This window comes from Dactylosporangium sucinum (genome assembly GCF_014647515.1).
GTDB classification, from domain to species: domain Bacteria; phylum Actinomycetota; class Actinomycetes; order Mycobacteriales; family Micromonosporaceae; genus Dactylosporangium; species Dactylosporangium sucinum.
On record NZ_BMPI01000069.1, the window covers coordinates 1 to 56563 of the forward strand.

General features: G+C 72.6%; 53 protein-coding genes and 1 tRNA gene (1 of these 54 cut by a window edge). 25 read left to right on the plus strand and 29 right to left on the minus strand.

All coding sequences use genetic code 11. The features are described from left to right. Positions 1 to 1070 (minus strand): sigma-70 factor domain-containing protein (locus IEZ31_RS44750; protein WP_268241749.1); only part of this gene is annotated, 1070 nt, incomplete at its 3' end. A 256-nt stretch (positions 1071 to 1326) separates the two neighbouring features. Here IEZ31_RS44750 and IEZ31_RS44755 point away from each other — a divergent pair. Then, a complete protein-coding gene (locus tag IEZ31_RS44755) occupies positions 1327 to 2133 on the plus strand; it encodes an inositol monophosphatase family protein (protein WP_190256242.1) in 807 nt (268 codons plus the stop codon). A 3-nt stretch (positions 2134 to 2136) separates the two neighbouring features. Here IEZ31_RS44755 and IEZ31_RS44760 read toward each other — a convergent pair whose 3' ends face one another. Continuing rightward, positions 2137 to 2676: a LytR C-terminal domain-containing protein gene (locus tag IEZ31_RS44760; protein ID WP_190256243.1), complete on the minus strand. Its 540-nt coding sequence runs from the start codon at positions 2674 to 2676 to the stop codon at positions 2137 to 2139. A 357-nt stretch (positions 2677 to 3033) separates the two neighbouring features. On the opposite strand from IEZ31_RS44760, the gene IEZ31_RS44765 reads away from it, so the two are divergent. Next, positions 3034 to 3330: a DUF4193 domain-containing protein gene (locus IEZ31_RS44765; protein WP_190256244.1), complete on the plus strand. Its 297-nt coding sequence runs from the start codon at positions 3034 to 3036 to the stop codon at positions 3328 to 3330. Between the two features lie 81 nt (positions 3331 to 3411). Next, positions 3412 to 4200, plus strand: a complete 789-nt coding sequence (locus IEZ31_RS44770) for a hypothetical protein (RefSeq protein WP_190256245.1) — start codon at positions 3412 to 3414, stop codon at positions 4198 to 4200. On the opposite strand, the gene IEZ31_RS44775 is transcribed toward IEZ31_RS44770, so the two are convergent. Then, complete coding sequence (locus IEZ31_RS44775) at positions 4171 to 4629, minus strand: DUF3093 domain-containing protein (protein ID WP_190256246.1); 459 nt, start codon at positions 4627 to 4629, stop codon at positions 4171 to 4173. The two genes, IEZ31_RS44770 and IEZ31_RS44775, sit on opposite strands and share 30 nt — an antisense overlap. Before the next feature lie 52 nt (positions 4630 to 4681). On the opposite strand from IEZ31_RS44775, the gene dut reads away from it, so the two are divergent. From dut to IEZ31_RS44795, 4 genes are all read left to right on the plus strand, one after another. Continuing rightward, complete coding sequence (dut, locus tag IEZ31_RS44780; RefSeq protein ID WP_373294790.1) at positions 4682 to 5161, plus strand: dUTP diphosphatase; 480 nt, start codon at positions 4682 to 4684, stop codon at positions 5159 to 5161. Further along, a complete protein-coding gene (locus IEZ31_RS44785) occupies positions 5158 to 5901 on the plus strand; it encodes a DUF3710 domain-containing protein (protein WP_190256247.1) in 744 nt (247 codons plus the stop codon). The genes dut and IEZ31_RS44785 overlap by 4 nt, the downstream gene beginning before the upstream one ends. A 63-nt stretch (positions 5902 to 5964) precedes the next feature. Then, complete coding sequence (locus tag IEZ31_RS44790; protein ID WP_190256290.1) at positions 5965 to 6357, plus strand: OB-fold nucleic acid binding domain-containing protein; 393 nt, start codon at positions 5965 to 5967, stop codon at positions 6355 to 6357. A gap of 24 nt (positions 6358 to 6381) precedes the next feature. Further along, on the plus strand, positions 6382 to 7101 hold the full coding sequence (locus IEZ31_RS44795) for a DUF3159 domain-containing protein (protein ID WP_190256248.1): 720 nt from the start codon (positions 6382 to 6384) through the stop codon (positions 7099 to 7101). 518 nt (positions 7102 to 7619) lie between these two features. Here IEZ31_RS44795 and IEZ31_RS44800 read toward each other — a convergent pair. Both IEZ31_RS44800 and IEZ31_RS44805 read right to left on the minus strand, forming a co-directional pair. Continuing rightward, positions 7620 to 8312, minus strand: coding sequence for a potassium channel family protein (locus tag IEZ31_RS44800; RefSeq protein WP_190256249.1), 693 nt, complete (start codon positions 8310 to 8312; stop codon positions 7620 to 7622). A gap of 3 nt (positions 8313 to 8315) precedes the next feature. Then, the gene (locus IEZ31_RS44805) at positions 8316 to 8981 is read right to left on the minus strand and encodes a potassium channel family protein (RefSeq protein ID WP_190256250.1); all 666 of its coding nucleotides are present in this window, start codon (positions 8979 to 8981) and stop codon (positions 8316 to 8318) included. 97 nt (positions 8982 to 9078) lie between these two features. Here IEZ31_RS44805 and IEZ31_RS44810 point away from each other — a divergent pair, with 97 nt between their 5' ends. After that, entirely contained in the window at positions 9079 to 11073 is a 1995-nt protein-coding gene (locus IEZ31_RS44810) for an APC family permease (protein WP_194517325.1), read from the plus strand. Continuing rightward, positions 11070 to 12233, plus strand: coding sequence for a class I SAM-dependent RNA methyltransferase (locus tag IEZ31_RS44815; protein WP_229836815.1), 1164 nt, complete (start codon positions 11070 to 11072; stop codon positions 12231 to 12233). Before IEZ31_RS44810 ends, IEZ31_RS44815 begins: the two co-directional genes overlap by 4 nt. A 168-nt stretch (positions 12234 to 12401) precedes the next feature. On the opposite strand, the gene dxs is transcribed toward IEZ31_RS44815, so the two are convergent. From dxs to IEZ31_RS44850, 7 genes are all read right to left on the minus strand, one after another. After that, positions 12402 to 14369 (minus strand): 1-deoxy-D-xylulose-5-phosphate synthase, encoded by a 1968-nt coding sequence (gene dxs / locus IEZ31_RS44820; RefSeq protein WP_190256251.1) that lies wholly within the window; start codon positions 14367 to 14369, stop codon positions 12402 to 12404. 79 nt (positions 14370 to 14448) lie between these two features. Next, positions 14449 to 15705 (minus strand): ABC transporter substrate-binding protein, encoded by a 1257-nt coding sequence (locus tag IEZ31_RS44825; RefSeq protein WP_190256252.1) that lies wholly within the window; start codon positions 15703 to 15705, stop codon positions 14449 to 14451. Positions 15706 to 15723: 18 nt separating this feature from the next. Further along, positions 15724 to 16737 (minus strand): hypothetical protein, encoded by a 1014-nt coding sequence (locus IEZ31_RS44830; RefSeq protein ID WP_190256253.1) that lies wholly within the window; start codon positions 16735 to 16737, stop codon positions 15724 to 15726. 62 nt (positions 16738 to 16799) lie between these two features. Further along, positions 16800 to 17117, minus strand: coding sequence for a hypothetical protein (locus IEZ31_RS44835; RefSeq protein WP_190256254.1), 318 nt, complete (start codon positions 17115 to 17117; stop codon positions 16800 to 16802). A gap of 137 nt (positions 17118 to 17254) precedes the next feature. Continuing rightward, entirely contained in the window at positions 17255 to 17980 is a 726-nt protein-coding gene (aroD, locus tag IEZ31_RS44840) for a type I 3-dehydroquinate dehydratase (RefSeq protein ID WP_190256255.1), read from the minus strand. Between the two features lie 84 nt (positions 17981 to 18064). Then, a complete protein-coding gene (locus IEZ31_RS44845) occupies positions 18065 to 19621 on the minus strand; it encodes a TROVE domain-containing protein (RefSeq protein ID WP_190256256.1) in 1557 nt (518 codons plus the stop codon). A 113-nt stretch (positions 19622 to 19734) separates the two neighbouring features. After that, positions 19735 to 19817: transfer RNA gene (locus IEZ31_RS44850), tRNA-Pro, on the minus strand. A 318-nt stretch (positions 19818 to 20135) separates the two neighbouring features. On the opposite strand from IEZ31_RS44850, the gene IEZ31_RS44855 reads away from it, so the two are divergent. From IEZ31_RS44855 to IEZ31_RS44880, 6 genes are all read left to right on the plus strand, one after another. Then, a complete protein-coding gene (locus IEZ31_RS44855) occupies positions 20136 to 21506 on the plus strand; it encodes an outer membrane protein assembly factor BamB family protein (protein ID WP_190256257.1) in 1371 nt (456 codons plus the stop codon). Further along, positions 21503 to 22849: an outer membrane protein assembly factor BamB family protein gene (locus IEZ31_RS44860; RefSeq protein WP_190256258.1), complete on the plus strand. Its 1347-nt coding sequence runs from the start codon at positions 21503 to 21505 to the stop codon at positions 22847 to 22849. Before IEZ31_RS44855 ends, IEZ31_RS44860 begins: the two co-directional genes overlap by 4 nt. Before the next feature lie 12 nt (positions 22850 to 22861). Continuing rightward, positions 22862 to 24151: an outer membrane protein assembly factor BamB family protein gene (locus IEZ31_RS44865; RefSeq protein WP_190256259.1), complete on the plus strand. Its 1290-nt coding sequence runs from the start codon at positions 22862 to 22864 to the stop codon at positions 24149 to 24151. A gap of 66 nt (positions 24152 to 24217) precedes the next feature. Next, positions 24218 to 25579: an outer membrane protein assembly factor BamB family protein gene (locus tag IEZ31_RS44870; protein ID WP_190256260.1), complete on the plus strand. Its 1362-nt coding sequence runs from the start codon at positions 24218 to 24220 to the stop codon at positions 25577 to 25579. A gap of 71 nt (positions 25580 to 25650) precedes the next feature. Then, positions 25651 to 26316, plus strand: coding sequence for a response regulator transcription factor (locus IEZ31_RS44875; RefSeq protein WP_190256261.1), 666 nt, complete (start codon positions 25651 to 25653; stop codon positions 26314 to 26316). Next, a complete protein-coding gene (locus IEZ31_RS44880; RefSeq protein ID WP_190256262.1) occupies positions 26313 to 27521 on the plus strand; it encodes a sensor histidine kinase in 1209 nt (402 codons plus the stop codon). Before IEZ31_RS44875 ends, IEZ31_RS44880 begins: the two co-directional genes overlap by 4 nt. Positions 27522 to 27549: 28 nt before the next feature. Here IEZ31_RS44880 and IEZ31_RS44885 read toward each other — a convergent pair whose 3' ends face one another. The 7 genes from IEZ31_RS44885 to IEZ31_RS44915 form a co-directional block, all read right to left on the minus strand. After that, positions 27550 to 28404 (minus strand): HAAS signaling domain-containing protein, encoded by an 855-nt coding sequence (locus IEZ31_RS44885; protein ID WP_190256263.1) that lies wholly within the window; start codon positions 28402 to 28404, stop codon positions 27550 to 27552. After that, positions 28401 to 28733, minus strand: coding sequence for a PadR family transcriptional regulator (locus IEZ31_RS44890; RefSeq protein ID WP_190256264.1), 333 nt, complete (start codon positions 28731 to 28733; stop codon positions 28401 to 28403). Before IEZ31_RS44890 ends, IEZ31_RS44885 begins: the two co-directional genes overlap by 4 nt. A 44-nt stretch (positions 28734 to 28777) precedes the next feature. Next, positions 28778 to 30535: a sensor domain-containing diguanylate cyclase gene (locus IEZ31_RS44895; RefSeq protein ID WP_190256265.1), complete on the minus strand. Its 1758-nt coding sequence runs from the start codon at positions 30533 to 30535 to the stop codon at positions 28778 to 28780. A gap of 167 nt (positions 30536 to 30702) precedes the next feature. Further along, on the minus strand, positions 30703 to 31764 hold the full coding sequence (locus tag IEZ31_RS44900; RefSeq protein WP_190256266.1) for a peptidoglycan DD-metalloendopeptidase family protein: 1062 nt from the start codon (positions 31762 to 31764) through the stop codon (positions 30703 to 30705). Positions 31765 to 31939: 175 nt separating this feature from the next. Next, positions 31940 to 34009, minus strand: a complete 2070-nt coding sequence (locus IEZ31_RS44905; RefSeq protein ID WP_190256267.1) for a 3-hydroxyacyl-CoA dehydrogenase NAD-binding domain-containing protein — start codon at positions 34007 to 34009, stop codon at positions 31940 to 31942. Continuing rightward, positions 34006 to 35199 carry a thiolase family protein gene (locus IEZ31_RS44910; RefSeq protein ID WP_190256268.1) on the minus strand — a complete coding sequence of 398 codons (1194 nt, stop codon included), beginning with the start codon at positions 35197 to 35199 and terminating at the stop codon, positions 34006 to 34008. Before IEZ31_RS44910 ends, IEZ31_RS44905 begins: the two co-directional genes overlap by 4 nt. A gap of 332 nt (positions 35200 to 35531) precedes the next feature. Next, positions 35532 to 36803 (minus strand): HRDC domain-containing protein, encoded by a 1272-nt coding sequence (locus IEZ31_RS44915; protein ID WP_190256269.1) that lies wholly within the window; start codon positions 36801 to 36803, stop codon positions 35532 to 35534. 453 nt (positions 36804 to 37256) lie between these two features. Between IEZ31_RS44915 and IEZ31_RS44920 the strand changes: the two genes are divergently transcribed. Together IEZ31_RS44920 and IEZ31_RS44925 are read left to right on the plus strand one after the other, a co-directional pair. Next, positions 37257 to 38228: a S1C family serine protease gene (locus tag IEZ31_RS44920; protein WP_229836818.1), complete on the plus strand. Its 972-nt coding sequence runs from the start codon at positions 37257 to 37259 to the stop codon at positions 38226 to 38228. 96 nt (positions 38229 to 38324) lie between these two features. Continuing rightward, positions 38325 to 39170: a hypothetical protein gene (locus IEZ31_RS44925; RefSeq protein WP_190256270.1), complete on the plus strand. Its 846-nt coding sequence runs from the start codon at positions 38325 to 38327 to the stop codon at positions 39168 to 39170. A 124-nt stretch (positions 39171 to 39294) separates the two neighbouring features. Here the strand turns inward: IEZ31_RS44925 and IEZ31_RS44930 are convergent, their stop codons facing one another. Next, a complete protein-coding gene (locus IEZ31_RS44930; protein ID WP_190256271.1) occupies positions 39295 to 39846 on the minus strand; it encodes a DUF3000 domain-containing protein in 552 nt (183 codons plus the stop codon). A gap of 80 nt (positions 39847 to 39926) precedes the next feature. Between IEZ31_RS44930 and hemE the strand changes: the two genes are divergently transcribed. Next, positions 39927 to 40940, plus strand: a complete 1014-nt coding sequence (gene hemE / locus IEZ31_RS44935) for a uroporphyrinogen decarboxylase (protein ID WP_190256272.1) — start codon at positions 39927 to 39929, stop codon at positions 40938 to 40940. A 14-nt stretch (positions 40941 to 40954) separates the two neighbouring features. Here the strand turns inward: hemE and IEZ31_RS44940 are convergent, their stop codons facing one another. Next, positions 40955 to 41977: a HEAT repeat domain-containing protein gene (locus tag IEZ31_RS44940; RefSeq protein WP_190256273.1), complete on the minus strand. Its 1023-nt coding sequence runs from the start codon at positions 41975 to 41977 to the stop codon at positions 40955 to 40957. 153 nt (positions 41978 to 42130) lie between these two features. Continuing rightward, entirely contained in the window at positions 42131 to 42898 is a 768-nt protein-coding gene (locus IEZ31_RS44945) for an SDR family NAD(P)-dependent oxidoreductase (RefSeq protein ID WP_190256274.1), read from the minus strand. A gap of 22 nt (positions 42899 to 42920) precedes the next feature. On the opposite strand from IEZ31_RS44945, the gene hemG reads away from it, so the two are divergent. Beyond that, a complete protein-coding gene (gene hemG / locus IEZ31_RS44950; RefSeq protein ID WP_190256275.1) occupies positions 42921 to 44261 on the plus strand; it encodes a protoporphyrinogen oxidase in 1341 nt (446 codons plus the stop codon). Positions 44262 to 44266: 5 nt separating this feature from the next. After that, complete coding sequence (gene hemQ, locus IEZ31_RS44955; RefSeq protein ID WP_190256276.1) at positions 44267 to 44968, plus strand: hydrogen peroxide-dependent heme synthase; 702 nt, start codon at positions 44267 to 44269, stop codon at positions 44966 to 44968. A 33-nt stretch (positions 44969 to 45001) separates the two neighbouring features. On the opposite strand, the gene IEZ31_RS44960 is transcribed toward hemQ, so the two are convergent. From IEZ31_RS44960 to IEZ31_RS44985, 6 genes are all read right to left on the minus strand, one after another. Beyond that, entirely contained in the window at positions 45002 to 45433 is a 432-nt protein-coding gene (locus tag IEZ31_RS44960; protein ID WP_373294791.1) for a GNAT family N-acetyltransferase, read from the minus strand. A gap of 10 nt (positions 45434 to 45443) precedes the next feature. Beyond that, entirely contained in the window at positions 45444 to 46808 is a 1365-nt protein-coding gene (locus tag IEZ31_RS44965) for an FAD-dependent oxidoreductase (RefSeq protein WP_190256277.1), read from the minus strand. 13 nt (positions 46809 to 46821) lie between these two features. Then, positions 46822 to 47889 (minus strand): right-handed parallel beta-helix repeat-containing protein, encoded by a 1068-nt coding sequence (locus tag IEZ31_RS44970; RefSeq protein WP_190256278.1) that lies wholly within the window; start codon positions 47887 to 47889, stop codon positions 46822 to 46824. A gap of 90 nt (positions 47890 to 47979) precedes the next feature. Continuing rightward, a complete protein-coding gene (locus tag IEZ31_RS44975; RefSeq protein WP_190256279.1) occupies positions 47980 to 49470 on the minus strand; it encodes a deoxyguanosinetriphosphate triphosphohydrolase family protein in 1491 nt (496 codons plus the stop codon). Positions 49471 to 49480: 10 nt separating this feature from the next. Continuing rightward, the gene (locus IEZ31_RS44980; RefSeq protein ID WP_190256280.1) at positions 49481 to 50374 is read right to left on the minus strand and encodes a methyltransferase domain-containing protein; all 894 of its coding nucleotides are present in this window, start codon (positions 50372 to 50374) and stop codon (positions 49481 to 49483) included. Further along, on the minus strand, positions 50374 to 51162 hold the full coding sequence (locus IEZ31_RS44985) for a TetR/AcrR family transcriptional regulator (protein WP_190256281.1): 789 nt from the start codon (positions 51160 to 51162) through the stop codon (positions 50374 to 50376). Before IEZ31_RS44985 ends, IEZ31_RS44980 begins: the two co-directional genes overlap by 1 nt. Positions 51163 to 51242: 80 nt before the next feature. On the opposite strand from IEZ31_RS44985, the gene IEZ31_RS44990 reads away from it, so the two are divergent. The 3 genes from IEZ31_RS44990 (at position 51243) to IEZ31_RS45000 (ending at position 54948) form a co-directional block, all read left to right on the plus strand. Next, a complete protein-coding gene (locus IEZ31_RS44990) occupies positions 51243 to 52196 on the plus strand; it encodes an ATP-binding cassette domain-containing protein (protein WP_190256282.1) in 954 nt (317 codons plus the stop codon). Beyond that, positions 52189 to 52959: an ABC transporter permease gene (locus IEZ31_RS44995; protein ID WP_229836820.1), complete on the plus strand. Its 771-nt coding sequence runs from the start codon at positions 52189 to 52191 to the stop codon at positions 52957 to 52959. The genes IEZ31_RS44990 and IEZ31_RS44995 overlap by 8 nt, the downstream gene beginning before the upstream one ends. 189 nt (positions 52960 to 53148) lie before the next feature. Continuing rightward, positions 53149 to 54948 carry a GH25 family lysozyme gene (locus IEZ31_RS45000; protein WP_190256283.1) on the plus strand — a complete coding sequence of 600 codons (1800 nt, stop codon included), beginning with the start codon at positions 53149 to 53151 and terminating at the stop codon, positions 54946 to 54948. A gap of 60 nt (positions 54949 to 55008) precedes the next feature. Here the strand turns inward: IEZ31_RS45000 and msrB are convergent, their stop codons facing one another. Next, a complete protein-coding gene (gene msrB, locus IEZ31_RS45005) occupies positions 55009 to 55413 on the minus strand; it encodes a peptide-methionine (R)-S-oxide reductase MsrB (protein ID WP_190256284.1) in 405 nt (134 codons plus the stop codon). Positions 55414 to 55558: 145 nt separating this feature from the next. Between msrB and IEZ31_RS45010 the strand changes: the two genes are divergently transcribed. Continuing rightward, positions 55559 to 56221, plus strand: coding sequence for an LPXTG cell wall anchor domain-containing protein (locus IEZ31_RS45010; RefSeq protein ID WP_190256285.1), 663 nt, complete (start codon positions 55559 to 55561; stop codon positions 56219 to 56221). A gap of 40 nt (positions 56222 to 56261) precedes the next feature. Next, positions 56262 to 56563: the 5' end (the start) of a non-homologous end-joining DNA ligase gene (gene ligD / locus IEZ31_RS45015; protein WP_190256286.1), read on the plus strand. The gene runs 721 nt beyond the window's last position; 302 of the gene's 1023 nt are visible here — the first part of the coding sequence; it begins with the start codon at positions 56262 to 56264; its stop codon lies beyond the right edge, outside the window.

The following is a 56563-nucleotide window of genomic DNA, read 5'->3' on the forward strand; positions in this document are numbered from 1 at the left end:
TCGAACTTCTCGACCGCGCGGATCAGGCCCAGGTTGCCCTCCTGGATGAGGTCCAGGAAGGCCATGCCGCGCCCCGTATACCGCTTGGCGAGCGAGACGACCAGCCGGAGGTTGGCCTCCAACAGGTGGTTCTTGGCGCGCTCGCCGTCGCGGGAGATCCACATGAAGTCGCGCGACGCCGGCATCGTCATCGGCTCGCCGGACTCCTCGGCCGCCCGCAGCCGCTCCGCGGCGTAGAGGCCGGCCTCGATCCGCTTGGCGAGCTCGACCTCCTGCTCCGCGTTGAGCAGCGGGACCTTGCCGATCTGTTTCAGGTAGGCCCGGACGGAGTCCGCCGACGCGGTGAGCTCGGCATCGCGCCGGGCCTGCTTGAGCGCCTCGGACTCGTCGTCGTCCCACGCGAAGTCGTCGTCGGTCGCGGTCGCCTCGGCGTCGGCCTCGGCCGCCTTGACCTCGGCCGGCTCGTCGACGACGACGTCCTCGATCTCGGCGACCAGCGCGGCGTCGTCGAGCTCCTCAAGATCGGGCTCTTCGCCGGGACCGGCGGTCGGGGCGGCCGGCTCGGCGGCCTCGGCGGGCGACGCCTTCTTGGCGGGCGCCGCCTTGGCCGGAGCGGCCTTCTTGGCCGGTGCGGCCTTCGCCGCGGCGGCCTTCTTCGCCGGTGCGGCCTTCTTGGCAGGTGCGGTGGGCGCCTCGGGCGCGGCCTTCTTCACGGGGACCTTCTTCACCGCCATCTCATCCTGGGGGGACTCGACGGCTGTCAGCGGCTTGGCCGGCGCCTTGCGGGCGACCGGTGCTGCCTTGGCTGTGGCGGCCTTGGAAGCCGGGGTGGCGGACCGGGCGGCGGCAACCCTGCGGCGGCCGTTGGCCGAGTCGTCGACCACGACGGTTACTCCCGCCTCGGCCAGGCTCCTGAGCAGCTTCTTCGCGTGCGCGGGGGTTACGTCTGCGGTGTCGACCGCCTGCGCGACCTCCGCCGACGTGAGGTGGCCGCCGTTGGCGGCCGCACGTGCGATCAGCGTGTCGGCGAGGGAGCGTACGTCGACGCTGGGCTGGTGAGCTGCTGTCACGAACGACCTTCCGGTGCGATGAGCGAGCGACGGCCGATGCGGCCGAGTTCGCGCACGGCGCGGCCGTGCTGAGTGGCCGGGTTGCTTGTGGTGGCGCCCGCGTGCCGGGTCTCCGATGAGAGGCGGATTCACCAGCGCTCGGGCAGCGCGTGAATTGTAACGCTCTCTCGCTCCAACATCCCGCCTTGTGGGTCCCGGGCGCGCTTGTTGTGACCGAACGGATGGGACGAATCGGGTTTCGGGCGGCTTTGTAAGGATGGTGACCATGGATCAGCCGGCCGAACTGTTGGCTCTCGCCGTCTCCGTCGCCCGCTCCGCCGCCGCCCTGGCGGCCGGGATGCGGGCCAGGGGCGTCGACGCCGTCGCCACCAAGTCCACCGCCACCGATGTGGTCACCGCCGCCGACCGGGCGGTCGAGCGGCACGTCCGCGAGGCGCTGCTCGTCGCCCGTCCGGACGACGCGGTACTAGGGGAGGAGTTCGGGGCCACCCCCGAGCGCTCCCGCGTCCGCTGGATCCTGGACCCGATCGACGGCACCGTGAATTATCTCTACGACCTGCCGCAGTACGCGGTCTCGCTGGCCGCCGAGGTCGACGGGCAGGTGGTCGCCGGGGTCGTGGTCAACGCGGCGACCGGCAAGGAGTGGACGGCCGTCCGGGGCGGCGGCGCCTGGTCGGGTGACCGCCGGCTGACCTGCTCCGGCGAGACCGACCTGGGTCAGGCGCTGGTCGGCACCGGCTTCGGCTACGCGGCCGAGCGGCGGCTGCACCAGGCCCGGGTGCTCGCCGGCCTGATCGGCCACGTGCGCGACGTGCGGCGGTTCGGTGCCGCCTCCATCGACCTCTGCCTGGTGGCGGAGGGCGCGCTCGACGCCTACTACGAAAAGGGCCTCAACGCCTGGGACCATGCCGCCGGTGGCCTGGTGGCGGCGGAGGCCGGCGTGCTCGTCACCGGGCTGAACGGGGCACCTCCCGGGCCGGCCATGGTGGTGGCGGCGCCGCCTGCCCTCCACGGCCCACTGCACGACCGCCTGGCCGAGCTGGACGCGGCCGGCGGGCCGTGAAACCTATTCGCTTGCGCAGGTGCCCTCGGGCAACGTCGGGTTGCCCAGGGCGCCGATGGCCTGGTTGACCTCAGTGGTGGTCGGCAGCTGCTGAAAGCGACCGCCGATGATCACGTCGACCTGGTCGTCCTGCCGCGCCTTGTCGAACTGCGTCTCCGCCTGGTTCAGGAAATACGCCCGCATGAGCCAGGCGGCGCCGACGGTCTTCGGGCCGTAGCGGATGAAGGCCACCTCGTCGCCGGGCTTGTTCACCGGCGGGTTCGGCCCCGCCGTCTGGACCTTCGCCTCCTTGAACCGGCGGGCGAGGAACTCCTTCGACACGTCGCCGGCCAGGCCGGGCTTCCCGGTGGCGTTGTAGATGTTGAGCTTCACCTCTTCGGGCGTGGGGAGCTTCGCGTTGGCGACGATGGCGCCCTCGGCACAGCCCTCGGCCGCCTGGGGGCCGCTCTGCCGATCCTTGACCAGGGCGACGATCACGAAGATGGCCGCGGCGACGACGAGGGTGCCGACCACCGCGAGCGCCCTGACCCGCGCAAAACTCATGGTTGCTCCCCGCCCTGCCGCTGCTCCGTCACCAGTAAGACGCTCTGGCTGCCGGGAAGGTTAGCGCCTGCCGGCCATCGATGTTGCAGTCCCCACCCGGGATACCACAAAGTTCCTACCCGGCGTTGCGGTACGACTCCCCACGGAAGCGGGCGGGTGGCGGTATCGTCGCATCGCCGCGGCGCGGGCTGGTTCGGCGCCGTGGAAAGATCGTTGTGTCGCCTCGGTCACATTGGGAACAAGTTTCCGCGCGTGGGCGTACAACAAACGCACGAGGGGCGGTAAGGTACGCCGCCCGATCGACGTTATACCGGGCGCGATACCTACCGGCGACACGAAACAGGAGTGTGAACACCGATGGCCACCGACTACGACGCGCCACGTCGCGACGAGGTCGACCTCGGGGAGGACAGCCTCGAGGAGCTGAAGTCCCGCCGGACCGATGCGCAGTCCGCGATCGTCGACGTCGACGACTCAGAAATCGCTGAGAACTTCGAGCTGCCGGGCGCCGACCTGGCTGACGAGGACATGACGGTCAAGGTCCTGCCGATGCAGGCCGACGAGTTCCGCTGCTCGCGGTGCTTCCTGGTGCACCACCGCAGCCAGCTCGCGGTCGAGCGGAACGGGGAGCTGATCTGCCGCGAGTGCGCGTGATCCGGAAGTTGATCACGCGGAGGTGGCGCAGCCGTGCTTGAGTCATAGACGGCGACGTTCCGTACCCCCCGGAGGTTGACGATGGTCCAGTCGGTCCCCGCCGACGAGGCGGCCGAGAACGAGCCGGTCGCCGAGGCCGAGCTGTCCAACGCCGTCAGCCGGTTGACGGAGGAGGACACGCAAGCCCCGGAGCGGCGGCGGCTGCTGGGCCGGATCATGCGCGTCGAGCTGCGCGAGCGGGGCGTCAAGGACCTGTTCCGGCCCAAGAAGGCGATCAACTGGATCACCGACGCGGTGACGCGCGTCGCACCCCACGTCCAGGTGCGCGACCTGGAGACCCTGCGGGCCCACCACGGCGGCCTGGAGGGCGACCAGCTCGCCGAACGCCTGATCCGCAACGCCTCGCGGGTGACCGCGGGCATCGGCGCCGCCGGCGGCGGCGTGGCGGCCGTCGAATGGGCCGTGACGCCGACGCTGATGTCCGCCCCGGTCCTGCTGGCCGCGGAGACGGTGGCGGTCGTCGCCGTCGAGATGAAGCTCATCGGCGAGCTGCACGCCGTCTACGGCCAGCCCGTCCAGGGCACGGGCACCCAGCGCGCGGTCGCGCTGATCCAGGCCTGGGCCCAGCGCCGCGGCGTCAACCCCATGCGCGTCGGCGGCAGCGTCGCCGCGGCGATGGGCACCGCCCTGCGCAAGGAGCTGCGGGATCGGATCCTCAGGCGCTTCGGGCGCAATCTGAGCAGCCTGGGTCCCCTCCTCACCGGTGCCGCCATCGGCGGTTTCCTGAACCGGCGGGCGACGCTCGCGCTCGGCGCCGACATCCGCAAGGACCTGAAGGCCTCAGCGGACCCGCGCGTCATCGAGGGCTGATCGCAGGGCCTCCGGGTGCCGGGTGCTGATCAGCCAGTACGGCGTGGGGTCGGCCTCGTCGACCACCTGCACCCGCACGGCGCCGCCGATCCAGGGCCGCTGCACGACGAACGCCTCCGGATTCGCGTAGGGCCCCAGGAGGTCCCGCTTCTCGTCGGGGGTGAGGGTCGTCACCTCGCCGACGTACCGCAGTGGGATGTGCGCGTCGTCCACCCGCAGCTCGCCGTTGGACACCTCGACGCGGATGCGGCCGAGCCGCCACAGCCCCACGACGGTCAGCGGCAGCAGCACGAGGTAGGCGATCCAGGTCGCCGCGCCCGGCGCACCCAGCTTGACCTCGGCCGCCAGCGTGACGGCGATCGCCACCGCGGGCAGCCAGAGCCACCAGGCGACGGTGAGACGCTCACGGTACGGGTTCGGCTGTGCCACGTGTGCGAGGGTACGTGTTCAGGCGCCCGGCCGACCCGGCAGGATGGAGACCATGCGGATGGACGTGCTCATCAAGCGGCTCGTGCCCGATCTGCCGCTGCCGTCGTACGCCCATCCGGGCGACGCCGGCGCCGACCTGGTCGCGGCCGAGGACGTGGAACTTCCGCCGGGCGAGCGGGCCCTCGTGCGCACCGGCGTCGCGATCGCGCTGCCGGAGGGCTACGTGGGGCTGGTTCACCCGCGGTCGGGCCTGGCGGCCCGGCTCGGGGTCACGGTGCTCAACGCGCCCGGGACGGTCGACGCCGGCTACCGCGGTGAGATCCTGGTGAACCTTGTGAATCACGATCGGGTGACCACGGCGAAGATCAGCCGCGGTGACCGGATTGCCCAGCTTGTGATCCAACGGGTGGAGCGGGCACACTTCCACGTCGTCGAGGACCTTCCCGATACTGTGCGCGGGGCCGGTGGCCACGGGTCCACCGGCGGGCATGCCGGCCTGACGGCGGCAGCGGACTTGGAGGCAGAGCAGTGATCTTCTCGCGCAATCGCGGGAGCGGACGGCACGCCAAGGGCGACTCGCGCCCGCGCGCCGAGGCCGACCTCGACCTGACCGAGGACGACGAGGTCGAAGAGGCGTCGGCGGGCGGCAAGTCGGTGCGCACCGGGGGGCCCTACGACATCACCGAGGCTCCGGCCGGCATCGCCCAGCTCGACCTCGGCGCGCTGAAGGTGCCGGCGGTCGAGGACGTCGAGGTCCGGGTCCAGGCCGACAACGAGGGCAAGATCCAGCAGATCGTGCTCGTGTCCGGCGAGAGCGCCCTGCAGCTCGGGGTGTTCGCCGCGCCGCGCAGCGAGGGCATCTGGGACGAGGTCCGCGCCGAGATCCGCAAGCAGCTCTTCAACGACGGCGTCGCGGCCGAGGAGGCCGAGGGCGACTACGGCACCGAGCTGCGCGCCCGGGTCCGCACGCCGGACGGCCTGACCGACATCCGGTTCGTCGGCGTCGACGGCCCGCGCTGGCTGGTCCGCGCCGTCTACCAGGGCGCCGCCGCGGTCGACCCCTCCGTCGCCCCGGCCCTCACCGAGTGCCTGCGCAATCTGGTCGTCGATCGGGGCAACGAGGCCATGCCGGTCCGCGAGCCGCTCCCGCTGCACCTGCCCAAGGAGGTCGCCGAGGCGTCGGCCGACCCGGAGGAGCAGGCCGACGGCGAGCCGGTGAACGGCGACGGGGCCGCCCGCCGAAAGCCGTCACCCCGCCCCCGTCGCAAATAGCCGGATCTCGCGTACCGTCGTAGTGAGGGTGTCATGACAGCCAAGGAGGGTGGCACCGTCATCATGGCCACGGACAGTGAGAGCGCGGTCGAGCAGCGGGGGCTTCGGAAGTTCTTCCGCCGGCTGACCGCGAGCGACTCCGAGCTCGAGGCGGAAGAGCTGCAGCGCGACGCCAAGGAATGCGGCAGCATGCCGGCGCTGGCATGCCGGCGCGGTCAGGTGGTGAGCCTCAAGGGACGGCTGCGCACGGTGGTCTACACGCCGCGCACCAACCTGCCGACCCTGGAGGCCGAGCTGTTCGACGGCAGTGACCTGGTCACACTGGTGTGGCTGGGGCGCCGGCACATCGCCGGCATCGAGCCGGGGCGGGCGATCACGGCGAAGGGGCGCATCGCGGTCCGGGACGGCCGTAAGGTGCTCTACAACCCGTACTACGAGCTCGACACCCCTCGATAGCTCACCGATTGCGAATGGGGCCGGATGCAGCCAGCTGACAAGACCACCACGTCGTCGCCGGCCGAGGAGGAGCCGCTCCCGTCCTTCTCGGTCCAGATGTCCGAGCAGTTGGGCGGGGTGCGCGGGCTCGTCGAGTCCAGCATCCCGATCACGCTGTTCATCGTGGTGAACTTCCTCGGCGACCATTTCGAGTGGTGGTCCCTGCGCACCTCGCTGATCATCGCGGTGGGCGCCGCGCTGTCGATGGCGGCCTACCGCCTGAGCCGCCGCGAGCCCACCCGGCACGCCTTCAACGGCGTGTTCGGCATCGCCATCGGCGCGTACATCGCGTGGAAGAGCGGCGACGCCAAGGACATCTACCTGCCGGGCATGTTCCTGAGCGCCGGCTACGTGCTGGGCATGCTCGGCTCGGTCGCGTTCGGCCGCCCGCTCGTCGGCTGGCTGTGGTCGGTCATGCTCGACAAGGGCGCGACGCGCTGGTACGACAACATCCGCCTGCGCCGCACCTTCACCTGGCTGACCGTCGTGTGGGCCGCCGTCTACGCGGCGAAGCTGGGCGTGCAGGTGCTCCTGTACCTCGACACGGCCGAGAACGCCGACGACTGGCTGGGTGTGGCCCGGCTGGCCCTGGGCTGGCCGCCGTATGCGCTGCTGGCCGCGCTGACCGTGTGGCAGGCCCGGCGGATTCTGCGCAGCGACCCGGCCGAGCCTGAGTACCGCGCGGCCGAGCCCAAGCCCGCCTGACCAACACCGGCCCCGCCGCCGGCAGCGGCCCGCTCAAGGCCCGCCGCCCGGCGCTCGCTGTCTGCTGCCCGGCGCCCCGCGAGCCCGCTGCCCGGCGCCCGCTGCCCGCTGGCTGCTGCCTGGCGCCCGCTGCCCGCTGCCTGGCGCCCGCTGCCCGCTGCCCGGTGCCCGCGAGTCCGTGCCCGCGATCCTGGACTTGTGATCCCCGACTTATCCGAAAAAGCCGACAAATCCGGGACCGCAAGTCCAAGATCGCGGGCGCCGGTGGAGTTCGCGCGAGGGTGGAGCGGGGCGCTGGAGCGGGCGTGGGGCGGTGGGCCCGGCGCTGCCGTGGGCCGTGGGCCGTGGGCCGTGCGCGGCGCGGAACGGTTGGGGCGGTGGGGAGGGCGCGGCGTGGGACGGTGGAGCGGGCGCGGGAGGGTGGCGCTGACGGCTGGCCGCTGGCGTGGGCCGTTGGGCGGGCACGGGGGAGCGGAGCCGGCGGTGGGGCGGGGGAGCGGAGCGAGCGGCCGCGCGGGTCAGGCGTGCTTGTTGCGGGTCTTCTCGACGCTGTCGGCGCCCAGGATCACCGCGCGGACGGAGTCCTCCACCTCGGTGGTCACGACGAAGATCAGCTCGTCGCCGGCCTCCAGTGGGTCGTCCGGGGTCGGGACCAGCACGCGCTTGCCGCGCAGGATGGCGACCAGGGCCGCGTCGTGGGGGAGGGGGACGTCGCGCACCGGGTGGCCGACGTAGGGCGCCGACTCGGGCAGCGTGATCTCCACCAGGTTGGCCTCGGACTGGCGGAACGTCATCAGGCGGACCAGGTCGCCGACCGAGACCGCCTCCTCGACCAGGGCCGCCATGAGGCGCGGCTTGCTGACCGAGACGTCGACGCCCCACTGCTCGTTGAAGAGCCACTCGTTCTCGGCCCGGTTGATGCGGGCGACCACGCGCGGCACGGCGAACTCGGTCTTCGCCAGCAGGGACACGACCAGGTTGACCTTGTCGTCGCCCGTGGCGGCGACCACGACGTCGCAGGAGGAGAGGTCGGCCTCCTGGAGGCTGGACAGCTCGCAGGCGTCCGCCAGAATCCACTCGGCCTGCGGGACCCGCTCCGGGCGGACCATGCGCGGGACGCGCTCGATGAGCATGACCTGGTGGCCGTTGTCCACCAGCTCCTTGGCGATGGAGCGGCCCACGTTGCCGGCACCGGCGATGGCGATGCGCATGTCTCAGTGTCCCCCTTCGGGCGCCGAGCCGGTGACCTTCGTCACGGGTGCCAGCATCTCGTCGGTCAGCAACATGAAGGCGAGGTCGCCGTCCTGGATCACGGTGGACTCGGTCGGCAGCATGGCCAGGCCGAAGCGCATGAGGTAGGCCACGCGGGCGCCGCTGCGCAGCTCCAGCGAGCTGACGGTGTGCCCGATCCAGTCCGGATGCATCGGCACCTCGACGATCGAGACCGTGCTGGTCGGGTCGCGCCAGACCTCGACGTTGCCCTCGGGGACCAGGTGGCGCAGCATCCGGTCGGCGGTCCACCGCACGGTGGCGACGGTCGGTATGCCGAGCCGCTCGTACACCTCGGCGCGCTTGGGGTCGTAGATGCGTGCCACGACTCGTTCGACCCCGAACGTCTCGCGGGCCACGCGGGCGGAGATGATGTTCGAGTTGTCGCCGGAGGACACCGCGGCGAACGCGTCGGCCCGCTCGATGCCGGCCTGCAGCAGCACCTCCCGGTCGAACCCGACCCCGGTGACCGTCGTGCCGTGGAAATCGGACCCCAGCCGGCGGAACGCGTCGGCGTTGACGTCGACGACCGCGACCGTATGCCCGCGCTGCTCCAGGCTCTGCGCCAGCGTGGATCCCACGCGGCCGCATCCCATGATCACGACGTGCACGTCCCCGCCTCCGTCCGAACCACACTCGCGTTGAGCATGTCATGCGCGGGCGAGACCGGTGCACCGGGAGGCGTCGGGACCCGTACGCTTATTCGTCGTGGCCAGTCCCACCTCCCTGATGAAGCGGCTGCTCGTGGGCCGTCCGTTCCGCTCGGACCGGCTGAAACACACCCTGCTGCCCAAGCGCATCGCGCTGCCGGTGTTCGCGTCCGACGCGCTCTCCTCGGTCGCGTACGCGCCGGACGAGATCCTGCTGACGCTGTCGATCGCCGGCGCCTCGGCCTTTCTGATCTCGCCGTGGATCGGCGTCGCGGTCGCTGTGGTGATGCTCACAGTGGTCGCGAGCTATCGGCAGAACGTGCATGCCTACCCGTCGGGCGGCGGCGACTACGAGGTGGCGTCGGTCAATCTGGGCCCGCGCTTCGGTGTCGCGGTGGCGAGCGCGCTGCTCGTCGACTACGTGCTCACCGTGGCCGTGTCGACCGCCTCGGGCGTGGCCAACCTGGGCTCGGTCGTGCCGTGGGTCGCCACGCACAAGGTTGCCATCTCGATCATCGCGATCGCCATCCTGACCGCGATGAACCTCCGCGGCATCCGGGAGTCCGGCGCGGCCTTCGCCGTCCCGACCTACGGTTTCATGATCGTGATGATCGGCATGGTCGCGACCGGCTTCATCAAGATCTTCATCCTGGGCGACGACCTGCGCGCGCCGAGCGCCGGGCTGGTCATCCACGCCGAGGAGAGTCACATGACCGGGCTCGCCATGGCGTTCCTGCTCCTGCGGACCTTCTCCTCCGGCTGTGCGGCGCTCACCGGCGTCGAGGCCATCTCCAACGGCGTGCCGGCCTTCAAGGAGCCGAAGAGCAGGAACGCGGCGACCACGCTGCTGCTGCTCGGCACGATCTCGATCACCATGCTGCTCGGCATCATCATGCTGGCCCGCAAGACCGGCCTGCAGTTCGTGGAGAACCCCGACCAGATCGTCGGCGGCCCGTCGAACTACGTGCAGAAGACCGTCACCACGCAGCTCGGCGAGACGGTGTTCGGCGCCGGATCGATCATGCTTTACGTGGTCGCGGTCATCACGGCGCTGATCCTGTTCCTCGCCGCCAACACGGCGTTCAACGGCTTCCCGGTGCTCGGCTCGATCCTCGCGCAGGATCGCTACCTGCCCCGCCAGCTGCACACGCGCGGCGACCGGCTGGCCTTCTCCAACGGGATCATCCTGCTGGCACTGGCCGCCATGGTGCTGATCATCGGGTTCAACGGCGAGGTCACGCGGCTGATCCAGCTGTACATCGTGGGCGTCTTCGTCTCGTTCACGCTCTCCCAGGCGGGCATGATCCGGCACTGGAACCGGCTGCTGCGCACCGTCCGGGACAAGCAGACCCGCAACCGCATGATCCGGTCGCGCACGATCAACATGATCGGCCTCACGCTGACCGGCGCCGTGCTCATCGTGGTGCTCGTCACCAAGTTCCTGCTGGGTGCGTATATCGCCATCATTGCGATGATCGTGATCTATTTCCTGATGGTCGGCATCAAGAAGCACTACGACACGGTCGCGCGCGAGCTGACCCCGTCCGAGGACCGGCCGGTGCTGCCGGCCCGCAACCACGCGGTCGTGCTGGTCAGCAAGGTGCACCGGCCGACGCTGCGGGCCATCGCCTACGCGCAGGCCACCCGCCCCGACAGCCTCACCGCGCTGACCGTCAACGTCGACGACCACGACACCCGCAACCTGCAGGAAGAGTGGGAGCGCCGCGGGATTCCGGTGGCGCTGACCGTCATCGACAGCCCGTTCCGGGAGATCAACCGCCCCATCCTCGACTTCGTGCGCTCGAAGCGCCGTGACGCGCCGCGGGACGTGGTGACCGTCTTCATCCCGGAGTACGTGGTCGGCCGCTGGTGGGAGCATCTCCTGCACAACCAGAGCGCGCTGCGCCTCAAGGGCCGCCTGCTGTTCGAGCCCGGCGTGATGGTGACCAGCGTGCCGTGGCAGCTGAGCTCCATCGACGACGTCGACATCGACAAGATGGACGCTACGCTGAGCCGCGGCCCGAAGCGCGGCCCGCGCTCGCTGTCGTCGTGACACTGATCGAGCTCGAGGTGGGCCCGGTCGCCCACGGCGGGCACTGCGTCGCCCGCCACGAGGGCCAGGTGGTCTTCGTGCGCCACGCGCTCCCCGGCGAGCGGGTGCTGGCCCGCGTGACCGACGAACGCAAGGGCTTCCTGCGCGCTGACGCGGTGGAGGTGCTGCTGCCGTCACCGGACCGCGTCATCCCACCCTGCCCGTTCGCCGGCCCGTCCGCGTGCGGCGGCTGCGACTGGCAGCACGCCGACCCGGCCGCCCAGCGACGGCTGAAGCAACAGGTCCTCACGGAGCAGTTGGCCCGCCTGGCCGGCATTTCCGCGACGGTACCGGTGGAGCCGCTCCCCGGCGGCCCGCTGGGCTGGCGGACGCGGGTCCAGTACGCCGTCGGGGACGACGGGCGGCCCGGCTTCCACAAGCACCGCTCGTCGGAGGTGCTCCCGGTCGACCGCTGCCGCATCGCCCACCCGTCGGTGCAGGCCCTGCCGGTGCTGGCCGCCTCGTGGCCCCCGGGCTCGTCCGTCGAGGCCGTGGTCTCCTCGGAGGGTGACACGGCGGTGGTGCCCCGGGCCTCCCGGGCGGGCGGCGTCGCCGCGGCGGTCCCGAAGGTCCGCGAGACGCTGGGCGCCCACACCTGGCACCTGGACGCCACCGCGTTCTGGCAGGTCCACCCCCGGGCCGCGGCGGTGTTCACGGAGACGGTCCTGGAGATGCTGGCCCCGACCCCGTCGGACCGGGTCTGGGACCTGTACGGCGGCGCCGGCGTCTTCGCCTCCGTCCTCGCTCCCCACAGCGGCCCGGTGACGGTGGTGGAGTCCGACCGGCGGGCGGTGTCGGCGGGCCAGCGGGCGCTGCGCGAGGTGCCGAACGTCCGCTTCGCGCGGGGCGATGTGGCGACGGTGCTGGCCAACCCGCGTTGGCGCGCGGTGGACCTGGTCGTCCTGGACCCGCCGCGCTCCGGCGCCGGCAAGGCGGTGGTGGAGTCGATCGCGGCGCGCAGCCCGCGTGCGGTGGCGTACGTGGCCTGCGACCCCGCCGCCTTCGCCCGCGACGTCCGCACGTTCGCGGAGCGCGGCTACGGCTTGGCGAGGATGCGAGCCTTCGACAGCTTCCCGATGACCCACCACTTCGAGACGATCGGCCTCCTCCTCCCGTCCTGACGGCTCATGATCAAGGGAAGGATTTGGCTGCCCCCAGGACAGCCAGATTCTTCCCTTGATCATGGAGCGAGGTCGCGGCCGCGTGGCCGGGCCGAGGGAGGTCGCGGCCGCGTGGCCGGGCCGAGGGAGGTCGCGGCCGCGTGGCCGGGGCCGGAGTGGGGGGGGCGGTCAGCGGCGGGTGGCTCGGGTGCGGGTGCCCGACGTCGGGACCGACAGGGGCTGGTCGTCGAGGCCGCTCACCCACTCGGTCACCTGGCGGGCCACGTCCTGCGCGGTCAGGCCCAGGTCGGCCAGGATCTCGTTGCGGGAGCCGTGCGGGTGCCAGCCCTGCGGCACGCCCAGGTCGCGCAGCGGGACCCACACGTCGGCGTCGCGCAGGGACTTGGCGATCGCGTCGCCGACGCCGCCCGTGCGGATGCCGTCCTCGACCGTGACGACCAGGCGGTGGTCGCGGGCCAGGGCCACCAGCTCGACCGGCACCGGGCGGACCCAGCGCGGGTCGACGACCGTCACGCCGTAGCCCTGCTCGGCCAGCCGGGCCGCGGCGTCGACCGCCAGGTGGGCGAAGGCGCCGACGCTGACCAGCAGGACGTCCTTGCGGTCGTGCTCGGCGAGGACGTCGACGCCGCCGAGGCCGTCGACGCCGCCGACGCGGCGGAGGGCCGGGAGGTCGGCCGGGACGGCGCCCGTCGGGAAGCGGAGGATGGTCGGGCCGTCCTCGATGCCGACGGCCTCGCGCAGCTCCTCGCGGACGGTCTGGGCGTCGCGCGGGGCGGCCAGGCGCAGGCCGGGGACGATGCCGAAGACCGACATGTCCCAGATGCCGTAGTGCGACGGGCCGTCGGGGCCGGTGACGCCGGCGCGGTCGAGGACGAAGGTGACCGGGAGGCGGTGCATGGCCACGTCGAGCAGGACCTGGTCGAAGGCGCGGTTGAGGAACGTCGCGTAGACGGCCACGACCGGGTGCAGGCCGCCGATCGCCAGGCCGGCGGCCGAGGTGGCCGCGTGCTGCTCGGCGATGCCCACGTCGTAGGCGCGCTCGGGATACTTCTTCATGAGCTTCGCGATGCCCGTCGGCTCGGCCATGGCGGCCGTGATGCCGACGACGTCGGCGCGCTCGTCGGCGATCGCGACCAGCTCGTCGGCGAAGACCGCGGTCCACTTGAGGGCGGCCGGGGCGAGCGGCTTGCCCGTCTCGATGTCGAAGGCGCTGCTGGGGCCGTGCAGGCAGTCGGCCTCGTCCTCCTCGGCCGGGCGGTAGCCGAAGCCCTTGCGGGTCACCGCGTGGACGATGACCGGGCCGCCGAAGCCCTTGGCCTTGCGCAGGGCCGACTCGACGGCCTCGCGGTCGTGGCCGTCGACCGGCCCGACATACTTGATCCCGAGGTCCTCGAACATCGCCTGCGGCGCGACCGCGTCCTTGATGCCCTTCTTGACCGCGTGGAGCACCTCGTAGAGCGGCGGGCCGACGAGCGGCGTGCGGCCCAGCGAGTCCTTGACGAGGTCGAGCACCTTCTCGTAGCTCGGGTTGAGCCGCAGGTTGGACAGGTGGTCGGCCAGGCCGCCGATGGTGGGCGAGTAGGACCGGCCGTTGTCGTTGACGATGATCACCACCGGGTTCTTCGCGGCGGCGATGTTGTTGAGCGCCTCCCAGCACATGCCGCCGGTGAGCGCGCCGTCGCCGACGACCGCGACGACGTGCCGCGGCTCGCCGCGCAGCGCGAAGGCCTTCGACAGGCCGTCGGCATAGGACAGGGCGGTCGAGGCGTGCGAGTTCTCGATGAGGTCGTGGTCGCTCTCGGCCTGGCTCGGGTAGCCGGTGAGGCCCCCGCGCTGGCGGAGGAGGTCGAAGCCGTCCTGCCGGCCAGTGACGATCTTGTGGACGTAGGCCTGGTGGCCGGTGTCGAACAGGATGCGGTCCTTGGGCGAGTCGAACACGCGGTGCAGCGCGAGCGTCAGCTCCACGACGCCGAGGTTGGGGCCCAGGTGGCCGCCCGTGCGGGAGACCTTGGCGACCAGGAAGTCGCGGATCTCCGCCGCCAGGACGTCGAGCTGCTCGGCGGTCAGACCGCGGAGATCACCCGGCTCGCGGACCGTGCTCAGCAGGGAAGCGGCCTCGATCTCTTCTGCGCTCATGCCCGCCGAGTCTAGTGGGACCCCGCGAGGGCGCATCCGGGGCGGACCAAATCTTGACCGCTTCCACACACTTCCTCACTCACCGTCGCCGACCCGCGGCGGCGGCGAACCGGGCGGCGTCCTTGTCCTGCGTGAACTGGGACAACGCGGTGTCGATCTCGGTGCTCCAGGTGTTGTCGACGACCACCCCGTGGGTCATCGAGCCCACCACGCGGGTCCCCTCGTCCGCCCACTCGGCCATCGCGGCCGCCAGATATCCGGTGTACTTCGACGAGTCGGCGTCCGTGCGTGCCGGAACGGACCCCTTCTGCGGGTTGAACGCGTCCTGCCCGCTGACCGAGCCGCACGTGACCAGCCATTTCTCGGCCGCGGGTCGGTGCGGGGCGCCCTTCGGCAGGGTGAACGAGTCGGACAGGAAGTTGTAGACGCGGCTCGACCCCGGGCTGGCCACCGCCCCGTAGCCGGTGGTGAACGTGAGCCCCTTGGTGCGCAGGTAGGCGTCCACCCAGTCGCCCATCAGGTTGTACACCGCGGTACCGGCCACGACGTGGTCGACGGCGGCCTGCCAGTCCCCGACCGCGGTCGCGGCGTCGGTGAGCGTGAGCACGTCGGTGAACAGGTGCAGCGCCTGCTGCACCTGCCCGCCGCCCCAGTCGGTGCCGCCGTTCCACAGCCCGGTGTACCCGTCCGGGCCGAGGGCGCCGAGCAGCACGTTCTCCAGCAGGTGCTTCTGCGTCCAGAGGGGACCGATGGACAGCGGGGTCAGGTTCCGCGACCGCAGCCCGTCCGCCTGGGCCAGGAACTCCGCCCAGGTCGCCGGTGGGGTCAGGCCCAGCCCGGCGAGCGTCTCCGGCCGGTACCACAGCAGGTTGGAGCGGTGGATGTTCACCGGCACCGAGTAGATCGCCCCGTCGAACGTGATCGCCTCGACCAGGCCCGCCGGGAGCTTGGCGCGCCAGCCCTGCTGGTCGTAGAGGTACCGCAGATCCTCCACGTACCCGGCCGCGATGTCGGCGGCGAGCTCCTGGCCGGCGTGGATCTGGTACGAGTCCGGCGGGTCGTCGTTCTGCAACCGCGTCGCCAGCACCGAGCGGGCGACGGTCCCGGCCCCGCCGGCGACGGCCGCGTTGTCGAAGTCGACCCCGGGGTACTGCCGGCGAAAATCGGCGACGAGGGCCTCCAGCCCCTCCTTCTCGCCGGGTCCCGCCCACCACGAGAAGACCTCCACGCGGGTGTCGGTCGCGCCGGGGGCCGGCTCGCCGTCGGAGCAGGCCGAGCCGGCCGGCAGGCCCAGCAGCGCCAGGCCCGCCAGCACGCTCCGGCGGCTATGTCCCATTCATGCAGTATCAACCCATCAAGCGGGCGGGGCGCCCCACTCCGGCGACGCGGCCGGCGCCAGTTCGATCTCGCTCGCCAGCCGTGCCGTGCTCAGCCCGGGCTCGATGCGGCTGCGCATGTCCGCGTACGCGGTCAGGGTCAGCGGGGCGGTCAGCACCGAGCCGGCCGCCGAGAGCAGCGCCGAGATGACGGTGCCGATGATGATGCCGACCGTGAGCGCGCCGGTCAGCACCGGGCCCCTGGTCTCGAAGTTGGTGGTCGAGAGCGACTCCACGCCACCGAAGCCGAGCTGGATCACCTGGGCGATGATGCCCGCGACGATCGCGACGCCGATGCCGATGCCCCACACCGTCGCCACGCGGGCGATCGAGGAGCCCAGGTCGCCGTGGAACAGCTGGAAGCACCGGCTGATCACGTTGGTGCGCTCGAACGTCACCACCACCGGCAGCACCAGGAACACCGCGATCATGTAGATGCCGGGCAGGATGCAGGCGCAGAAGCCGACGATCGTGATGAGGCCGGCCAGCAGCTGCCAGCCGATGAGCGGGAAGACCCGCTTGCCCGCCATCGCGAGCGAGCGGCCGATCTGCGGCTGGTAGCCGGAGGCGACCGAGACGGCGATGTGGTTGCTGGCGATCACGATCGCGAACTGGACCAGCAGGTTCACGAAGACGCCGAGCACGCTCAGGCCGAGCACCCCGAGCATGGGGCCGAAGTCGATCTCCGTGGTCGTCGTCGTGCCGGTGGTCTGCGGCAGTTGACTCTGCAGGTACACGAGGTACAGCGCCTGCGGCACCGAGACCAGGATCGTCACCACGACCCCGACCGCCTGCAGGGTCGCGAGCGGTTTCCAGGCCGTCTTGAGGATCGCGATGGTCCGCTGCCACCAACCGCCGTAGTTCGGGCTGATCAGCGGGTCGTACCCGGCCTGCTGCCCGAAGACCGGCACGGCGTATCCGCCGGTGGGCGCGGCCTGGTAGTAGACGGGGTACGGCTGCGGTTCGCCGGGCCCGGGCGGGGGCTGCGTCATGGTTCCTCCGTATCGCGGTCAGCGCCTCACGGCACGACCTACGACGATAAGGCCCACACGCATCATCCCTGAACAGGCGGTGGGTCGATCATCGAGGAGTAGATGAGCGTCAGCACGAGCCCGGTCACCCACAGCGTCACGCACCACCGGATGCCGGCCTTGCCGCGCAGGTACTGCACCGCGACGACCGAGCCGGCCACCATCAGCGCCACGCCGACCGACCAGACGGTCCAGGCCGCGGTGCTGCGCTCGACCTCGCCGGAGTGTCCGATGCCGAGCGCCGCCCGGCCGAGCCCGAACACGAAGACGGCCGTGAACAGCACCACCGCCTGCGCGACCGACTTGCGAACGGCCCGCCACGGATCCTTCGTCGCGGTCATGCGTCCTCCGCTTCGCTCCGGCCGCATGCCTTCCACACTGAGCCGATGATGACCGGCCTCCTCCGCTTCGCTCCGGCCGCATGCCTTCCACACTGAGCCGATGATGACCGGCCTCCTCCGCTTCGCTCCGGAACCGGTCATGAGGCGCGCCGGGCGGCGAAGGCCGGCGAGAACCGCTCCAGCAGCGCCACCGTCTCCGCGAAAGGAAGCTGGCCGGGCGCCGGGTGGCCGCCGATCGCCGAATACGTGATCCGGGACCCGAGCAGCGGGAAGAAGACCCTGGACGCCGCCCCGTCGCCGCCCATGCCGATGACGATCATGGGGATCGAGTCGTACCGCAGCAGCAGCGCCGACAGCGCCCGCACGTCGTCGGGACCGTGCGCCATCGTGCTGATCTTCACCAGATCGGCGCCCGCCGCCCGCGCCCCCTCGACGATCTCGGCGAGCCGGTCGGCCGGCGGCGTGGCGACGAAGTCGTGGTGCGAGACGACGACGAGCCTGTCCAGCGACCGCGCGGCGGCGACGACCCCCGGCAGCACCTCCGTCGCCGAGAGCTCCACGTCCACCGCGTCGACCTCGGGCAGCAGCGCCTCGTAGAGCCGCAGGCGCTCGGCCTCGTCGCCCGGCCAGTGCCCACCCTCGGTCTTCGACCGGACGGTGGCCAGCGTCGGCACGCCGCGGAACGCCCGGACCCGGTCGACGACGTGCGCCGGGTCGAACGAGGAGAACCAGTCCACGCGCAGCTCGGCGACGTCCACCCCGAGGTCCCGGACCCGGGCGGCGTCACCCTCGGCGTCGTCGTCGCCGAAGCTCACCGCGACCAGCGGCACCCCGTCGGCGAGCCGCTCGCGCAGCGTTGCCATGACTCCCCCTGCCTGTGAAACGACAGGGGGAGTCTACTGTCAGCCTTCAGGCGAGCCTCCCGCCCGGCCGCCGCGCTCGGTTCCTCAGAACGGCCACTGTCCGTCCCGGCCCGACTCCAGCAGCGGGATCATCGCGAAGCCGGCGTCGGTCAGGCCGCCGAACGTCCAGCGGCCCATCTTGAGCGGCGTGTGGCCGAGCCGGTAGCCCGCCAGGTTCCAGGTGAAGATCGGCACGACCCCCGGTACCGCCGAATCCACCGACGTGTCGAAGGACGCCTGCTCGTCGGTGAGGATCACGACCCGGTCGTGGTGGGCGTAGCGCTCCCGCACCGCCTTGGCCGTCGCCGTGCCGCCGTTGTGGAAGTGGCCTTCCGCCCGGAACCGCTCGATCGCCCGCAGCACCGACTCGCCCTTGCGGAGCCGGAACTCCGTGGTGTGGCCGGAGAACGACACGATCGTCGCCGACGCGCAGCGCGACGCGAGCGCGATGCCGAACACGACCGCCGCGTCCCACCGCCGCAGCGTGCCGTCGCGGGAGAAGCCCGAGTTCATCGAGCCGGACGTGTCGATGAGGATCAGCGTCCGCCCGCTCAGCTCCGGCACGTTGCGCAGGCTCAGCGTGAGCGCCGTCTCCAGCGCCTGCGCCCACCGCAGCGACGGCGCCGCCCGGTAGGCCGACAGGAACCGCATCGGCAGCTGCCTCGACCGGGCCACCTCGTCCGGGTCGGCCAGCCGCGCCGCGACCCCCGCCGCGACCCCGTCGGGCACGCCGGCCTCGTCGAAGTTGCGCAGGTTGCGCAGCAGCGCCATGTAGCCCATCGACGGGATCAGGGCGGTCCACAGGGCCGCCTTGTCCACCCCGGGGCCCGCCATGGACAGCGCGTCCTCCCAGGTCATGCCCGCCCGCGCGAGCCGCTCCGAGTCGAGCAGCACCGCGGCGCCGTCGGCCCGCAGCCGCTCGTTCGCGGCGAGCATGCCGAGCGAGGCCGGGACCGGCAGGTCCTCTCGCCGGTGCCGGCGACCCAGCGCGTAGGCGAACAGGTCGCCCTGCCAGGGCGCGGCCGGCACCGGGTGGGTCAGGTCGACCACGTCGCCGAACCGGAAGGCGTGGCTGGCCGTGTCGTACTTCAGCAGGTTTCGCTCGGTGTACAGCCGCCGGACGGCGTCGGCGACGCCACGCTTGACCGGCTTGGGGATCGCCCGCCCGTGCCGCGAGATCCAGTATGCGAGCAGTTCCCCCGGCTCGTCGGCCCGCTGCAGCACGCTCGCAACCACGGCCCGGTTGTCCCCGGTGGCGCCGGCCGCGAGGCGCCCGCGCACGAACTCGGCCGCGCCGACGATCGACGCCGTGCGCAGGTTCGCGCCGGTGCGCAGCCAGCCCAGCAGCCGCGCGGTCCAGTCGGGGTCCTCGACGGCCACGGTGCGGACCAGGCTCGCGAACCGTTCGTCGCGCTCGCCGGCCGCTTCGTAGAACGTCTGCTCGCCGACCATGTTCGTCACGGCCAGCAGGAAAAGCTCCGACTTGGCGTCGCGGCCGTATCCGACGCCCCCTTCGAAGGTGCGTCCGGCCGGGCGCGCAGAGCCCTTCAGCGGGCCCTTTCCGAGCGCCGCCTTGACCTTCTTCACATTGAGCTTCGCCATTGTTTCCCATTCCTGGGAAGGCGCCCGAAAACGTGCCGGGACGGAGCGCCCCGAGATCCTGTCGGCGCCGGAACGTTTAGCGCTCTGTCCAGGCTGAGCTACGTCCCGGGGAGACGGGACGGCGGGATTCGAACCCGCGACCTCTCGATCCCGAATCGAAGTAACCGGCGCCTGCGCACCGGGACGCCTCGACCCGTCACGTTGTCGGGCACCGACCCGAGTTCGAGGCGCCCGCGGTGGCCATTTTTACAGAATGAAGTATCCGCGGGCTGCGCACCGGGCGGTGCGAGATCGAAGGTAGCAACGCTCCGGTGCGACGTCGCGGCATTTTTGTTTGGGCTTGCCCGCGCGGCGATGATGAGTGGGTGACCGAGTTCGCCGCGCGCAACACCGCCAGGTTCCAGGACTACGAGCGCACCCTGAAGCGGCGCCGCTGAGGCCCGGGGAGGCCGCAACCGGCGGGGTCGCGTGGGACTCTTCTCTGTGCAGCAGCCGGGCAGAAGGGGAGCCGCGCGTGCCTGAGCCGATGATCGAGCTGGATCTCACCGCGCCGTGGGAGCCGGGCGAGAGCGCCGGCCCGCCGCCCAACCGGCGGCGGGCGCGGCGGGTCGCCGGAGCGGGGATCGTCGCCGTGGTGGCCGCCGGGGTGCTCACCGCCGCCGGGCCGGCCCGGGCCGACACGCCCGTGTTCGCGCTCGACTACCAGGTCACCGGGGTGCACCTCGCCGGCGGGCGGGTGTTCGCGGGGCGGTACAAGCCCGCCGGGGCCGGGCAGGAGCTCGAGGCGCTCGACGCGCGCACCGGGCGGCTGCTGTGGAGCCTGCCCATGGAGCAGCACGAGTATCTCCGCAGCGTCACCGCCGGCGTCGTCGTGCTGGTGCAGGAGCGCGGCGCGCCCGAGGACGGCGTCACCGACCTCGCCGTCCACGACGCCGCGACCGGCGCGCGGCTGTGGCAGCGGACCGCCGTGCGGGTGCTCGGGCGGTTCGGCGGCCGCGTGCTGATCGAGGAAGTGACCGGCGGGACGCGGGACGCGCGGACCGTCGTCGTCACGGAGTTGGCGGACGACGGCGGCGGGATCCGCAACCAGCCGCCCGAGCAGCGCGAGCAGCATCTCCTGGCGCTCGACGAGCGGACCGGTGCGCCGGCCTGGCGGATCGACGTGCCGAAGGGCAACCTGCTGTCGTTCGAGTTCGGCGGCAGCTGGGAGGTCCTGCGGTCGATGGCCGAGCTGACGCCGGCCGGCGAGCTGCGGCAGCGCGACCCGCGCGACGGCACCGTCACGAAGACCGACCGGCTCGACTGGTCGGGGGCGGCGTCGTGGTTCGACGTCAGCGGCGGGGAGGTCGTCGTGTACCCCGTCGGTGCGGTGGGCGGCGACGTGTACGACCGCGTGTCCGGCCGGCGGCTGTGGCACTGGCAGGACCTGGGCCACTTCGGCGGGCTCGGCACGTGCGCGCCCGGCCTGTACTGCGTGCAGGACCAGGACGGCACCACCGCCGTCGATCAGCGGACCGGGCAGACGCGGTGGCGCGTCCAGCAGTACAACAGCATCCTCGGGCTGACCGAGCACGCGATGATCATGACGGTCTGGGAGCCGCCCGACCTCGCGCCCGGGCCGATCGCCGCCGTCGACACGCGGACCGGCCGGCCCACCACCGTGCTCGAAGGGTGGTTCGCGATCCAGCCGTCCGGCGCCGGGGTCCTCGTCTGGAAGCCCGTCGGCCAGCGCGAGGCGGTCCTCGCCCGGCTCGACCCGGCGACCGGCCGGGTCCAGGTGTTCGGGCGGCCGCAGGACTGGTTCGGCCGGCCGGAGTGCGTCGCCGAGGGCGACACCCTCGCCTGCGTCGCCGTCGGCGGCCTCACCGTCTGGCGGCTGCCATGATGATCGAGCTCGACCTGAGCACGCCCTGGGAGCCGCCGCCCCCGCCCCGGCAGCGGCGCCGCTGGCCCCTGGTCCTGCTGGTGGTCCTGGTTTCCCTGGCCGCGTTCTCGGCGGCGGTACCGCAGGCGCGCGCGACCCCGGCCTTCGAGGTCGAGCACAACGTGCTGAGCGTCGACGGTGCCGCCGGGCGGGTGTTCGCCGGGCGGTTCGGGTCGGTGGGCGGCAACACGCGCCTGACGGCGTACCGGCTGCGCGACGGCGCCGAGCTGTGGACCGTCCCGATCGAGCCCAGCCAGCACTTCACCTACGTCGACGCGGACGTGGTCGTGCTGAACACGACCTGGGAGGAGAGCGGTAGCGGCCCGGCCACCACCGTCACCGTGCTCGACGCGGCCACCGGCGCCCGCCGCTGGCAGCGCGGCTACGTGCAGGTGATGGGGCGTTACGGCGGCCTCATGGTGGTCGCGGACCTCGCCGCGACCAGGGGCTTCCCGCCGTTGCCGTACGACCCCAGCCAGGATCCGACGGTCAACCCCACGCCGGTGCCGCGGGCGCAGCGGTACCAGGGTCTGGACGAGCGCACCGGCGGGGTGGCCTGGACCGTGGACGTGCCGCCCGGCTCCCTCGCCGAGGCCAGCTGGACCGGGACCGGCTATCGGCTGGACGGGTTCACCGAGCTCGACCCGTCCGGGGAGCTGCGCCGGCGGGACCTCGCGACCGGGGCCGTGACCGAGACCCGGCAGCTGCGCTTCGCCGGCACGCTCTCGTCCTACGCGACCCACGGGGAGCAGGTGGTCGTGAACCTCGCCGGGCAGCGCGGGGCCGACGTGTTCGACCGGGCCAGCGGCGAGCGGCGCTGGCACTGGGCGGGCGACCAGTTCAACTGGCTGTTCGCCTGCGGGCCGCAGCGGCTCTGCGCCGGCGACGAGACGGGGCTCGACATGTTCGAGGCCGGCACCGGGCGGCTGCTGTGGCACCTCGACCGGTATGCCAACTTCCGGGGGTACGCCGGCCACAGCCTGCTCCTGGCGAGCTTCGAGCAGCCGTCGGCCGAGCATCCGGAGATCAGGGTCGTGGACCCGGACACCGGCCGGGTCGAGCGCTCGATCGAGGGCTGGCGGGCGCTGGCGTCCGACGGGGACCGGCTGGTCGCCTGGCGCTCGACCGGCTCCTACAGTGCGCTGCTCGCCACCGTCGAGCCGGCGACCGGCAGGGTCACCGTCTTCGGGCGGCCGGGCGAGTGGTACGGCGCCCCGGAGTGCACGGTCACCGAGGGGAGCCTCGCCTGCGTCGTGGTCGGGCGGCTGTCCGTCTGGAGACTGCCGCCGGAGCCCGCGGCTTAGCACAATGGAACCGTGCCGGTGAGCACGGTCACCATCGACCTGGGTGTGATCGACGACCGCTGGGCGATCGACGCCGACCAGCGCCCTTCCGGCCTGTCCCGCGGCTGGGGACTCTTCGGGGTGGTGGCGCTGCTGCTGTCGCTGGTGTCGGCGGTACCGCTGCCCGAACCCCCGCACGAGGTGACCCGGCAGCCGCTGCGCGGCGGGGAGTTCCACCTGGCCGGCGGCGCGCTGTTCGTGCTGGAGAGCCACCGCACCCCGACGCCGGTGCAGGCGTTCGACGCGCGCGACGGCGAGGCCCGCTGGACGTACACGGCGCCCGACCTGGCCACGCTGTCCTACGCGAGCGTTGCCGGCGACCTCGTCGTGTTCTCGCCCGACCTGTGCCGGTCCGGGGTCACCGGCACGACCGTCGGGCTCGACCTGCGCACCGGCTCTGAGCGCTGGCGCTCGACCGGCGTGCCGGTCCGCACCGCGCCCGGCGTCTCCGGCACGGTCGTGCTGCGCAGCCTGTGGTCCGACGGCTGCACCGCGCTCACCGCCGGCACCCCGACCGGCGGGACGCTGCGCTGGCTGGCGATCGACGGCGCCGGCCGCACGCTGTGGGAGACCACGGTGGAGCCGGGCACGCGCGTCGCCGTCGACAGCGCCGAGGCGGGCGCCGGCTGGGCGGCGCTGCTCGACAAGCGCGGCACGGTGGGCGTGGTGGACTTCGCGACCGGGGCTCGCGCGGCTACCGGGGTCACGGCCGGGTCCGAGGACCTCGTCGAGGCGGCCGGCGACCTGCTCGTGGTGGTGTCCGCGACCACGCTCGCGGCGTACGACCGGCGGTCCGGCTTCGCGGCGCGCTGGACCGTGCCGCTGCCGGCCGAGCGCACCGACCACTTCGCCGTGCGCCCCTGCGGCCGGGCGCTCTGCGTCGTCGGCCGCCGCACGGTGGTCCTCGACCCGGCGACCGGCACCCCACTGTGGACGGTCCCGGGCCGCCCGCCGCTGACCGAGGTGCCGGGCGGGCTGCTGTCCGGCGCGGGCGCGTCGCTGCTCGACCCGGCGACCGGCGTCGCGCTCGGCGACCGCTCGGACTGGGCGGTGCTCGGCGTGGCCGGCCCGCGGCTGCTGCTGGGCCTCGTCTCCGGTGTGTCCGGCGACGACTCGACGCTGCTCGCCTGGTCGACCGGCGGGGACCCGGTGCCGTTCGCCACCGTCGGCGACGTCATCGGCGGCTGCGAGCTGGACGGCGGGTCCGTCGCCTGCCGCACGCCCGACGACGATGTCGTGCTGATCCGGTTGCCGGCCCGCTGACTGGCGACCTTCGCACGCCTGGGGGACATTGGACTGGTGGGCGAGCCTATGATTGATCTCGGTGAATTGAAGCCAGGACCGGCCGACGAGATCGACTTCGGGCTGCCACCGGCCACGGCCGGCGACGCGAGCCGGCGCCAGTGGCCGATCGTGGCGGTCCTCGCCCTCGTCGTCGTGCTGGCCACCGGGTCGCTGCCGGCGCGGCAGATCGAGGAGATGGGCGTGCTCGCCGACCACACCGTCGGGTTCGTCGCCGACCGGAACGCGCTGTACGCGCTGCGCGACGAGCCCGCGCTGACCGCGTTCGACTGGCGCACCGGCGAGGTGCGCTGGACCAAGTCGATGGCGCCCGACAGCGGGCAGGTGTATCTCGCCGCCGACCGCGCCTACGTGCGCCACCGTCCCTGCACGAACACCGTCGGCTGGAGCCTGGAGCGGCTCGACCCGAACACCGGGGAGCAGGCCTGGATGCGGTCCGGCGCGCCGGTCGCGGTGATGGGCGGGCCGCCCGGGAAGCCGCCGGGGCTGCTCGTCGTCGACGAGCGCTCGCCGAGCTGCCCGCCGGTCGTGCCGGCCCGCAACGCCCCGCAGACCTCGGTGCGGATGTCCGGCCTCGACGCCGAGACGGGCGTGATCCGGTGGGCGTTCGAGATGCCGGAGGGTGGCCGGCTCGTCGCGTCCGAGGTGCCCGCCAGCCAGCGGTTCGTCATCTGGTACCCCGGAGGCCACACCGAGGTCCGCGACGCGAGCACGGGCGCGGTCATCAGCGGGCTCGACCTGCCGGAGCTGGCCGACGGGCCGCCCACGAGCGTGCGGATCGTGGGCGCGCTGCTCGTCATCGTCTCGGTGCGCAACGACGGGGCGCTCATCACGGCGTACGCGATGGAGCCGCTGCGGTACCTGTGGCATCAGCTCTTCCGCTCGGCCGAGCCGGTCCCGATCGCCGAGCTCGCCTACGGCCCGGTCGTGGTCGCCTGCGGGCCGATGCTGTGCGTGCCGAACTGGCGGGACATCGCCGTGCTCGACCCGGCCACCGGCGGGCAGCTGTGGCGCCGCCCGATCCAGCTCGACGGCGCCGGCTCCGGCGTGCTCGTCGCCCGCGACCGCGGCGACTTCATGCGCATCCGGGTCGTCGACTGGCGCACCGGCCGGGACCTGACCGACCTGCGCGGCTGGGGCGTGGTCCCGACCGCGACCGACGGCACCGACGTCGAGGACGTCACCGCCGCCGGGGTCGGTGCGTCGCACGTCGTCGTGCAGAAGCCCGACGGCGACACCTCCCAGATCGCCCGCATCGACCTGCGCACCGGTGAGGTGACGCCGCTGGGGACGGTGTCGCCCATCCCGTCGCGCTGCGCGATGCGCGGCCAGCGGCTGTCGTGCCTGGCCGACGGCGACTCCGTGCACCTGTGGCGGCTTCCCGTCTGACGTTACGGTTACTCACGCGGACTTCACAGCCGGTGGACGACACTGGCTCGATCCGGGTTGGGAGACTTGACGTGCGCGTGCTGGTGATCGAAGACGAGCGGAGCCTGGCCGACGCGATCGTTCGCGGTCTACGGCGGCAGGGCATGGCCGTCGACGTCGCCTACGACGGCGCCGACGGGCACGAGATGGCGATGGTGACGCGGTACGACGTGGTCGTCCTCGACCGTGACCTGCCGAGCAAGCACGGCGACGAGATCTGCGCCGACCTGGTCGCCTCCGGCGCGCTGACCCGGGTGCTCATGCTCACGGCGAGCGGCAGCGTCGCCGACCGGGTGGAGGGCCTGCAGATCGGCGCCGACGACTACCTGCCCAAGCCGTTCGACTTCAGCGAGCTGGTCGCCCGCGTGCAGGCACTCGGCCGCCGGGCCACGCCCGCCGCCCCGCCGGTGCTCACCATCGGCGACCTCGTCCTCGACCAGGCCAAGCGCACCGCCACCCGGGCCGGGCAGCCGCTCGACCTGACCCGCAAGGAGTTCGGCCTGCTGGAGGAGCTGCTCAAGGCCCGCGGCGCCGTCGTGTCCAGCGAGGAGCTGCTGGAGCGGGTCTGGGACGCCAACGCCGACCCGTTCACCACCACCGTGCGCGTCACGATGATGACCCTGCGCAAGAAGCTCGGCGAGCCGGCGCTGATCGAGACCGTCGTGGGTGCCGGCTACCGCACCCGGCTCCCGCAATGACCGTCTACGACGCCCGCCGCGCCGCCGTCTTCCGGCCCACCCTGCGGCTCCGGCTCACCCTGCTCAACGGCATCCTGCTCGTCGGCGCCGGCCTGGTGCTGGTCATCCTGGCCTACATCCTGGTCGACGGCGCGCTCAAGCCGGCCGACCAGCTCCAGCCGGGCACCCGGGTGGTGCTCGCGGACGGCTCCGAGGTCGATGCCCACCAGTGGCAGACCGAGCTGGTCGACGCCGCCGAGTGGGAGCTGCTCACCCGGGGCAGCCTGGCCCTGCTGCTCATCGGCATCGTCGGCGTCGCCGGCGCCTACGTCGTGGCCGGCCGGGCCCTGCGCCCGCTGCAGCGCGTCACCACCACCGCGCAGCGGCTCACCGGCGAGACGCTCGACGCGCGCATCAACTACGACGGCGCCGACGACGAGGTGTCGGAGCTCGCCAAGACCTTCGACGCGATGCTCGACCGCATCGGCGAGGCCTTCGAGACGCAGAAACGCTTCGTGGCCAACGCCTCGCACGAGTTACGCACACCCCTGGCCGTGATGCGGACCGAGGTCGACGTGACGCTCGACGATCCGGAGGCCGACGTCGAGGAGTACCGCCGCATGGCCACCGTCGTCCGCGACGCCTCCATGCGCGCGAACGCGCTGGTCGAGTCGCTGCTCCTGCTCGCGCGGACCGAGGCGCAGGCCGGCCGCCGCCTGGGCCGGAAGGTCGGCACCGACCTGGCGACGGGCGTGACGGTGGCGATGTCGGCGATGGGCAAGGAGATCAAGCGGCTGGGCCTGTCGGTGGACACCGACCTCAAGCCAGCCAACGTCGTCGGCGATCCGGGCCTGCTGGAACGCCTGGCGGGCAACCTGATCGAGAACGCGGTGCGGTACAACCACCTGAGCGGCCGCATCTGGGTGCGCACCGGGACCGACGACACGCTGGCCTGGCTGGTGGTGGGCAACACCGGCTTTGAGGTGGCCTCGCCGGACGTGCCGGCGCTCTTCGAGCCGTTCCGCCGCGGCGGCCGCGAGCGCACGGGCGCCCGCGGCTCGGGCCTGGGGCTGTCGATCGTCCGGGCCGTCTGCGACGCCCACGGGGGCGGGGTGAGCGCGGTGGCGCTGGACGGCGGCGGGCTGGAGGTCACGGTGAGCCTGCCGGCGGCGGCGGTGACGCCGCTGCTGTCGGGGACGGCGGCGGTGAAGCCGGCGGCGCGCTGACGGCGCCGGCCGGGCCGCTTGTCCATGATCAGTGCCGGAGTGCGTGGGCCGCGTGGGTGCGGCGGAGGCGCACCGCCAGGTCGACCAGGCTCACCAGGATGATCAGGGCGGTGATCTCCTTGAAGGTCTGGTCGGCCGCCTGGGTGACGAAGATCGGGCCGCTGCCGATGAGCCAGGTGAGGACCGCGCAGGTGACGGCGCCGTGGACCAGTTGGGTGACCGGCCAGGGCCTCCAGATCGCCACCGCCTCGCCCACCAGGAGGGTCAGCAGCAGGGCGAACATCACCGGCCCGCGCACGTCGAGGAAGCGCTCGTGGTAGGTGAGCGCGTCGATCGCCGGCTGGGGCAGGCCGACCGTCCTGACGGCCGCCGGCGGGTCGAGCAGGACGGCCGTGCCCGCGGCGTAGAAGACCAGGGCGGCGATGCGGCCGGCGCGGTTGACGTGCTCGTTGCGCGCCCGGCCGGGGCTCCACCGCACGGGGCGCCGGCGGCGGTGCCAGGCTCGCAGGGCGAAGCCGACGAACAGCAGGCCGAGCCAGGCGAAGACCACCGGCCAGGCCGCGTCCGCCGCACCCTGGAAGTCGCGGACCGGCTTGATGATCTCGCCGAGGAAGGCGCCGAAGTGGATCAGCAGCGCGCCGCCGATCCCCAGCGACAGGAACCGGCGGGTGTCCACCGGGTCGATCAGGGTGACCGGCGGGCCGTATCGCGCGGCGACCTCGGCCGGGTGCCCGAAGCTCGCGAGCACGGCCTCGACGTCCCGGTCGGCGGACTCGTCGGTGAGTAGCGCGCGTAGCTCCTGCGCCACGTCGCGGCGTTGCCGGCGGGGCAGGAGCGCCACGACGTCGGCAACGTAGCGGTCGATCAGCTCGTCAGGGGTCATGACGCCTCCAAGAGATTCCCCATCGCCTCGTTGAGGCCGCGCCAGGAGCCGGTCAGCCGCCGGAACAGGCGTTCGCCCTCGGGGCTGAGCGCGTAGTACCGCCGGGGCTTCCCGTCCGCGGTCCGCCACTCGCTGCTCAGCACGCCCTGCGCCTCCAGCCGGCGCAGCAGCGGATACAACGTGCCCTCCTCGATCGGCAGTCCCTTGTCCGTGAGGGACTGCCGCAGCTCGTAGCCATATCGCAGCTCGCGCAGCTGGGAGAGCACCGCCAGCACGACGACGCCGCGGCGCAGCTCCTGCTCGAGCTTGTCGAAGGCGTCGCTTACCATGCGCCACACAGTACCATGTGGCACACAGCTTCCCAACGGGCGCCTCAGGCGCGGTGGCGGCCGGGGCGGGACGGGCCGTGCTTGACGGCGTACATCGCCTGGTCGGCCGTGCGGATGACCTGGTCCGGGTGCTCGCCCGGAGCGGCCAGGTGCAGGCCGATGCTCGCCCCGATGCCGACCTCGTGCCCGAAGATCTCGAACGGCTCGCCGATCAGGGCGCGCAGCCGGGCGGCCAGGCCGCTCGCGTCGTCGGACGGGCCCACTCCCGGCAGCAGCAGCACGAACTCGTCACCGCCTACCCGGGCCAGCACGTCGGCCGGGCGCAGGCAGGAGCTCAGCCGCGCGCCGACCTGGCGCAGCAGCTCGTCGCCGGCCTCGTGGCCGAGCTCGTCGTTGACCGGCTTGAAACCGTCGAGGTCCACGAACAGCACGCCGACCGGGCTGGCCTCCAACGAGGCCGCCAGGCGTTCGTGCAGCCGCCGGCGGTTCGGCAGGCCGGTCAGCGGGTCGTGGTGGGCGTCGTGGGCCAGCCGGTCCTGCATCTCCCGGCTGTCGGTGATGTCGCGGGCGTTGATGACGACGCCGTCGAGGGCGGCGTTGTGCAGCTGGTTGGAGGCGGTGAAGTCGAACCAGCGGTGCGTGCCGCCGGCCTGCAGGACCCGCACCTGCATGCGCTCCAGCGCGCCCTTCTCGGCCACGAGCGCGGCGAAGCGCTCGCGGACGTGCGGGCGGTCGTCCTCGTGCAGGATGTCGAAGACCGAGCTGCCGACGGCCCCGAAGCCGAGGATGCGCATGCCGCTCGGGCTGGAGTACACGACGCGCCCCTCGGCGTCGAGCACCGTGACGACGTCGGGCGCGTGCTCGACGAGCGCCGAGAAGCGCTCCTCCGCGCGCCGCCGGACGAGCTGCGAGCGGTACCCGAGCACGGCCAGGCCGCCGACGCCCACGAGCAGCATCGTGAGCAGCATGACGTTGATGGTGAGGCTGCGGTTGCGGACCGGGCCGTCGAACGTGGCCCTGGACTGGGTGCGGACGTAGGCCCACCCGCCCGGCAGCCCGCCCTTGACGACGGCGATCATCGTGCGGCCGGAGGCCTCGCGGTAGTTGACGAACACCGACTCCTGCGAGTCCAGCTGCTCGATGATGGCCGAGTCGACCAGCGTCCCGACCTCCTCGGGCACGCTGGAGGCGCCGACGGTGCCGGCCGAGTCGACGAGCATCGAGGTGTGCGCCTTGTCGCTGAGCTTCACGAGGTACTCCTGGAGCTGGCTCTGGGCGACCGGGATGTACCCGTAGAGCAGCGCCACCGGCTGGCCCGCGACCACGATCGGCACGGCGACGGCCTGCACGAAGGTGTTCTTGATGTTCATGATCGACGAGAAGCCGGGCCGGCCGAGCGCCAGGGCCGAGATGACCGGCTTGTAGCCGACCCCCTCCATGTCGGGGAAGAAGTTCCGCGTGCGGGTCGAGTTCAGGGGGTTGCCGGTCAGGTCGGTGAGCACCAGGCCGTACTGGAAGAACGTCGATTTGTCCGCGTACTCGACGAGCGCCTCCCGGTCGCCCGGGTCGTCCGCGGTCAGCGCGAGCGGGTGGCCGGCGACGAAGTCGCCGAGCTCCTTGGCCGAGACCCACAGCAGCTGCTCGGCGAGCCCGCCGTTGTTGCCGGCCAGCGCGAGCGTGTCGGCGCGGTGGACGGTCTCCGCGGCACGCAGCGCCGACCGGTTGACCGAGATGCCGACGGCCCCGATGGCCAGCAGCAGCGTCGCGCCGATGCCCACGACGAGCCAACTGCGCAGCCGCATCCGTGGCACCTCCGTCGACAACCCGCTGATTGCGAGCGCCTCATCGGCGATCCCGACGCCACCTTGAAGAAACTGTGTGGACCGTCACCGCCGCGAAGCGGTGGACGGGCCGGTGCTCGATGAGCCGGGACTTCGGCATCACGGCGCGGCTGCCCGCGCTGCGGGGGTCAGCCGATGGGGGCGCCGTGGGACCGCATGAACGGTAGTGGGTCGACGGCGTTGTAGGGGCCGGTCGGTGGGGCGTTCACGTGCACCTCGTAGTGCAGGTGCGGTGCGGAGGAGTTGCCGGAGCTGCCGACGTAGCCGATGACCTGGCCGGCGGCGACCTTCTGGCCGGGCTGCACGATCGCGCGGCGGACCATGTGGCAGTACAGCGTCGCGATGCCGCCCGCGTGCTGCAGCTTCACGTACCAGCCGCAGCCGCCGATCGACGCGCTGCCGGTCTGGTCGCAGGAGTGGCCGGCCTCGATGTTGCACACCACCTCGACCACGGTGCCGGCCGAGGCCGCGCGGATCGGGGTGCCGGTGAACGACATGATGTCGACGCCGATGTGGTTCGGGTTCCTCGGCGTGCGGAAGCCGGGGCGGGCCGTGAAGCCCGGCAGCGGGCTGACCCAGCGCCCGGCGGCCGCGGGAGGAGCGGCGGGAGCGGCGGGAGCGGCGGCCGGCGGCGGGGCCGTGGCCGCGCACGGGGGCGGGGTCGCGCTGCGCCGGACGTACGCGTCGGAAACGTAGGTCCCCGAGGGCAGGCGGTTCCACATCGGCGTGGTGCGGACCCGGCCGGCGATGTTCTCGCCCCGGACCTGGCAGGTCAGCGTCAGCGCCGTGCCGTTGGCGAGGGCGGCGACGAGCGGGGCGCCGTGCGCGGGGGCGGAGCGGGCCTTGAGCGGGATGCCCCCCGACGCGACCGTGCCGGCGACCGCCGCGGGTGCGGCCGCCGCCGCGGCGACGGGCGTGGCGGTCTCGCAGGCCGGCACCTCCTGCGGCCGGCGGATCCACGCGTCGGAGACGTAGGTGCCGTCGGCGAGCCGGTCCCACAGGTCGGTGACCCGGACCGTGCCCTGGTCGATGCGCTGGCCGCGGACCTGGCACACGATGGTGACCGAGCTGCCGTGCGACAGGGTGCGCAGCTGGGCCGTCCACACGGCCGAGCCGGCGCGGACGTTGAGCGGCCGCTTCGGCGACACCACGGTCGCGGCCTGCGCGGCTTGTGCGGTTTGCACATCCACCGCAGGCAGAAGGCCGCCGATCAGGACGGCAAGAAACAGGGCGGTTTTGCGCATGGTGCACCCCCGTGCCTGAAGAACGTGGCGGCCGGGGGGACCGCGTGACGAACCCCGCCAACGCTAGGCGCTGGCGGGGTCCTTGTCCGGCGATCGGTAAATATTTCCCTCGATAGCGGGGTCAGGGCGCGTTTGCCACGCCCGGCGGGAGGAACCGCGCTCCGGTGACCTTCTCGGAGATGCCCTCGCGGTCGAGGTACGGCGTGATCCCACCGAGGTGGAACGGCCAGCCGGCGCCGAGGATCATGCACAGGTCGATGTCGCGGGCGTCCGCCACGACGCCCTCGTCGAGCATCAGGCGGATCTCCTGGGCAAGGGCGGACGTCGCCCGGTCACGCAGTTCCTCCACCGACGACGGCCGGTCGCCGACCTCCAGCAGGGCAAGGACCTCCGGGTCGGGGTTGCCCTCGGCGTCGGTGAAGCCGCGCTTGCCGGCGGCGACGACCCGGCCCAGGTTCGGCGAGACGCCGAAGCGGTCCGGGAAGGCGCCGTGCAGCGTCTCGGCGACGTGGTGCGCGACGGCCGGGCCGACCATGGTGAGCAGGGCCATCGGGCGCATCGGCAGGCCGAGCGGGTCGAGCGCCGAGTCGGCGACGTCGATCGGGGTGCCGTCGTCGACCGAGGCGGTGACGACACCGAGGAAGCGGGTCAGCAGCCGGTTGACGACGAACGCCGGCGCGTCCTTCACCAGCACCGACGACTTCTTCAGCGCCTTGCCGACCGCGAACGCGGTGGCGAGGGTCACGTCGTCGGTCTGCGCCGCCCGGACGATCTCCAGCAGCGGCATCATCGCGACCGGGTTGAAGAAGTGCAGCCCGACCACGCGCTCGGGGTGGGCGAGGTCGGCGGCCTGCTCGGTGACCGACAGCGACGAGGTGTTGGTGGCCAGCACGCAGTCGTCGCGGACGATCTTCTCGATCTCGGCCCAGACCTGCTTCTTCACGCCGAGGTCCTCGAACACCGCCTCGAGCACCAGGTCGGCGTCGGCGAACGCGGCCTTGTCGACCGAGCCGCTGACGAGGCCCTTGAGCTTGGCGGCCTTGCCGGCGTCGAGGCGGCGCTTGGCGACCAGCTTGTCGACCTCGGCCCGCACGTAGCCGACGCCCTTGTCGACGCGCTCCTGGTCGAGGTCGGTCAGCACCACCGGTACCTCGAGACGACGCACGAACAACAGGGCGAGCTGCGACGCCATGAGCCCGGCGCCGACGATGCCGACCTTGTTCACGTCGCGGGCGAGGCCCTTGTCCGGCGCACCGGCCGGCCGTTTGGCGCGGCGCTGCACGAGGTCGAACGCGTAGAGGCTGGCGCGAGCCTGGTCGCCCATGATGAGGTCGGCGAGCGCCTCGTCCTCGGCCGCCGTGCCCTCGTCGAACGTGGCGGTCTTCGCGAGCGCCAGCAGCTCCAGCGCCTGGTTCGCCGAGCTCACGGCGCCGTGGAGGCGCTCGTCGAGCTGGTGCTTCGCGAAGTACAGCACCCCGTCCCACATGTCCCGGTCGACCTCCGGCCGGGTCACGGTGACGGTGCCGTCGACGACGCCCTCGGCCCACTCCAGCGACCGCTCCAGGTAGTCGGCCGGGTCGAAGATCGCGTCGGCGATGCCCATCTCGTGGGCCTGGGCCGGCTTGAGCTGCTTCTGGGTGAGCGGGTTCTGCAGGATGACCTGTGCCGCGGCGGCGATGCCGACGAGGTTGGGCAGCAGCTGCGTGCCGCCCCAGCCGGGCACCAGGCCGATCGCGACCTCGGGCAGCGCGAGCGCCGCGGCGCCGGAGGAGACGGTGCGGTAGTGGCAGTGCAGCGCGACCTCGAGGCCGCCACCCATCGCGGCGCCGTTGACGAACGCGAACGTCGGCACCGTCGAGTCGCGCAGCTTGCGGAAGACGCGGTGCCCGTACCGACCCAGCTCCACCGCCTGCTCGCGTGAGGTCAGCAGCGGCATGCCGGTGATGTCGGCGCCGACGCAGAAGATGTACGGCTTGCCGGTCAGCGCGATGAACTTGGGCTGCGCGGCGACGGCCTCGTCGATCGCCGCGTCGAGGCTGGCCAGCCCGCCGGGGCCGAACGAGTTCGGCTTGGTGTGGTCGAAGCCGTTGTCGAGCGTGATGATCGCCGCCCGCTCGCGGCTCGGCAGGGTCACGAACCGCAGCAGCGCCTTGGTCACGACCTCGTTCGGGTTGGTGATGGTCGCGGTCACTTGTCGCCCTTCCAGTTCGGGTTCTCCCAGATCACGGACGCGCCCATGCCGATGCCGACGCACATGGCGGTCAGGCCGTAGCGCACCTCGGGGTGCTCGGCGAACTGCCGCGACAGCTGGGTCATGAGCCGAACGCCGGAGGAGGCGAGCGGGTGCCCGACGGCGATCGCGCCGCCCCACGGGTTGACCCGCGGGTCGTCGTCGGCGATGCCGAAGTGGTCGAGGAAGGCGAGCACCTGCACGGCGAACGCCTCGTTGAGCTCGAACAGGCCGATGTCCTCGATCGTCAGGCCGGCCTGGCGGAGGGCCTTCTCCGTGGCCGGGATCGGGCCGACGCCCATGACCTCCGGCTCGACGCCGGCGAACCCGTACGCGACCAGGCGCATGCCGATCGGCAGGCCCAGCTCCCGGGCGACGTCCTCGGCCGCGATGATCGACGCGGTGGCGCCGTCGTTGAGGCCGGCCGCGTTGCCCGCGGTCACCTTGCCGTGCGGGCGGAACGGGGTCTTGAGCGTGGCCAGCTTCTCCAGGCTCGTCTCGCGGGGCGCCTCGTCGACGGTGGCCAGGCCCCAGCCGGCCTCCGGGTCGCGGGTGGCCACGCTGACCAGGTCGGGCTGCAGCTTGCCGGCCCGGTAGGCGGCGGCCGTCCGCACCTGCGACGCGTAGCCGAACCGGTCGGCGCGCTCCTTGGTGATGCCGGGCAGCCGGTCGTGGAGGTTCTCCGCCGTCGAGCCCATGACCAGCGCCGACGGGTCGACGAGCTGCTCGGCCAGGATGCGCGGGTTGGGGTCGACGCCCTCGCCCATCGGGTGGCGGCCCATGTGCTCCACGCCGCCGGCGATCGCCACGTCGTAGGCGCCGAACGCGATGCCGCCGGCGACGGTGGTCACCGCGGTGAGGGCGCCGGCGCACATCCGGTCGATCGCGTACCCGGGCACCGACTTGGGCAGGCCGGACAGGAGGGCGGCGGTGCGCCCGATGGTGAGACCCTGGTCGCCGATCTGCGTCGTGGCCGCGATGGCGACCTCGTCGACCCGTTCGGGCGGCAGCTGCGGGTTGCGCCGCAGCAGCTCCCGGATGCAGCGGATGACGAGGTCGTCGGCGCGGGTGTTGGCGTACATCCCACCGGCCTTGCCGAACGGGGTGCGCACGCCGTCGACGAAGACGACGTCGCGGACGGTACGGGGCACGGAGTCCTCCTCCTGACGAGTTGGAGGCAATGTTACTCGCCAGTAAGTCCGCCGGCCCTATGGATCCCCCCACACCACGCCGCCGCTCACCTTCGTCCCGCGATGTGTCCCGCGATCGTGTCCTGCGATCTTGGAGTTGCGGTCCCGGCTTTATGCCGAAAAATCGGACATATTCGGGACTACAAGTCCAAGATCGCGGGACACGGGTGCGGCCGGCGCGTCCGGCGCGGCCTGGGGCCGCGCAGGGCTGGGCCGCGCAGGGCTGGGCCGCGCTGGGCCGCGCGAGCCTGCGGCGCGTCCGGCGCGGGGCTGGGCCGCGGGTCGGGGGTGTGTCAGGTGGGGGTGTGGAGGGCTGCCGTCAGGCCCGGAGTGACCAGCGCGACCTGCCAGGGGCGCGCGCCGTAGCCGGACAGCACCGCCGCCACCGCGTCCTCGGTCAGCTCCTCCGGCGGCGACCAGGCCAGCCGGCGCACCGAGTCGGGGGTGATGAGGTTCTCCGGCGGTAGCTGGTGCGCCCCGGCCAGGCTGGTGACCAGCTCGCGACAGCGCGCCAGCCGGGCGGCCGCGACCGGGTCGCGCTCGGCCCAGCGGTGCGGTGGGGGCGGGCCCTCCGACGGCGGCGTGGTCGGCAGCTCCTTGTCGGACAGGGCGCGGGCGTCGGAGAGCGCGCCGAGCCAGGTCGGGGCCAGCCGGCGCACCGACCGGCCGCCGAAGCCGGCCAGGGCGAGCAGGCTGCGCTCGTCCTTCGGGTCGGCCTCGGCCGCGGCGATGATCGCGGCGTCGGCCAGGACCCGGCCGGGGCTCGCGTCGCGGCGCTGGGCGATCTCGTCGCGGGCGGTCCACAGCGCGCGCACCCGGGCCAGGGCACGCGCCCCGCGGACCCGGTGGATGCCCGAGGTGCGGCGCCACGGGTCGGCCCGCACGCGCGGCGGGTCGCCGGCCGAGGCGACCAGCGCGGCGAACTCCTGCTGGGCCCACTCGGTCTTACCCTGCTTCTGCAGCTCCTCGACGAGCGTGTCGCGCAGCTGGAGCAGCAGCTCGACGTCCAGCGCCGCGTAGGTCAGCCAGGACGTCGGCAGCGGCCGGGTCGACCAGTCGGCCGCCGAGTGGTGCTTCTCCAGCGTGTAGCCCAGCAGCGACTCCGTGAGCGCGGCCAGGCCGACCCGCTCGAAGCCGCACAGCCGGGCGGCCAGCTCGGTGTCGAACAGCCGGGTCGGGCGCAGGCCGAGCTCGGTGAGGCACGGCAGGTCCTGGCTCGCGGCGTGCAGCACCCACTCAGTGGGCGAGATCACTTCGTCGAGCTCGGGCAGCTGCCCGAACGGCAGCGGGTCGATGAGGATCGTGCCGGCGCCGGCGCGGCGGAGCTGCACGAGGTACGCCCGATGGGTGTACCGGTAGCCGGAGGCGCGCTCGGCGTCGACCGCCACCGGGCCGGAGCCCACGGCGAAGCGTTCGACGGCGCGTGCGAGCTCGGCCCGGTCCACGATCGGCTCGGGTGTCCCGTCTCGGGGGGCGGTCAGCAGGACGGGCTCGGTCGTGTCGTCCGGTTTGCCCGGACTGTCTGGCTCCTCGTCCCGACGCCGCGCGGGGGGTTCGTCGGTCACGCGGACCACGGTACGTTGCGGCACAGGTGCCCCGTTGCAGCCGGTCCGGCGCGTCGGGTTCGAGACCCCTTACCGACCCCCGCGAAGACGGCCGAAAAGGGTTGGGAATCGGGTCGGACAGACGATGGGGATAGCCGGTACGGTCGCGTGCGCAGGAAATCCGGATCTGTCGGCAGGTTGCATCTGTCCACAGGTTGCCTCGAAGGTCGCGGGGCTTGTGCAGGCCGTCTAGGGTGAGGCCGACCGGCGACACCGCGACATGGCAGCCTGCGTGCGAGCAATTGTCCGGCGAAAACGGGCGGAATCGTGACAGGAAGGAAAACGAGAAGCATGACGGCCGGGTATGACCCTTCCAACCCGGTGGCTTCCGGCACCTCAGACTCGTACGAACGGCCGCAACATGCGGACCGTGCGGCCGACGAGTCGGAGCGACTCGGTCCACTTCCCCCGCGCATGACGTCCACCGGCTCGTTCCAGGCGGTGTCGAGCACCGGGTCGCTGCAGACCGGTGCGCTGCAGACGGGGCCGGCGCCGACCATCACCGGCGCGCTGCCGACCCAGCCGACCAGCGCCTGGCCGGTCTCCGGGCCCGTCTCCGGGCCGGGCCAGCCGCGGCCGCACAGCGGACCCCCGCTCGGCCCGCCGCCCGCCCGGCGCAGCGGCACCTCGGTGTTCGCCCTGGTGCTGGCGATCGTGCTGCTCATCGTGGTCGGCGTGCAGGCGGCGTTCATCGTCAGCCTGCAGGGCCGCCTCGACAAGACCGAGGACACGCTCACGCAGGCGCAGCAGGCGGACGAGTCGCGGCTCAAGGCCCTCGAGGGCCGGGCCGACAAGCTGGAGGCGAAGACCGGCGGCAGCCTCGACGCGGCCGAGGTCGCCGCGAGTGTGCGGCCGAGCGTCTTCCGGGTCTCCACCAAGTATGCGACGGGCACCGCCTTCGCCCTCGGCAAGGAGCCGGCGGGCGGCGGGACCAACCTCATCACCAACTACCACGTGGTGCAGGAGGCGTACGAGCGCAACGAGCGCAACGTCAGCCTCGAGCGCACCGACCAGCGCTTCGGCGCGACCATCGTCGAGGTTCACCCGGACAAGGACCTGGTCGTGCTGCACACCGACGAGGTGTTCACCCGGCTCAACCCGGCGCCGGAGGTCCCCAAGGTCGGCGAGCCGGTGCTCGTCGTCGGCTCCCCGCTCGGCCTCGAGGACACCGTGACGACGGGCGTGGTGAGCGCCTTCCGCACGTTGAGCGGCGAGCAGCTGATGCAGTTCGACGCGGCGATCAACCCGGGCAACTCCGGTGGTCCGGTCTTCAACGCGAAGAAGGAGGTGGTCGGCGTCGCGACGCTCAAGGCCCGGGAGGCCGAGGGTATCGGCCTCGCGATTCCGATCACGGTGGTCTGTCAGACGGTCAACAACGTCTGCTGAGCCGTAGTCCCTGAACCACCCGCCGTTGCGTCCCGGTCGCGACGGTCGTTCGACGCCCGCCGGGGCGCTGCCCGGCGGACCACCAGGAGGAAGCAGATGTCATACCCCGGAAACCCCCAGGGGAACCCGAACGAGGGATACGGCTACCCCGACCCGAACGCGCCCGCCGGTGCCTACCCGCCCGCGCAGCAGCCGTCGTACCCGGCACCGCAGCAGCCGTCGTACCCGGCTCCGCAGCAGCCGTCGTACGACCAGCCGGTGTCGCCCTACGGCGGCCCCGTGCCGCCGCAGGCCGCTCCGCTCCACGACCAGGGCACCACGCAGTTGCCGTCCTACGGCAGCGAGGGCTCCTACAGCCTCGACCCGTCGGTCTCGGCCCCGCCGACCGCCCCGATGATGGCCCCGCCGCCGATGTCCGGCCCGCCGATGTCGGGTCCGCCCATGTCCGGCCCGCCGAACACGTTCGGCCCGGTCTCCGGCCCGCCCGCGTTCCCGGCCCAGCCGATGGCGTACCCGCCGGTCGAGACGCCGAAGAAGCGGGGCGTCGCCGTCCCGATCCTGGCCAGCCTGCTGGCGCTCGCGGTCATCGCGGCCGGCGTCTTCGTCGGCCTCTACGTCGACAAGAGCGGCAAGCTGGACAAGTCGGAGAAGCTCGCCGCCGACCGGCAGGTGACGATCGACAACACCAACAAGGATCTCGAAACCACCAAGGCCGACCTCAAGTCGAAGGCCGACGAGCTCGCCAAGGCGCAGCAGGACCTGCGTGGCACCCAGTCCGACAGCACCGAGGCCAAGCGTCAGCGCGACGTCATCGGCACCTGCCTGAAGCTGCTGCTCGAGGCGTCGGAGGCGGCCAACAAGAACGACCAGACCACGTATCAGAACAAGATCCAAGAGCTGCAGAAGCCGTGCAACGAGGCTCAGGTTCTGCTCGGGTTCTAGTCAGCGCTGGATGACCTGACGCACGGCCGGCGCTGAACCAGCGCCGGCCGTCGCATACGTTTTACGCCATCCGGCTCGGGTCCGGTTGTGCACGTGTGCGGCCCACTCGGCGAGCAGTCCCGGTCTACGCGCGGAGCGCGGTGACGCCGGGCGGGGGCAGGCCGGCCGTCGAGGCCAGCAGCGCGCACCAGGCGTGGACGTGGGCCTGGATGTCGTCGTCGGTCGGCGTCCACGAGGCCCGGATCTCCAGGTCGGCCGCCGCCGGCGGCCCCGCGAGGTCGCCGAACCGGGTCGACAGGGTCTGCGTGACCGTGCCGCCGATCGCCGTGTAGGCGGCGTGGTGCCCGTCGAGCGCGTCGGTGAGCCAGCTCCAGCCGACGCCGGGCAGCAGCGGGTCGGCGGCGAGCTCCGCCTCCAGCTCGGCCGTCACGTACGTCACGAACCGCATCGTCCCGTCCCACGCCTCGTGGCCGGCCGGGTCGTGCAGCAGGATCAGCCGCCCGGTGGCCACCTCGTCGCCGTGGCGCAGCACCGTGCCGCCGAGCGCGTGCGCGTAGGGCGCGAGGCGCTGCGGCGCGGGCACCTCCTCCAGCGTGATCTCCGGCCGGGCGGTCACGGCACGCAGCTCCTCCACCGCCCGGGTGAACGTAGGGGGAGTCGCGGTCGATGGCGCCATAACGGAAGACTAAGAGAGAAAGTCGCGCAGGGGGTGCCGCCGCGCCGCCGCATTGCGCCGAGTGAAACGATGGTCGCGCTATGGATGACACGACGAAGGTCCTGCTGCGCGCCGCCCGCGGTGAGGCGGTGCCGCACACGCCGGTCTGGTTCATGCGTCAGGCGGGCCGGTCCCTGCCCGAGTATCGCGAGGTCCGGGCCGGGATCGGGATGCTGGAGTCCTGCCGGCGGCCCGACCTGGTCACCGAGATCACCCTGCAGCCGGTCCGCCGGCACGGCGTCGACGCGGCCATTCTCTTCAGCGATATCGTGGTGCCGCTGCAGGCGGCCGGCGTCGACCTCGACATCGTCGCGGGCACCGGCCCCGTGGTCGCCAGCCCGGTGCGCACCATGGCCGACGTCGAGGCGATCCGGCCGCTGGAGCCCGAGGCGGTCGAGTTCGTCGCCGAGGCCGTCCGCCAGCTCAAGCGCGAGCTCGGCCCGACGGCGCTGATCGGCTTCGCCGGCGCGCCGTTCACCCTGGCCAGCTACCTCGTCGAGGGCGGCCCCTCGAAGCACCACGTGCTCACCAAGGCGCTCATGCTGGGCGCCCCCGACGTCTGGCACGCGCTGTGCACCCGCCTCGCCGACATCACCCGCACCTTCCTGCGGGTGCAGGTCGACGCCGGGGTCGACGCGGTCCAGCTGTTCGACTCGTGGGCGGGGGCGCTGTCGGAGGCCGACTACCGGCGCTCGGTCCTGCCCCACTCCGCGAGCGTGCTCGGGAGCCTGTCCGAGGTTCCCCGCATCCATTTCGGCGTGGGCACCGCCGAGCTGCTCGCCGCCATGAGCGAGGCGGGCGCCGACGTGGTGGGGGTGGACTGGCGCACGCCGCTGGACGTCGCCGCGAGCCGCGTGCCGGGCAAGGCCGTGCAGGGCAACCTCGACCCGGCGGTGCTGTTCGCCCCCTGGGAGGTCGTCGAGCAGGAGGCCCGGCGCGTGCTGGCGGAGGGCACCAAGGCCCCCGGCCACATCTTCAACCTCGGCCACGGCGTGCTGCCGGAGACCGACCCCGACGTCCTGACCCGCCTGGTGGAGCTGGTCCACACGGTCTAGCGGTGCCGGCGGTCTCAGCGGTCGGTGGGGACCCAGCGGGGCCAGCCGTGGTCGCCGGCCAGCTGGGCCAGGCGCGAGGCGAGCATCAGCCCCGTGGCCGGGGCGTTGCCGAGCAGCCGGCCGTGCACCTGCTCGGCGACTTCCGGCGCCCGGTATTCGGCGTGCTCCAGCAGCTGCAGGGTCACCGACCACCAGTAGCGGTCCTCGTCGGTGGCGTGCGGCGCGCCCGCCCGGAACCAGTCGGCAAGGCCGTCGAGCAGGTCCTCGCCGACGCCGTCGGGGTCGGTGAGGCGCAGCGCCGCGCACACCCGGGCCACCACGTCGTCGTCCCAGCCCGACAGGTGCCCGCGCACCAGCGTGTGCAGCGACGGATGCCCGAGGGCGCCGGCGGCGTCGATCTCCAGCGAGTACACGTTGTCGCGCGCCAGCCGCTCGTGCAGCACCGGCAGCACCCGCTCGTCGCGCCGCCGGGCCAGCCCGAGCAGCGCCTCGCAGCGCGTGTCGTCGTGCGGGTCGTCGAGCCGGGCGACCAGCGCCTCGCGGACGGCCGGCTCGTCCACTTCGGACAGCTGGGTGCCGAGCGCGAAACAGGCCCAGTCGCGCACGTCGTCGTCCCGGTCGCCGCTCAGCGCGAGCAGCGCCCGCACGGTCTCGCCCGGCGTGGCCTCGCCGAGCACGCTCGGCAGCGCCTGGGCCACGGCCCGCCGCACGCGCGCGTCGGTGTGCCGCGCGAGGGGCAGCAGCAACGGCAACGCGGCGTCGTCGTAGCACCACGCTACGGCGTCGGCCAGCTCGGCCGGGGTGGTCGTGGGGGTCTCCAGGAGCGCGGCGATCGTGCGGGCGGTCGGCTCGGCGTCGTCGACCGGGACCGCCCGCGCGCCCAGCCCGGAGACGTCCGCGAGCTCGCCCAGGTCGGCGAGGTCCGCGAGGCCGGCGATCACCTCGGCGAGCGGGTCGAGCCCGTATGCATCGGCATGATGCCCGTGCGGGTCGACCGGCTCGTCGGGTGACGGTCTGGAGGACGCGAGGTCGCTCATCCGTGAGAGTGTGCGCGCCTCCGGCGAGATCTTCCAGAGGGGTTCGCCCCACAGATGGACATCGCCTTTTCCGGCATCACCCGAGCCGCCGACATATCGACGCACATCGGGTGTGCGACATGCGGCACATCAGTCCCTCAGCGGCTCCGGCGCTCAGCGGCCCCGGCTCTCCAGGCGCAGTGACTGCCAGGAGCCGTCGGCCGCCCACCCGCCGTCGACGGAGAGCGCCGCCCCGTTGACGAATCCGCTGCGCGCCGGGTCGGCCAGGAACGCCACCGCTCGGGCGATGTCCTCCGGCTGGGCGAACCGGGCCATCGGCACGTGGTCGGTGATGTCGCCGTCACCGTAGGCGCCCGAGGCCTGCGACTCGTCGTCCATGTCGGTCTTGACCCAGCCGGGGCACACCGCATTGACCCGGACGCCGCGCCCGCCCCACTCGACCGCGAGCGTGCGCGTGAGGCCGATCAGCCCGTGCTTGCTGGCGTTATAGGCCACGCGGTCGGCGACCCCCAGCAGACCCGCGACGGAGGCGATGTTGACGATCGTGCCCGAGCCGCGCACCAGCATCCGCCGCCCGAACGCCTGGCTCAGCAGGAACGGCCCGGTCAGGTTGACCTCCAGCACCCGGCGCCACTGGGCCGCGCCGGTCTCCTCGGCGGGCGCGATCGACGCGATGCCGGCGTTGTTGACCAGCACGTCGGCGCGCCCGAACCGCGCCTCGACCGCGGCCACGAACTGCGCCACGTCCGCCTCGTCGGACACGTCGCCGGCGAACGTCAGCGCGTCGATCGCCTCGAAGCCGAGGACCGGCTGCCGGTCGAGCAGGGCCAGGGCATAGCCCTCCTCGGCCAGCACCTCCGCCGTCCGCCGCCCGATGCCCTGCGCCGCGCCCGTGACAACTGCCACTCGCTCTTCCGTCATGCCGCGACAATAGACTCGGGGTATGACAAAGCGCGTCGTGGTCGTCGGTGGCGGCATCGCCGGGCTGGCCGCGGCGCAGCGCCTTCTGGAGCGTGGCCTCGACGTCGTCCTCGTCGACCGCGGCGAGCGCACGGGTGGCAAGCTGCGCACCGGCACCCTGGCCGGCGGCCCGGTCGAGCAGGGCGCCGAGTCGTTCCTCATGGCCGGCCCCGACGGCGGCCCGAGCGCCGCGGTCCGGCTGGCGGGCGCCGCCGGGCTGGCCGGCGCCGTGGTCCACCCGACACCCGCCCGCGCCGCGGTGGCGATCGACGGCGGCCTGCGCGAGCTGCCGTCCGGCACGCTGATGGGCATTCCGCTGGCGGAGGATCCGGGTGTACCGGACGTGTCCTCCGACGCCCCCCTCCTCCCGCCCGGCGGCGACCTCACCGTGGGGGAGCTGGTCCGGCCGCGCCGCGGCGACGCCGTCGTGGACCACTACGTCGAGCCCCTGCTGGGCGGCGTCTACGCGGGCCGGGCCGACCGCCTGTCGCTGCGCATGGCCCTGCCGAAGCTCGCCGCGGCGGCCGAGCGGTCACACACGCTCACCGAGGCCCTGCGGTCGGCGGTGGCCGCGCCGGCGTCCCGCGGGCCGGTGTTCGGGACGATCGAGGGCGGCATGAGCCGGCTCACCGACGCCGTCACCGCCGCGCTGCCCGACGTGCGGCTCGGCTCGACCGTCCGTGAGCTGCGCCGCCACGGCGCCGGCTGGCGGCTCACCGTCGGCTCGACCCACGACCCCGGCTTCCTCGACGCCGACGGCGTGGTGCTCGCCGTCCCGGCCGCGCCGGCCGCCCGACTGTTGTCCACTGTGGAGGGACTGGCGGGGGTGCCGCTCGAGTATGCCTCGGTGGCGCTCGTCGCGCTCGCCCTGCCGGCGACGAAACTGCCCGAGCTGTCGGGCTTCCTGGTGCCGGCGACGGAAGGGTTCGCGGTCAAGGCGGTCACCTTCTTCGACCAGAAGTGGGCCCACCTGCACCGCCCGGGCGTCACGCTCCTGCGCGCGTCGGTCGGCCGCCACGGCGACGAGCAGCAGTTGCAGCGCACCGACGAGAACCTGGTCGCCCTGGTCCGTCACGAGCTGGCCGTGCTGCTCGGCGTGGACGCCCTGCCCGACCCCGTCGCCGGGGCGGTGTACCGGTGGGGTGGCGCGCTCCCGCAGTACACGCCGAATCATCAGGACCGCGTGCGGACCTTGCGCGAAACGCTGCGCCGCCACCCGGCGATCGCCGTGGCCGGGGCGGCGTATGACGGTGTGGGCATTCCCGCCTGCATCACATCCGGCTGGGCCGCGGCCGACGCGGTCCTCGAAGGGCTGGGAGAATAGCCGCCATGACGACCACCAACGCCGCCCGCATCCGCGAGCTGAACGACACCATCCGATACACGATGTGGTCCGTCTTCCGCGCGTCCACCCCCGTCGACCCGGCCCGCCGCGACGAGATCGCCGCCGAGGTGACCGCGTTCTTCGCCGACCTGGCCGCCAAGGACGTGGTGGTCCGCGGCACCTACGACGTGGCCGGCCTGCGCGCCGACGCCGACCTCATGGTCTGGTGGCACGCGCCGAGCGCCGAGGCCCTCCAGGAGGCGTATGCCGCACTGCGCCGCACCTCCCTCGGCGCCCTGCTCACGCCGGTGTGGTCGCAGCTGGCCCTGCACCGCCCGGCCGAGTTCAACAAGAGCCACATCCCGGCCTTCCTGGCCGACGAGCACGCCCGCGCGTGGATCTGCGTGTATCCGTTCGTGCGGTCGTACGAGTGGTATCTCCTGCCCGACGAGGAGCGCCGCGCGATGCTGGCCGAGCACGGCCAGATGGCCCGCGGCTTCCCGGACGTCCGCGCCAACACGGTGGCGAGCTTCGCCCTGGGCGACTACGAGTGGATGCTGGCCTTCGAGGCCGACGACCTGCACCGCATCGTGGACCTCATGCGCGAGTTGCGCGCGTCGAGCGCCCGCCGCCACGTCCGCGAGGAGGTCCCGTTCTACACGGGCCGCCGCCGCGACGTCGCCGACCTGGTCGCCAACCTCCCGTAGCCCGCGGCCCTGAAGATGGCGGGCCGGCGCCGGTCAGGTGGCGGGGCGGCGCATGTGGATGTGTTCGATGCCGTCCTCCAGGAACGGGCCGCCCTCGGCGACGAAGCCGGAGCGTTCGTAGAGGCGGACCGCGTCCGTCTGGGCGTCCAGGACCACCTCGTGGCCCGGGCCGATGTGGGCCAGGGCGTCCGTCAGGAGGCGGGCCGCCAGGCCCTGGCCGCGGGAGGCCTTCGCCGTCACGACGCGGCCGATGCGGAAGACGCCGAAGGGATCGGCCAGGACGCGCAGGTACGCGGCCGGGGTGCCGTGCTCGTCGTCCAGCCAGAAATGTACCGTCGCCGGCTCGGCGTCGCGGCCGTCCAGTTCGGGGTACGCGCAGCGCTGCTCGACCACGAAGACGTCGCAGCGGAGCTTCAACAGGGCGTAGAGGCGGAACGGGTCCAGGTCCGCGAAGTGTGCCAGCACCCGCGCGATCCTACCGATCGTCCGTGAGCTTCTCGGCAGCCTTGCGGGCGGCGATCAGGATCGGGTCCCAGACCGGGGCGAAGGGCGGGGCGTACGAGAGGTCGAGGGCGGTCATCTCCTCGACCGTCATCCCGTGCCACAGCGCCACCGCCAGGGCGTCGATGCGTTTCGCGGCGCCCTCCTGGCCGACGATCTGGCCGCCGAGGAAGCGGCCCGTGGTGCGCTCCGCGATGATCTTCGTCTTGATCGTGCGGGCGCCCGGGAAGTAGCCGGCGCGGGTGGTCGACTCGGTGACCACGCTGTACGTGCTGAAGCCGGCCGCCTCCGCCTCCGCCGTGGTCAGGCCGGTGCGGGCCACCTCGTGCGAGCAGACCTTCGACACCGCCGTGCCCACGACGCCGGGGAAGGTGGCGTAGCCCCGGCCGATGTTGATGCCGATCGCGCGGCCCTGTTTGTTCGCGTGGGTACCGAGGGCGACCGCGACCGGCCGCTGCGACACCAGGTGCAGCGTCTCCACGCAATCGCCGGCGGCCCAGATCCCCGCCACGGACGTGCGCATGCGGCGGTCGACCCGGATGCCGCCGGTCGGGCCGACGTCGATGCCGGCGGCCGCGGCGAGGCCGCTGTTCGGGCGGGTGCCCAGGCCGAGGATGACGATGTCGGCGGGGATCTCGCCGGCCGTCGTGTGCACGGCGGTGACCCGGCCGGCGCGGCCGGCGAAGCCGGTCAGGCGCTCGCCGAGCCGCAGCCCGACACCCTCGCGTTCCAGGGCGAGCGCGACCAGCGCGCCCATGTCGGGATCGAGCGTGCGCATCGGCTGCTCCGCCGCGTCGACCAGCGTGACGTCCAGGCCGTGCCGCAGCATCGCCTCGGCCATCTCCAGCCCGATGTAGCCGCCGCCCACGACGACGGCGCGGCGGGGAGCGTGGCGGTCGAGGTACCCGAGAATCCTGATGCCGTCGTCGAGCGTCTGCACGCCGTGGATGCCGGCCAGCACCGCGCCCGGCACCTCGGGGCGCGCGGGCGTGCCGCCGGTCGCGATGACGAGCTGGTCGAAGGGCTCGTGATACTCGCGGGCGGCGTCGCGGACCACCACCTCGCGCCGGTCGGTGTCGATCGCCAGCACCTCGCTGCCGAGCCGCAGGTCGATCTGCTGACGCTCGCGGAACTCCTCCGGCCGCCGGGCGATGAGGTCGTCCACGTCGCCGACGTCGCCGGCGACGAGGTAGGGAATGCCGCAGGCCGAGTACGACGCGTGCTGGCCACGCTCGAACGCGACGATGCGCAGGTCGTCGGCCGGGCGTCGCCGACGGGCCTGCGAGGCCGCGCTCATCCCCGCGGCGTCGCCGCCGATCACCACCAGTCGCTCGCTCACCCAACCATTGTGATCAGTCGTGCCGATCCGGTGCGGGAATGGGCACGCCGGTGTCGTCCCAGACGTTGCCGGCGTTCTGGGTGAGTGTCGTCTGCGTGCTGATGAGGATGGGGCAGACGTACTTCGACGCCCGGCCGAAGCGGTTGTTCACGACGGTGATGCCGGTGAGCGTGGCCGCGCCGCCGCCGCGGTGGGCGAAGTTCAGCGTGCAGGCGCCGCCGTCGAGCCAGTTGCCCTCGACCCGCAGGTCGCCGCTCGCCCCGCCCTCCTGGGTCACCTGGAGGGCGGCGTTGCTGTCGCGACCGGCGTCGAGCACGTTGTGCCGCAGCGTGATCCGGCGCTTGCCGAGTGCCACCACGGCGTCCCGGATCGCCGGCCCGCCGCCGAGGTCGTGCACCCACGAGTCCTGCAGCACCACGTCGTTGCCGGTCGCCTTGACCCCGTTGACGACGCCGTGGATGTTGACCCGGGTCAGGTTCGTCGCGCTCGCCCACACCCCGTCGAGGCAGTCGCCGGCCGACGCCGGAGCGATCTCGACGTCCTCCAGCGTGGCGCTGCCGGCGCCCTCGACCTGGACGACACCGCCGCACCTGGCCGCGCCGCCGCGGATCACCGAGTTGCGAATGGTCACCTTCTTGCCGGTGATCCGCACGAACCCGCGGATGTCGGCGTTCTCGACGACCTGGTTGTCGGCCGAATACGTCTGGTCGCCGGTGACGACCGTGAGCCGCGTGCCCGGGATGACGCCGGTGTTGCCCGCGGACGGCTTGCCGGTGCGCTCGACGGACTTCGGGGTCGTCTTCGGCGAGGCCGACGCCGAGCCGGACGGCGACGCGGAGGGCGAGGCGGGCGCGGAGGAGCCGGCGGTGCCGGGCAGTCCCGCCATGCCGGCCGAGCGGCGGCTCTCCGGCGTGCCGCCGAGGGCGCGCTCGTCGGCGCTGGGGACGATCACCGGATAGAGCAGGACCGAGGTGAGCGCGATCGTGACCACGCCGGCAGTGGCCACGCCGATCGGCGCCCACGGCAGAGCCCGCCAGTCGAGGTGGCGGGGGGTAGTCGGAAGATCACCTTCGGTGGTCACCGACCATTTCTAGTGGTACCAGAGTGACAATGTCCAGCCAGTGATGCAGGTGTTTACCGAAGTGTTTCCGCCATCTGGAGAAATGCCACGTCACAGCACGAACGCGTCGGTCCACAGCTGCCTCGACCGGCCGGACAGCGCCTCCAGCAGGCTGACCGCCTGGCCGTCGGTGAGCGCCGCGACGAAGTCGACGATCGCCCGCCCGCGCGCCATCCCGGCGGTGTCCAGCGGCGTGCCGGCCGCGAGGCCGTAGTCGGCGCCGGTCAGCCCGGCCACCTCGGCCTGGGCCAGCTCGACCAGGTCGTGCAGCCGGCGGGGGAGGCGCGCCTCCTCGTCGGGGTCGACGAGCCACGCGTGCAGCGCCTCGACCAGCGCCGCGAGCAGCCGCGCCTGGCCGCGCTGGTGCAGCGCCAGGTCGGGCCGCTCCAGCACGAACCGGTGGTGGATGAACTTCAGGACCTGCACCTCGTGCCACTGGGCGACGCCGAGCCGGACGTGGCCGGAGCGCACCGGCGGGTCGGGCCGCACGTGGATGGCGTCGATCAGCCGGCGGGTCCAGCTGGCGGAGAAGCCGGCCACGGTCTGCTCCGCGTCGATCGATCCATCGAACGGTACCGCCAGCAGCCCGTCGACCAGCTCCTGCCGGACGTGTTCGACGGCCGCCCGGAAGGCGTCGTCGTCGCAGATCCAGTCGTCCTTGCGGCGCACGTCGCGCCACAGCAGCTCGACCGAGCGACCGGGCCGGCGGCTGGTCGCCCGCAGCGCCTCGACGCTCAGCCCGCGCAGCTCGGCCGCGTCGCGCTGCCAGGCGATGAGCTCGGTGGCCACGGCTCCCTGCTGCAGGACCCCGACCCGGTGGAAGTCCTCCAGGTCGTGGATCGCATACGCGATGTCGTCGGCGGTGTCCATGACCGACGCCTCGGGCGTCTGCTGCCAGTCGGCGAGCCGCCCGGCGAACGGTGCGCGGGCCTGGCGCAGGTCGGCCAGCTCGGTCACGTAGGCGCCGAACTTCGCCGAGCCGTCGAGCGGGTCGCCGGCGGCGCCGCGGGGCGTCGGCTTGAGGTGCCGCGGGTGCGGGTCGGGGTAGGTCCGGCGGGTCCACGGATACTTCAGCAGGGCGGCCCGCACCGCCGCGGTGAGGTCGAGCCCGGTGCCGATCCGGTACGACTGGGCGTTGCCCTCGAAGCCGTCGGGCAGCCCGAGCCGCTCGCGGGCGAGCCGGTCGAGCACGTGCTCGCCGAGGTGCCCGAACGGCGGGTGGCCGAGGTCGTGGGCGAGCGCGGCCGCCTCGACGACGTCGGGGTCGCAGCCGCCCAGCTTGTCCAGCAGCTCCCGCTCGACCGGCTCCGCGGTCAGCCGCTCGACGATCCCGCGGGCCACGCTGGCGACCTTGAGGCTGTGCGTGAGCCGGTTGTGCACGAGCAGCCCCGAGCCGCCCGGGCTGATGACCTGTGTGACGCCGCCGAGGCGCGCGAAGAACGGCGACGCGACGATCCGGTCGCGGTCGACCCGGAACGGGTTCAGCGCCAGGTCGCCGAGGCTGACCGCCGCCCCGTCGAGCCGTTCCTCTCGAAGATCCATACCGGTCAGGCTACGCGGGCTTGCGGACCTCGATGATGAAGCCGCTGGCCACCTGGGCCGCCATCGGGTGGTGGACCATGATCAGGTCCAGCAGCTTCAGCGGGGAGAGGATCCAGGTCAGCGGCAGGACCAGCCGGTAGAGCCTGGTGGAGCCGAACGACAGCAGCATCGCCAGCCACTCCTGGAACACCCAGATCATGCCCGACGTCGGGCCCGCCCCCGGCTTGAGGCTGAGCACCTCGAACTGCGGGAACTGCTCCTTCAGCCCGACCTCCGTATACCGCTGGAAGTCGTACGGCGAGGCGTGGAACGGCTGCATGAACGGGACGAACACCAGCATGCGGCCGCCCGGCCTGAGCACCCGGTGCATCTCGGCGATGTGCGCGGCCGGGTCGGGCACGTGCTCCAGCACCGCGATGCTCACGCCACCGGCCAGGCTGTCGTCCGCGAGCGGCAGCTTGCGCAGGTCGGTGACGATGTCGACGTTGCCGTACGACCCGCCGTCCATGCAGATGACGCGCTCGTCGCGGCGGTGCGTGCCGCAGCCGAAGTCGGCGACGAGGTCGCGGTCGAGGTCGAAGCTCTTGAGGAACCCGCTGATCGCCCCGGGGCGGTCCATGACCGGCGAGAGAACCCTGATCGCGGTCGGGTAGAGCTTGTGGAACCGGGTCTTGACGAACTCCTTCACCCGGTTGAGCGCGTCGGCCTTGAGCTCCTCGGACTCGAAGCCGCCGAACTTCAGCTGGGCGCCGGTGCGCCGGCCGGCGGTGCCGCACTGGGGGCACACGACGGTGTCGCGCAGCGGGTGATGGCAGCTCGGGCAGGCCAGCACCTCGGCGAGGCGGGCGTGCCGGGCCAGCGCGGCCGGCGCGACGGCCGGCGTGTCGACGATGGTGTCGTTCATCAGTCCCGCACGCTAGCGGACTCGGCCGCCGGGTGACAGGTCGGGTCGGCGGCGCGGCGCTCGACGAGCGCCTCGATGCCGTCGAGCAGCCGGTCGAGGCCGAACTCGAACTCCTCGTCGGGGTCGCCCGGCGGCAGGTCCAGGACGCCCGACTTGATCAACTCGCCGACCGCTGGGAACCGCGCGGGATCCACCAGCCGGGTGAGCAGCCGGCCGTAGGTCTGGATCGCCTCGTCGGGGGTGGTGCCCGCCGCCTCGGCCGACGCGGTCATGTCGGCGGTCATCAGCGCCCAGTTCCGCACGTGGCCGGCCACCGTCATGATCGTCGACAGCTTCTCGTGCTCCATGAGGCCGGTGCCGCGCAGCACGGTGAGCCCGTAGTCCATCCAGCCGATCTGGTTGGGGGTGAGCGGGGGGCCGGTGAGCGGCACCCGCACCACCCACGGGACGCTGCGCAGCAGGACGAGGTGGTCGCGGGCGAAGCGGGTCAGGCCGGCGCGCCAGCCCTCACCGTCGACCGGCAGCGGCGCGGGGCCGATCGCGGCGTCCACCATGAGGTCGAGCAGCTCCTGCTTGGCGGTCACGTATCGGTACAGCGACATGGTCGCGGCACCGAGCTCGGACGCCACCCGGCCCATCGACACCGCGGCGAGGCCGTCGGTCGTCGCCACCTTCACGCCCGCGGCGACGATCCCGTCCAGCGTGAGGCCGGGCTTCGGCCCCTTGCCGGGCCGGGCGCGCAGCCCCCAGGCGGCGGCCAGGCTCGCGGGGATCGTGTCGTCAGTCATTGACTCAGCATTCTACTTCTGCGTATAACTTACGCAGTAGTGCGTATGACATACGCAATAACCATACAGGGGGAGCCGTCATGGCAGACGACCTCGCGATCGAGGCGACCGGCCTCGCGAAGTCCTACGGCAAGCTCAAGGTCCTCACCGGCGTCGACCTGCGGGTCGCGCCGGGCACGGTGTTCTCGCTGCTCGGGCCGAACGGCGCCGGCAAGACCACGGCCGTGCGCATCCTGGCCACGCTCATGCGCCCCGACGCCGGGACCGCGCGCGTCGCCGGCCACGACGTCGTGGCGCAGCGTCACCTCGTCCGCCGCCGGATCAGCCTCACGGGGCAGTACGCGGCGGTGGACGGCCTGCAGACCGGCTTCGAGAACCTGCGGATGATGGGCCGGCTCAGCGGCCTGTCGCGGGGCGCGGCCAACCACCGCGCCGGCGAGCTCCTGGAGCGGTTCGGGCTCACCGCCGCCGCCCACCGCCGGGTGGGCACCTACTCCGGCGGCATGCGGCGCCGGCTCGACCTCGCCGCCGGGCTGGTCGGGCAGCCGGCGGTGATCTTCCTCGACGAGCCGACGACCGGACTCGACCTGCCCAGCCGGCAGGCGATGTGGGAGGTCATCGGCGGGCTCGTCGACGCCGGGGTCACCGTGTTCCTGACCACGCAGTACCTGGAGGAAGCCGACCAGCTCGCGGACCGCATCGCCGTCGTGGACCACGGCCGGGTGGTCGCCGAGGGGAGCCCGGCCGAGCTCAAGCGCCGCTTCGGCGACCAGCGCCTGGATCTCGACCTGTCCTCCGGCGACGCCTGGCGCGCCGCGTTCGCCCTCCTCGGCGACCGGGTCGTGCAGCACGACGCCGAGCGCCTCACGCTGGGCGTCACCACGGACGGCAGCGCCGCGCACGTCCGCTCGGTCCTCGACGAGATCGACCCGCACCGCTCGGCGGTCCGCCGCTTCTCGTTGCACAGCGCGACCCTCGACGACGTCTTCCTGACCCTGACCGCCTCGTCCTCGAAGGAGCCCGCCCATGTCTAGCGCGATGTCCGGTGCGGCCGTGCAGTGGATCACCATGGGCGGCCGCTCGCTCCGCCTGGGCCGCCGCAACGTCGACGCCCTGCTGATGTCGGTCGCGTTGCCGGTGATGCTGATGGTGGTCTTCGTCTACCTGTTCGGCGGCGCCATCCAGACCGGCACGGAGTACGTCACGTACGTCGTCCCGGGCGTCATGCTGCTGTGCGTCTCGTTCGGCTCGGCGATGACGGCGGTGTCGGTGGCCAACGACATGTCCGAGGGCATCGTCGACCGGTTCCGCTCGCTCGACGTCGGCGGCGCGGCCGTGCTCGCGGGTCACGTCACCGCGAGCCTGGCCCGCAACGTGCTGTCCAGCGCGCTGGTGTTCGGGGTGGCGTTCCTGCTCGGGTTCCGGCCCAGGGCCGACGCCGGGCAGTGGCTCGCCGCCGCCGGCGTCCTGGTGCTCGTCATCGCCGCGGTGTCGTGGCTGGCGGCCGCGCTCGGCCTGCTGGCCCGCTCGCCCGAGGCGGCCAGCGGCTACACCTTCTTCATCACGTTCCTGCCGTACGCCAGCAGCGCCTTCGTCCCGATCGACACGATGCCGTCGTGGCTGCGCGGCTTCGCGAGCAGCCAGCCGGTCACCCCGATCACCGAGAGCCTGCGCGGCCTGCTGCTCGACCAGCCCGTCGGGGACGCGCCGTGGCGGGCGGTCGCCTGGTGCGTGGGCATCATGGCCGTCGCGATCGTGGCCGCCGCGGTGCTGTTCAAGGCCCGCACTCGCACGTAGCGGGTCGTGGAACCGCGTTATGTGAGGGTTTCGCGGATTTTTCCAGGGTTCGTCCGCAGCGGGCGGCATCGATCCGTATTCCGCGGTACCGTGGCGCCGCACTGGGGAAGGAACAGCGCGTTCCCGCACCGGCCTGCGCCGGCTGCGGGGGCGCCCAAGGAAAGGAAAAATCCCATCCAATCGAGGAGGTTGCTCTCCGCGCTCGCCGCCGCGCTCGTCGCCGGCACCCTGCTCGCCGCGCATCCCGCGCAGGCCGAGCCGGTGCCCGACGGCGGTGGCTACGCCAACGCCGGGGCACATGACGCGGGGTCGTCGCAGCGCGGCCGTGCGCAGGCGCCCGGACCGCAGTACTCGGTCTACGGCATCGACGTCTCCAGCCACAACCACACGACGCAGTTCCCGAACATCAACTGGGCGGCCCAGGCCGCTGCGGGAGTCAAGTTCGCGTACGTGAAGTCCACGGAGGCGCAGAACTACATCAACCCCTACTTCAAGCAGGACAACGCCGACGCGAAGAAGGCCGGCATCCTGACCGGCGCCTACACGTTCGGCCGTCCGGACAAGCGCGACCCCGTCGGCGACGCGAACTACATGATCGACAACTCCGACTGGGTGAACGACTCGAAGACGCTGGTGCCGGTCCTCGACCTGGAGTGGCCGTATTTCACCACCGTCAACAGCTGCTACAACCTGACCGTCGCCGAGATGCGCGACTGGATCCAGCGGTTCCTCGACCAGGTCAAGGTCCGGATCGGGCGCGACGCCATGATCTACACGGCCGCGGGCTGGTGGAACGTGTGCGTCGGCAACACCACGCAGTTCGCCAACTACCCGCTCGACGCCGCGACCTGGAGCGGCACCGCGCCGGTCCTGCCGATGGGCTGGACCAACTGGACGGTCTGGCAGTGGGCGAGCGGTGACCACACCCAGGAGGGCAACTACGACAAGCTGGTCTTCAACGGCGACCTCGCCGGCCTGAAGCAGAAGCTTGCCGGCGTCGACCCGCCACCCCCGCTGACCTCCGGACCCGTCGTGGTCAACCAGGGCAGCACCGGCGTGAACCTCTACGCCAACGCGGGCGGCGCGCTCGTCGAGCGCACCTGGCGGACCGGCGTCGGCTGGTCCAGCTGGTCCAACTTCGGCGGCGGCCTCGCCGGCCGTCCGTACGTGTTCCAGCACCCGCAGGGGTCGCTGGAGATCTACGCCCGCGCGACGAACGGGCGCCTCCTGCAGAAGTACTTCGCGGGTGGCAAGTGGTCGGGGTGGAACGACCTCGGCGGCTCGCTCGCCGGCGACCCGGTCGTGATGTACAGCCCGCGGTATGGATCGACAGAGATCTACGCTCGCGGGACCAACGGCCAGATCGTGCAGAAGTACTACGCGGGCGGCTCGTGGTCGGGCTGGGTCGACCAGGGCGGCACGCCGAGCGGCGACCCCGCCCTGCTGTACAACCCGACCTACCAGACGACCGAGGTCTACGTCCGGGGCACCGACGGGAAGCTGTGGCAGAAGTACTACGCCACGTCGTGGTCGAAGTGGAACGACCTCGGCGGCTCGCTCGCCGGGGACCCGACGGTGTTCCTCAGCCCGGTCTACAACACGACCGAGATCTACGCACGCAGCTCGGCCGGTCGCCTCGCGCAGAAGTACTACGCGGTGTCGAACGGCTGGTCGGCGTGGAAGGACCTGGGCGACAGCACCAACACCATCACCGGTGACCCGGTGCTGGTCTACAACCCGGCCTACAAGTCGACCGAGGTCTACGCCAGCGCCAACGGCAAGCTCGTCTACACGCTGTACCTGCCGGGCGGCTGGTACCCGTTCAAGAACCTGGGCGGCGCGCTCGGGACCCTGGACGTGTCCGTGCTCGTCAACAACGCGACCGCGAACACGGAGGCCTACGGCGTCGAGCCGGACGGCGACCTGGTTCGCATCGTGTACAGCAGGAGCCAGGGCACCTGGGGCACCTGGACGAACGTCATGCAGTAACGCTCGACGGTTCTGCGCGGCGGCGTGGCCCTTCCCGGGTCACGCCGCCGTCGTTTGCGCCTATCGGGGGTCGAGCTTGATCGACAGGCTGTTGACGCAGTGGCGGGTGTTCTTCTCGGTCATCCGCTCGCCGCGGAAGACGTGGCCGAGGTGCGAGTCGCAGCGGGCGCAGCGGATCTCGGTGCGGACCATGCCGTGGGAGCGGTCCTCGATCTCCTTGACGGTGCCGGGGATGGCGTCGTCGAAGCTCGGCCAGCCGCAGTGCGAGTCGAACTTCGTCGTGCTGTCGAACAACTGCGCGCCGCACGCCCGGCAGCGGTACACGCCGTCGGCCTTGGTGTCGACGTACTCGCCGCTCCACGGCGCCTCGGTGCCGGCACGGCGCAGCACCCGGAACTCGTCCGGGGACAGCCGCACCCGCCATTCCTCGTCGGTCGTGGGCAGGCTGACAAGTGGCTCGGTCATGCCTCAACGGTAGGCCGAGGCATGGGCGGCGACCATTACGGCTCACGAACGCGCCGGGCGCCCCGTGACGTCGGCCGGGCTGGCTCGTTGAGCCGCCCGAAAGCCGTAATTCGGACTTTTAGGATTTCTCGGGGTGGGCGAGTCGATGAGGTTGCTCTACAAGGCGGTGGCCGCCGGTGCCGTGGGCGCGGCCGGCCTGACCGCGCTGGCGGCGCCGGCCGAGGCGGCCGCGGCGCACCGGGCCGACGGATGCGACCTGCTGCGGGGCGCGCTGTCGCTGTGCGAGACCTCGTCGCCCGGCTCGACCTCGTACGGCGGTGCCGACGACGACGGCTACGGCGCTGCTCATCCCGGCACGCACACGTGGGGCGACTGGTCCCCGCACTCGTCCGGCCCGGCGTCCGGCTCCGGTCACGGCACTGCGGGTGGCGGCTCGGGCAGCGGCGTGCCTGGCGGCGGCGGTTCTGCCAGCGGGACGCCCGGCGGTGGCGGCGTGACCGGTGTGCCGGGTGGGTCCGGCGGCTCCGGTGGCGTGACCGGGGTGCCGGCGGGCGGCGCGGGCTCGTCCCCGGGTGGCAGCGGGACGGCGGCGGCATTCGGGGAGCTTCCGGTGACGGGTACGTCGTCGCCGCTGCTCACCACGGTCGGCTTCGCGTTGATCGTCGGCGGTGCCGGGATTCTCTACCTCACCCGCCTGGGCGACCGTGGTGAGGAGGGGGAGGCGCCACGGGTACCGTCGCCTCGTGATCGGCGTCCGGCGCCGAATCGCCGCCGCCGGCCCCAGCCGCAGCCGACCCGCCGCGGCTGACACCCCGCCGGCGCGCGCGTCGCGGGTTAGAGTCCGAGGCATGGCCGATGCGCTGGAGATCGAGGTCGCGGGCCGGTCGGTCCGGCTGACCAGCCCCGACAAGGTGTACTTCCCGGAGCGTGGCTTCACCAAGCGGGACGTCTTCGAGTACTACCTGGCCGTCGGTGACGGCATCATGCGAGCCCTGGGCAACCGCCCGACGACCCTCCAGCGGTTCCCGGAGGGCATCGGCGGCGAGATGTTCTTCCAGAAGCGCGTCCCGACGAGGGGTGTGCCACCGTGGATCGAGAAGGCGCAGATCGCGTTCCCGAGCGGCCGCAAGGCCGACGAGCTCTGCCCGGC

What these genes read in the sequence shown, in the direction of transcription:
- IEZ31_RS44985 (WP_190256281.1), bottom strand. Translation starts at nt 51,162, where the DNA reads ATGACTGACGACACGATCCCCGCGAGCCTGGCCGCCGCCTGGGGGCTG.
- IEZ31_RS44895 (WP_190256265.1), bottom strand. Translation starts at nt 30,535, where the DNA reads ATGCGGCTGCGCAGTTGGCTCGTCGTGGGCATCGGCGCGACGCTGCTG.
- IEZ31_RS45010 (WP_190256285.1), top strand. Translation starts at nt 55,559, where the DNA reads ATGAGGTTGCTCTACAAGGCGGTGGCCGCCGGTGCCGTGGGCGCGGCC.
- IEZ31_RS44980 (WP_190256280.1), bottom strand. Translation starts at nt 50,374, where the DNA reads ATGAACGACACCATCGTCGACACGCCGGCCGTCGCGCCGGCCGCGCTG.
- IEZ31_RS44880 (WP_190256262.1), top strand. Translation starts at nt 26,313, where the DNA reads ATGACCGTCTACGACGCCCGCCGCGCCGCCGTCTTCCGGCCCACCCTG.
- hemQ (WP_190256276.1), top strand. Translation starts at nt 44,267, where the DNA reads ATGACGACCACCAACGCCGCCCGCATCCGCGAGCTGAACGACACCATC.
- hemG (WP_190256275.1), top strand. Translation starts at nt 42,921, where the DNA reads ATGACAAAGCGCGTCGTGGTCGTCGGTGGCGGCATCGCCGGGCTGGCC.
- IEZ31_RS44930 (WP_190256271.1), bottom strand. Translation starts at nt 39,846, where the DNA reads ATGGCGCCATCGACCGCGACTCCCCCTACGTTCACCCGGGCGGTGGAG.
- IEZ31_RS44885 (WP_190256263.1), bottom strand. Translation starts at nt 28,404, where the DNA reads ATGACCCCTGACGAGCTGATCGACCGCTACGTTGCCGACGTCGTGGCG.
- IEZ31_RS44795 (WP_190256248.1), top strand. Translation starts at nt 6,382, where the DNA reads ATGCAGCCAGCTGACAAGACCACCACGTCGTCGCCGGCCGAGGAGGAG.
- IEZ31_RS44860 (WP_190256258.1), top strand. Translation starts at nt 21,503, where the DNA reads ATGATGATCGAGCTCGACCTGAGCACGCCCTGGGAGCCGCCGCCCCCG.
- IEZ31_RS44940 (WP_190256273.1), bottom strand. Translation starts at nt 41,977, where the DNA reads ATGAGCGACCTCGCGTCCTCCAGACCGTCACCCGACGAGCCGGTCGAC.
- aroD (WP_190256255.1), bottom strand. Translation starts at nt 17,980, where the DNA reads ATGGCAACGCTGCGCGAGCGGCTCGCCGACGGGGTGCCGCTGGTCGCG.
- IEZ31_RS44765 (WP_190256244.1), top strand. Translation starts at nt 3,034, where the DNA reads ATGGCCACCGACTACGACGCGCCACGTCGCGACGAGGTCGACCTCGGG.
- dxs (WP_190256251.1), bottom strand. Translation starts at nt 14,369, where the DNA reads ATGAGCGCAGAAGAGATCGAGGCCGCTTCCCTGCTGAGCACGGTCCGC.
- IEZ31_RS44975 (WP_190256279.1), bottom strand. Translation starts at nt 49,470, where the DNA reads ATGGATCTTCGAGAGGAACGGCTCGACGGGGCGGCGGTCAGCCTCGGC.
- hemE (WP_190256272.1), top strand. Translation starts at nt 39,927, where the DNA reads ATGGATGACACGACGAAGGTCCTGCTGCGCGCCGCCCGCGGTGAGGCG.
- IEZ31_RS44835 (WP_190256254.1), bottom strand. Translation starts at nt 17,117, where the DNA reads ATGACCGCGACGAAGGATCCGTGGCGGGCCGTTCGCAAGTCGGTCGCG.
- IEZ31_RS44825 (WP_190256252.1), bottom strand. Translation starts at nt 15,705, where the DNA reads ATGGGACATAGCCGCCGGAGCGTGCTGGCGGGCCTGGCGCTGCTGGGC.
- IEZ31_RS44945 (WP_190256274.1), bottom strand. Translation starts at nt 42,898, where the DNA reads ATGACGGAAGAGCGAGTGGCAGTTGTCACGGGCGCGGCGCAGGGCATC.
- IEZ31_RS44790 (WP_190256290.1), top strand. Translation starts at nt 5,965, where the DNA reads ATGGCCACGGACAGTGAGAGCGCGGTCGAGCAGCGGGGGCTTCGGAAG.
- IEZ31_RS44760 (WP_190256243.1), bottom strand. Translation starts at nt 2,676, where the DNA reads ATGAGTTTTGCGCGGGTCAGGGCGCTCGCGGTGGTCGGCACCCTCGTC.
- dut (WP_373294790.1), top strand. Translation starts at nt 4,682, where the DNA reads ATGCGGATGGACGTGCTCATCAAGCGGCTCGTGCCCGATCTGCCGCTG.
- IEZ31_RS44770 (WP_190256245.1), top strand. Translation starts at nt 3,412, where the DNA reads ATGGTCCAGTCGGTCCCCGCCGACGAGGCGGCCGAGAACGAGCCGGTC.
- IEZ31_RS44890 (WP_190256264.1), bottom strand. Translation starts at nt 28,733, where the DNA reads ATGGTAAGCGACGCCTTCGACAAGCTCGAGCAGGAGCTGCGCCGCGGC.
- IEZ31_RS44995 (WP_229836820.1), top strand. Translation starts at nt 52,189, where the DNA reads ATGTCTAGCGCGATGTCCGGTGCGGCCGTGCAGTGGATCACCATGGGC.
- IEZ31_RS44845 (WP_190256256.1), bottom strand. Translation starts at nt 19,621, where the DNA reads ATGGCGAAGCTCAATGTGAAGAAGGTCAAGGCGGCGCTCGGAAAGGGC.
- IEZ31_RS44990 (WP_190256282.1), top strand. Translation starts at nt 51,243, where the DNA reads ATGGCAGACGACCTCGCGATCGAGGCGACCGGCCTCGCGAAGTCCTAC.
- msrB (WP_190256284.1), bottom strand. Translation starts at nt 55,413, where the DNA reads ATGACCGAGCCACTTGTCAGCCTGCCCACGACCGACGAGGAATGGCGG.
- IEZ31_RS44755 (WP_190256242.1), top strand. Translation starts at nt 1,327, where the DNA reads ATGGTGACCATGGATCAGCCGGCCGAACTGTTGGCTCTCGCCGTCTCC.
- IEZ31_RS44925 (WP_190256270.1), top strand. Translation starts at nt 38,325, where the DNA reads ATGTCATACCCCGGAAACCCCCAGGGGAACCCGAACGAGGGATACGGC.
- IEZ31_RS44920 (WP_229836818.1), top strand. Translation starts at nt 37,257, where the DNA reads ATGACGTCCACCGGCTCGTTCCAGGCGGTGTCGAGCACCGGGTCGCTG.
- IEZ31_RS44830 (WP_190256253.1), bottom strand. Translation starts at nt 16,737, where the DNA reads ATGACGCAGCCCCCGCCCGGGCCCGGCGAACCGCAGCCGTACCCCGTC.
- IEZ31_RS44800 (WP_190256249.1), bottom strand. Translation starts at nt 8,312, where the DNA reads ATGCGCATCGCCATCGCCGGTGCCGGCAACGTGGGCCGCTCCATCGCC.